The organism is Acinetobacter sp. 24-47-39, assembly GCF_056783825.1.
Map to the genome: position 1 here is coordinate 57672 of NZ_JBWYIP010000011.1, position 57671 is coordinate 115342.

The window sequence follows — 57671 nt, forward strand, 5'->3', positions numbered from 1 at the left end:
GTGCTAGATCTGGTTTTGAAATACCCCAATCATCTAACAATGCTGGTGCAATAAAGCCTAAGATGCCAGTGTCTAATCCATCACAGAAAAAAACCAAAAACCCCAGAAAGAAAACTGTCCATTGTAAAGGGGACATTTTTTCCCGATCAATAACGTCATTTACAATTATTTTTTGCATTTAAAATTTCCATATATTCAAACGTTAGAACAAAAAAGGACTATCGTTTGCAAAGAATATTAACGATAGTCCTTAGTGATTGTCATCAGCTCATTTAATTATCTTGAGCTATGACTTTGAATAAACTTCTCACTGTAAACACGTCCGTTGTCTATCTGGTGATCAGCTAACCAATTTTTGACAGCATCGATCATTGGTGGCGGACCACACAAATACATATCGAATGCTGATTCGCTTAATTGCGATTGATCTAAATGTTCGTGGATAAATCCTTTTTTTCCAGTCCAATCATTAGAAGGTTGTCCGATTACGGGATGATACTCAAAGTGTGGAATCTTAGCTGAGTATGCTTTTAACCTTTCTTGTTCACACAAATCTTGCTCTTTGTTTACACCATAATATAGATGTACTGGTGGAATTTGAGGTTGTTTCACAATTTGATCTAGCATTCCTAAAAATGCTGACAATCCAGTACCTCCTGCGACAAAGACTAATGGCTTTTCTTTTTCCACTTCGCGAAGATAAAAACTTCCTAAAGGTGCTTCGAGTAAAATTGTATCCCCAACTTTTGCTCGATCTCGCAGATAGTCACTCATGAGACCTTGCGGGAGTAAGCGAATTAAAAACTGTAATTGATTACCTTCATTGGGTAAATTGGCAAAGGAATAAGAACGCCAATCATTTGCACCAGGAATTTTTAATCGAGCATATTGACCCGGTAAATAATCAATTTTCTGCGTATGTTGACTGGCATCTACATGAATGATTGCCGTAGTTTCAGAGACTAATTCTACGTGAGTCACTTTGGTTTCGAGTTGAAGTGTTTCACCAGCATTACAGAAACTTGAGTCATGATCGAAATAGAATGCAGCATTCGATTGCACTCGTGTTTGACAAGCTAAAATTTTACGCTCTGCCAGATCACGTTCGGTTAATGCTTCTTCATCGACATAATCTTGAGTGTAATTGCCACTTTCACATTGCCCTTGACAGGTTGCGCAAACGCCTTCACGGCAGTCTAAAGGCAATGTGATACCTTGACGGAACGCAGCATCAAGTAAAAGCTCATCATTATTCACAGAGATAAAGAACGTTTTACCATCTGCAAAGTTGAGTGCAACAGAATGACTCATTCTTTTACTCCTTAAACGTGGTAGAAGTCGAGCACAGAATCAATTTTGTCATTCAACAAAATGGTGTGCTGTTTACGAATGCGGAAAGTGTCTTCATGTTGACGAAGGATATAAGTGACATGACCGTAAAAATAGCCTTCTAAACCTTGGCGGTTATAGAATGTCGACCAACCCGCTTTAACTTCTAATAATCCGTCTTCAAGTGTTTTTACACGGATGTTGTGAATCGCATGCATGAGACGCGGAAGGGGCGTAGCTGATGCAGCTTTACCAGTTCCTATACGGAATACGCGATCTTCAAGGCCAGCACGGTTTTCATAATAGATATATGAAAGCCCTTGGTTTGGATCAGTGACGTATTCATGGTCACTAATCCATTGTGGAATGTGGTATTCGCTGTCTTCGTCATAGAGTTCTAGATATGCGTCCCATTCATAGTTGTCACAAAGCGCAGATTTTTCATATAAAAATTGAGAAACTTGATGTACAAGAGCTTGTGTCATGATTAAGCCTCCTCAGTTGTCGCTTGTGATGCAGGGCATTCGTGTGGTTCAGAAGTATCTTCAGTGAGTTTAAGTGCTTTATTTTTTAAGCCTTTTAACATGAGATCGCGCCAAACTTGGTGTTGATTGACATATAAACCTTCTTGAGTGATTTCAGTACCCGTGATGACTGGTTTGATCCCTAATGTTTGAGCATTCGGGCTGTCGCCATAATTCCACTTGTGATAACCGCGCGAAATGTCACTCCAGCGTTCTAAACGAGCTTGGAAACCACGCTGTTGTTCACGGAATTCGACTAAATCGTCAGGTGTGCCTAAGCCCGATACGTTGAAGAAATCTTCGAATTGACGAATACGGTTACGACGTGCTTCAGCCGACTCACCTTTAACACCAATACACTGGCTAATGACTTCAGTTTTATTCCACGCAACTGGACGAATAATACGAAGTTGCGAACTGATTTGATCCATAAAGAAAAGGCTTGGGTATAAGTTCAAGTTTCTGAGACGGTGCATTGCCCATTCAGCACGTTTTTGACCATATTTCTCAACCAGATATGGCATTACAGTTGCGTAACCAGGACGTACAGTTGGGTTAGGCATGTCACTAAACAAAACGTTATGACCATTTTTAAATGAGAACCAACCATCATCAGTTGTGTCATCACCAGCACCTAATTTACTGTAATCAAGTGTGTCTTTTGGCCCTGTCCCTTTTTGTGCATTCAGTTGCTGACGATATTGAACTGTAGATACATAGTTATAGTGAACAGTACTTACGTGGTAGCCATCTACACCATTTTCATTTTGCAGCTTCCAGTTTCCTGCAAAGGTATATGCTGATTTACCCGGTAAAACTTCTAATTCACCTGTAGGTGATTGTTCAACCATAAGATCAAGGAAAACACGTGTATCACCTAAATAATCTTCTAAAGTGTCTGTAGCTGTTGTATCTAAGCTAACGAAGACAAATCCTTTATAACTGGCAATACGTGCTTTTTTTAGACCTCGTGATGATTTATCAAAGTCATCACAATACTCACCAGGAGCTTTAACTTTTACGAGACGACCATCCGATTTGTAACACCAAGCATGGAACGGGCAGGTAAATGTGGATTGATTACCTTTAGCAACTCGGGTTAATGTAGCACCACGGTGCTCGCAGGCATTGACCATTGCATTTAAATTACCTTGACCATCACGGTTAATGATGAGCGGTTGGCGACCAATTTGAACAGTGACAAAGTCATTTGGTTTTGGAATTTCACTTTCATGACACGCGTAGATCCACACCTTTTCAAAGATCATTTCCATTTCTAGATCAAAAAGTTCTGGTTCAGTAAACATGTCACGTGCGATACGATAGACGCCATCCTCTGGTCGAAAATCGATACATCCTTCAATAAAATCATGCCATTCGATGCTGCTACGAGATCCCATGGTCTAACTCCTTATATCACTTGATTTCATTTATCTTTGAATCTATTGAACAGTGATTAAGGGAGTCAGGCTATCCAGTTTGTTCTAATCGTTATCCATTTTTTCTCAAATATTTTATGGAGAAGGTAATTAAAAATATGAGTGGGATTCAAAAGTCGTCATTTGGGACTAGAAAAACAAAAAGCCGATGCATCTTTGATACATCGGCTGATTAAAGCTAAAGGAAATCGTTATTTGGCAATTCCAAGCTCTGTCAAATGAAGTCTGAGGATTCGTCTTAATTCCAACACAGCTTCTGGTGTTTCCTGAATTGAGTGCCCACCTTTGATAATAATCTCAGATTGTGCCCTTTTAAGATGCGCACTCTGATAAGGCACGATCCCATCTGACATAACAGTAGGATCTTTACTCTCAGTCACATTCCCCATGATGGAGTGAAATTTAAACCCTTTAACCGGCGTCACAGGTGAGGTTAATTTGGTGAAAGGAGAGTTGTGACTCAGATCACTCGGACCATTTTGAATCAGTCCATGACCTAAGTCTTTGACAAAATGTTTAATATTAATATCTTTATCTGAGAGCGATTCAGCAAATGCACCCAAAAATGCACCTGGTAACTTGATCACTTTACGAGCAGCTCGTGTAAACCAACGATCAGCATAATCTGTCCCTCGATGAGGTGCTGCTAAGAAAATTGCACGATTAAACTGTGGCACAGGTTTGATTTGTAAACGAGCTTTAAATAAAGGCTCATTCTTAAAGCGGCTAATTTGAGAATTTTTTAATTGAGACAAAGCAGGTTGTGTTAAATCAGCTTGGCTCACCAATAATCTTGAAATAATACCACCCATACTATGTCCAATCAGAACTGCATCTTTAGCTGATGCCGTCGATTGATCAAGTGAATCAAATGCTTGTTGAATGATCGCATTCACTTGAAAGCGACTTTCTAAAATTGGCATATTGGTGGAGTAAAACACTTGCCAAACTTGATAATGTTCTCTTAGAACATTGTCTCCCATAATGTCATTGGTTAATGCAATCCAAGCTTCTGGACTGCTTGCAAGTCCATGCACCAAAACAATAATTTTTTTGTTTGGATTATAGGGTTCGAGCATAAAGAGATGAGGCATTGTGATTGTATTGTCACGATCAATCAAACTCAAATATGCAGCAGCACCTAAGTTATTTTCGGCAAGCCATAAACCATACGGTGCAGAGTAATTCGCAGCTAAGGGATAAACTTTTCCACCTACTTTTAATTGATCTAATCCATAAGGATCATAAATATTCAGAGTGAAATGTGGGTGATTCAGAATATCTTCTAGACTACTTTGACGCGCAGGCTCAGCGGTCATTGTGACTGAAAGATAACGTGGTGGATGAATGTTAGGATTACGACCATTTTTATAAGCGTGATTTAATGGATCTACAATATATTTACCTGAATCGCTATTTCGCTCTGGCGCTGGAAGCGTTGCGACAAATTCCGCACCGAAACCATCCCGACGGTTAATCGAACGCAAGCCACTAAAATTGAGATTGTAGCTTGAAAGCAGGCTATCTAATTTTTGATTAGCAATCTGAGGGTAATGGTCATAGTTGATGGTATAAATGCTTTCACCAATTTTTATTTGTTTGGGAACTTTTTCACCGGTATAGCGCATACCATAGGTCATCACCATTTTCGCCATGGCTTGATTGTAGAAATCTCGTATTTGAACTTGTCTATTATCGAAAATACGGTCGCTTGGTTGGCGTTTTGTCTTGAATAGATAGGCATAACTATAACGAATACTTTTATCAAGCATTGCTAACTGTTGGTCAAGACATTGACTATAGTTTTCTTGATGAATTTTTTTCTTTTCTTCTGACTGATATTTACTAATTAAACTGGTATTACAAGCAGAAGAATTACTGAGGGCTAATGCCCGTGTCAAATATGCTTCACTTGCAGTTGAATAAAGTTGTTCATCTTGAATTTGTTTTATTTTTTTTAGATCAGATACGCATTTATCGGGATCATTAGAACAACTTTCAGCCTCACTGCCTGTCATGGAGAGGACATTCAGACTCGCTTCACTCATTTTTTTACGCGTTAATATGCTATCTCGTTCATTCGCGATCGAGACATTAAGCGCTTGATTTTTTACACTGACGACTTGGCAACCTGTCATAAATAGTGGTGTTGCGAGCAGTAGGGCGCCGATGTATTTATTGTTCATCATAAACATATTTTCAACTGTCAGCATGAATCATTAACGCTGAGCATACGTTATTTTTAGGGAGATAAAAATAAGTGCTAAAAAAAATAGACTGAATAATCAGTCTATTTTTTATGAAATAAGATTATGATTTCGCTGGATTGTTTAAAATCTGCCAAACATTGTAACGACCTTGTTTCTCAATTTCTTGAATTAAGCGGTCAGCAACTTCAGTTTCTTCAGGATATTTCACTTTGTAATTTTTTAAAGTTGTGATTGCATTTTTCTTTTGACTCAATGCGAGGTAGTTGTTAACAGCTACGAGATAAGCTTCTTGAACACCTGCTTTGATGGCCTTATCGATATATGGAATAGCTTCTTTTTGACCACCACCTTCAGACAAAGAGAAACCAAACCAGAAGTTCGCTTCAGCGTCTTCTTTGTTGATCTTCAGGATTTGTTGTGCATATTTTAAAGATTTAGTGGTGTAAGCAGAACCAAGATCAAGGTTACGACCCAATATACTTGCTTTAAATGCACGAATTAAGATATCGAATGACGCGTTATCTTTCGCTGCTAAAGTATCTAGTTGAGCTGAAACTTCACGTAATTTAGCTTCAAAACCGCGACGTTCTTGACGATCTGTAAAGCGAGGAGGATAGTGACGTGCTTTACCTTCAACCATCTGGAGGAAGTCATCAATTTCTGTAATATCGATTTCATTTTGACCCGCTAAAACCGTGTATTTCATCGCACGTTGTGAACTATTCACAGTCGGTACGATTAATTTGTTGTGTTCGAGGATCATCTTTCTGTTTGGATTATTTGGATCAGTCACCTCAAGTTTTTGAAGTGGTGCAGCAGCAGCTTTTTTTAGTTCAAGCTCGAATACTGGTGGTTGGCTATAATTAAAAGGATTTAATGCATAAAATGGCGCACTTAAATCAGGCTCAGAAAAGACGATTGGATCGTTTGTTTTAGATTGTTTTTTTACTGCTGGAGAGCTACAAGCACTCAATAATGAAACAGCGATCATGGTGGCAATGAGGGGCTTAATCGTCATATTTTCTTCCAATATTATGTTTTTAAATTCTAGTTCAGGTTGTATCTGAGTCTATGAAAAGTCGAAACAACATGCAACTCAGATTCACCTAACTTAGTCAAACTTATACATTAAGCTTTTGATTGTGCAGTTTGAGCTTCGCACTCACGACGAACTTCGTCAATGATTTTTAACTCTTCAGCACTAAATGGTTGTCCATTACTTTGAGCGTTATTAAATGTTGGATCAAGTAATGAAAGTCGCTGACATAGAGTGTTCATGCGCTTTTCATTGTGCTGTATACGATCCAATAATACCCGCATACCTTCTAACATTGGATCAGATTGATCTTGGGTTGTCGCGTAAGGCTGAAACCCGATGCTTTCTGCATAATTGCGTCGTTCTGATTCTTTGTCCAAATCTTTTTGCTGATTTTTAATAATAAATCGCGCTGGATTACCTACGGCAGTAGCACCTTCAGGGACTTCTTTGGTGACCACAGCATTTGAACCCACTTTCGCATTTTTATGTACGGTAAATGGTCCCAAAATTTTCGCACCTGCGCCAACGACTACGCCATCTTCTAACGTTGGGTGACGTTTGCCTTTATTCCAAGTGGTGCCACCTAATGTCACGCCATGATAGAGCGTCACATCATCACCAATTTCAGCTGTTTCCCCAATGACCACACCCATACCGTGATCTATAAAAAAACGTTTGCCAATTTTGGCACCTGGGTGTATTTCGATACCAGTTGCAAAACGACTAAAAGAAGACAGCATGCGGGCTGAAGTTTTACACTCTTTTTTCCAAAGCTCATGCGCAACACGATGCATAATCAGTGCGTGAATTCCTGGATAAGTGGTTAAAACTTCAAATGTGTTGCGCGCCGCAGGATCGCGGGCAAACACAGCTTGAATATCTTCTTTAAGCTGTTTAAGCATCTTTTGATTTCTCTTTAGAATCTGACTTTTTCCATGTGCCATTGTTCAATGCCTGAACACGACTAAAAATACCTCTAAGAAGATGGTACTCCATACGATCTAATTGTATACGTCCGAATAAGCGACGCAAGCGTAAAGGCAATAATCGTGGATTTTCTGGGTCTAAAAACTCGATTTCGTGTAACATTTTTTCAAAATGAGGATAAAATTGTTCCATCTGTTGATGTGTTACCAACGGCTCATCCCAATGCATAGAATCTTCATCAGTCACTTTCATAACAGCTTGAGGATCTTCAACTTGTTCCATGAGAGCCGTGGTCGCCATTCGCATTTCATAGCAAATAATTTGAATGGCTTGAGCGACATTGAGTACGCCATAGTCTGTATTCACAGGGATGGTCACATGGTAATTCGCCATAGCCAATTCTTCATTGGTTAATCCGCGATCTTCACGCCCAAATATTACGGCTATTTCTTGTTGTTCTTTGATCACCGCTTGCATAGATTTATCAGCAGCAGGTCGAGCATCTAATAAAGGCCATGGAATAGTTCGGCTACGAGCACTTGTACCAAAGACTAAATGACAATCTGCGATGGCTTCTTCAAGCGTTTCTACAATCTGAATTTGATCAATTAAATCGGTTGCACCGGCTGCAAGTGCATCAATATCAGGATGAGGATAAATTTTAGGTGCAACTAAAACCAATTTTGAAAGCCCCATGGTTTTCATTGCTCGAAGTGCGCTACCGATATTCGCAGGCAGGGTAGTATTCACCATGACAATACGCACATGAGACAAATGCGCTGAAACAGCAGCATTATCAATTAAATTCATAAATCTTCCAAAATTAAGAGTATTGACTGACTTCCGTCATGTATTGATCCATTGCTTCATCCATACTGATCTGGTCAGGTGGAGAGGCATGTGATGTGATGACTGGTTCTGATTTTGGTTCTGCGGCGTGGGAACGTGCAGCTTTTGACTTGACATGATACTCCACATGTAAGGCCTCTTTACCAAAATAGTCGCGCAGTTTGAACAATAAGTCATCGAGTGGTGCGACATTCCATTGCGGTGGTAAATGAAAATCAGCGGTTGCATATGGAAAGTCGAGTTGTACTTGTAATGGCACATGCTGACACATATCTACATTACAAAACGGTTGAATGATCTGTGAAAGCTCTTGACCAAGATTTGGCTGAATATGCTCAGGTTGTAATTTGATGAGGATGTGATTTGCACGTTTTTGACGAATTTCGTTTAATGTAAACGCCTTAGTAAGGCGTCCCATCGGACGGTCGAAGCCTTCACGTTCATAAATTTCACCTTCAATCACGATCACTCTTTCATTCACAATAATATCTTTAAAACGTTGGAAGCGTTCATGATTTGCTGAGACTTCGATTCGAGCAGTACCATCATCGAGTGTGATCATCATGCGGTTAGGGAAATTTGCGACATCCACAACCAAGCCTGCAAATACAGTAGTTACTCCACGACGTGTTGGAGTCAGCTCATTAATTTTGTTAGAAATAAACGCTTTTAACTCGGGGCGATACACATCGATTGGGTGTCCCGTTAAATATAAACCTAAGGTGTCTTTTTCACCTTTTAAACGGACTTCATCAGACCAAGGTTTTACAGGTTTAGTAGGTTTACGTTGAACTTCTTCAACTTCACCAAATAAATCCATAATGCCTGTTTCACGGTTTGAACGAGCTTGTTCGGCAGCTTGTACAGCTTCAGGCAATTGAGCCATTAAAGTCGCGCGTTCAAGTCCGAGACAATCTAATGCTCCTGAGCGAATCAAAGCTTCAAGTGTACGTTTATTGATTTTTTTCAGATCAATGCGATGGCAGAAATCAAATAAATCTTTATATGGTCCAAGCTGCTTACGTGAATCAATCACAGATTGCATTGCTGCTTCACCAACACCCTTGATTGCACCTAGACCATACACAATGGTTTTTTCATCAATTGCATGGAATTGATAAATCGACATATTAACGGAAGGTGGTAACACGTCGAGACCATTGTTACGACAGTCATCAATCAAGAATACAATACTGTCTGTGTTTTGCATTTCCGAAGTAAGTACAGCGGACATAAACTCTGAAGGATAGTGTGCTTTTAACCAAGCCGTCTGATAAGCCACCAATGCATAGGCTGCAGCATGTGATTTGTTGAAACCATAGCCTGCAAATTTTTCCATATAGTCAAAGATATGGTTCGCCGTTTGCTCATCGATATATTTTTTTGCAGCACCTTCAATAAAGATTTGGCGTTGTTTAACCATCTCTTCAGGTTTCTTTTTACCCATCGCACGACGAAGTAAGTCCGCACCACCAAGGCTATATCCAGCACAATACTGAGCTGCTTGCATAACCTGTTCTTGATATACCATAATCCCATAGGTAGGTTCTAAGACACCTTCCAATAGGGGATGTAAGTATTCGAACTCTCCACCATGCATACGATGAATAAAGTCTGGAATTAGATCCATTGGGCCCGGGCGGTACAATGACACGAAGGCAATAATTTCTTCAAATTTACTTGGGCGTGCTTCCTTGAGCATTTTTTTCATGCCCACGGATTCAAATTGGAATACCGCAGTGGTATTTGCTTCGGCAAATATTGAATACGCCGCTTTGTCATTCAGCGGAATATTTTCAATCTTTAGAGGTATATCAAACTTTAATCGTTGGTTAATGTGCTGAATAGCATCTTCAATTACAGTAAGATTTCGCAACCCCAAGAAGTCAAATTTAACGAGTCCTGCCGCCTCAACATCATCTTTATCAAATTGAGCGACACGACCAGTACCATCTTCTTCACACAGTACAGCTGAGAAGTCCGTAATCTTGGTCGGTGCGATTACAACACCACCTGCGTGCTTACCAGTGTTACGCGTTATTCCTTCAAGTTTAAGCGCCATTTCCCAGATTTCTGATGCATCTTCATAATCTGGGTTGGATGGGTTGGTTACAATATCTTTAAGTTGTGGTTCTGCTTCTAAAGATTCTTCTAAACTTAAACCCAAAGGCTTAGTCGGGATCATTTTAGAAATACGATCTGCTAAGCCGTAAGACTTACCTAAAACTCGTGCAACATCACGAATTGCACCTTTCGCTGCCATCGTACCAAATGTTGCAATTTGAGATACAGCGTCACGCCCATAAGTTCGTGCTACATAATCAATTACACGATCACGACCTGCGATACAAAAATCCACGTCAAAGTCTGGCATCGAAACACGTTCAGGGTTTAAGAAACGTTCGAAAAGAAGTCCGTATGGCAGTGGATCTAAATCTGTAATTTTTAAACTGTATGCAACTAATGAGCCTGCACCTGAACCACGGCCCGGGCCTACAGGTACGCCATTGTTCTTGGACCACTGAATGAAGTCCATGACAATCAAGAAGTAACCTGGGAATCCCATCGAGTTAATGATCTTAATTTCGAAATCTAATCGATCGTCATATTCTTTGCGAATTTCAGGCCAGTCTTCTCCACGTTTCTCCACAGGATAAAGGTGATTAAGACGTTCTTCTAAGCCTTCTTTAGACAAATGGGCAAAGAAGGTATCAATTGTATGACCTTCAGGAATTGGATAGTCAGGTAAAAAGTATTTACCTAAGCGAAGCGTCACATTACAGCGTTTAGCAATTTCAACTGTATTTTGAATGGCACTGGGGATGTCAGCAAATAACTCCACCATTTGCGCTGTTGTTTTAAAATATTGTTCAGGGCTGTAAGTACGTGGACGACGATTATCACCCAAAACATAGCCATCCGCGATGCAGACGCGTGCTTCATGAGCTTCAAAATCTTCTTCTCTAATAAAATGAACATCATTATGAGCGACAACACCGATTTGATATTTTGCGGCTAATTTAACAGCTTCAATAATAAAATCTTCTTCTTGTGGGCGATTGGTACGCGTGAGTGCTAAATAGACACGGTTACCAAATTTTTCGATCCAAGCTTCAAGTAAGGGTTCAGCTTTTTCTGGGCTACTTGAACACAGCATTTCTCCAACATCACTTTTAATCCCTAAAAGTGCAATCATGCCCGGCGCTTGTTCTAACACCCATTCTTTTTTTACACACGGGATACTGAGTTGTTGTCCTTCAATAAAGCCGCGCGATACTACTTCAGTTAAACTACGCCAACCCTCATTATTCATCGCCAGTAAAGTCATACGATGTGATTCATCATTCAAACGAATCACACTTCCTAAAATAGGTTTAATCCCTTTTTTAAGACACGAGGTATAAAACTTCACTGCTGCATGTAAGTTCGATAAATCTGTCATCGCAAGTGCAGGCATAGAATCCTGTACAGCAGACTTCATTAGATCAGGTATACGTACGATTGATTCAGTAATAGAAAATTCTGTATGAACACCGAGATGAACAAACTGCATAGATGAGTCCTTTACAAGAGCAGAGCGTATTTTATCATGCAAAGTGATTTAGAGCTGAGAATCCACGATATTTTATATGATTCGTACAAATTATCTTCGATTTGAATAAAGGCGATTTTATGTCAATCAAAAAAAGTGCCATTCGGCACTTTTTATAACATGAAAATTGGGCTTAATATTCCCAGAACATGCGTTGTATTTCTTTTGCATCTTTGGTTTTGGTTAAAGCAAGCGCGGTTAAAATTTTAGCTTTTTGAGGGTTAAAATCATGTGCAACTACCCAACCATATTTGTCATCTGGCTGTTCGGCATTACGGAGAACAAATCCTTGTGGCACTCGTGAAGAACGTACAATTTGTATACCACTTTGCTGAAGTTGATTCAGCGTGGGAACAATATTTTTCGCGACTGAGCCGTTTCCTGTACCTGCATGGACAATGGCTTTAACCCCAGCCTTGGCATACGCTTGATAAGCATCAGGAATCATGTTGCCAGAGCCATAGACAATTTGAACTAATGGGAGTGTATCACCCTTAATATTCTCGATATTGAATTCTGACCGCTGATTAAATCGCTTAACAGAACTTCGGAACCAATAAGGTTTAGATTCTACCAACGTCCCTAAAGCTCCCCATTGGCTTACAAAGGCATTAGTATGAATATTAATGCCTTTAGTCACATCTCGAGCTGAAAAAATACTATCGTTCATAAGGACGAACACCCCCTTATTTTTTGCACTCGGGTCTGCTGCCAGAGCAACTGCACTATATAAATTTAGTGGGCCATCCGCAGATAAAGCCGTCGATGGGCGCATTGAGCCGACAACAACAATAGGTTTTTCCGTTTGTACGACTAGATTAAGAAAAAAAGCGGTTTCTTCTAAGGTATCTGTACCATGTGTAATTACAACGCCATTTACATCTGACTTTTTAACCAAATCATTGACTTGGCGGGCAAGGGAAAGTAATTCTTTGTCTGTAATGCTTTCAGAAGCAACCTGCATTGCTTGTACGCCGCTCACATTGGCTAAATCTTTAATTTGAGGGACGGCATTCAGTAAGTCATCCACTGGAACTTTTGCGGCAGTGTAAGTGGCGCTGTTGGTTGAACTAGCACCAGCACCAGCAATCGTTCCCCCAGTTGCAACGACGACAACGTTATTTTTAGCAAAGCTCGTTAGGGGTAATAACAAGCCAATCGATAGAGTCAGTGCGGTTAGCTTCTTTTTCATCTTTTTTCCTAAATGTTTTTTATAGTATTGTGCATGGATAATGCTTAATCACGATAAAGGAAAAGAAGGGTGCTTGTATATAATCAAAATGAAATTAATATCATGAAATAATCAAAATATTAAATATAAAACCCCCAGATTGAAATCTGGGGGTTTTAAATACATCATTCACATAAAACGACTGAATTAACGCATTTTCGCCAAGAATCTTCCTAAACGGTTAATCGCTTCACGAAGTTCATTTTCAGCAGGCAAGAACACCACACGGAAATGATCAGGCGTAGGCCAGTTGAATCCTGTGCCTTGTACCAATAACACTTTTTCTGCTTTGAGGAAGTCAAGCATAAACTGTTCATCATCCTGAATCGGATAAATTACAGGATCAAGTTTAGGAAAACAATACATTGCACCTTCAGGTTTAACGCAACTTACACCTGGGATTTCATTCAACATTTGCCAAGCAATATTGCGTTGCTCATACAAACGACCACCTGGACGAATTAAATCGTTGATAGACTGGTAGCCACCCAATGCAGTTTGAATAGCATATTGAGCTTGATGGTTAGCACACAGGCGCATTGACGCGAGCATGTCTAGACCTTCAATATAATCTGCTGCACGTGTCTTATCACCCGTAATTGCCATCCAGCCTGAACGGTATCCAGCGATTCGATAGGATTTAGATAATCCGTTAAATGAAATACACAGTTGATTACCCGCAAGGGCAGCGACCGATACATGTTCGATTCCATCGTAAACGATCTTATCGTAGATCTCATCAGCAAATAAAATCAGGTCATATTTTTTTGCAAGAGCGACAATTTTTTCTAATACATGGCGTGGATAAACAGCACCCGTTGGGTTGTTTGGATTGATAATCACGATCCCACGAGTATTAGGCGTAATTTTGTTTTCCATATCCTGAATATCAGGATACCAATTATCTTCTTCATCACATTTATAATGAATTGCTGTACCACCAGAAAGATTAACGGCAGCAGTCCATAATGGATAATCTGGCATTGGCACCAGCATTTCATCGCCGTCATCTAACAGGCCTTGCATAGCCATTACAATCAGCTCAGAAACACCATTCCCAATATACACATCATTGACATGCATATTGAAAATACCTTTTTGTTGATAATACTGACAAACCGCTTTGCGGGCAGGGAAAATCCCTTTTGAGTCTGTATAGCCGATTGCATTTGGTAAATTCAACGCAACATCATTGATAATTTCTTGGGGTGCTTCAAATCCGAAGGGCGCTGGGTTACCAATATTGAGTTTAATTATCTTATGTCCGGCTTCCTCCATTTCGTTGGCGGCGCGTAACACAGGTCCACGAATGTCATAGCATACATGCTCAAGCTTAGACGATTTCTTAATTTCGCGTGGAGTAGTGTTACCTAAAACGGACATATTCCCATCCAATTATTTTTGAGTGAATAAAAATAGATTACTAAATATCACAATCTATGTAGAAATTTAGCTAGAAATTTTTCAAGCTCTAGCGTAAATATGAAGGTACTGAAGCATGACATTGAATGTCAAAGATTTAAAGGAGTTAATCATGGGAAAACTCAATAAAACAGACCGAGAATGGCAAAGAGAGTTATCACCAGAGGAGTATCGCATTACCCGTCAAAAGGGAACTGAGCCTGCTTTCACAGGGCGATATTGGAATACCAAACAAGAAGGAACTTATGTTTGTCGTTGCTGTGGCGAACCTTTATTTACTTCAGAAACCAAATATGACAGTGGTTGTGGATGGCCTAGTTTTTATCGTCCAATCAACCAAACAGTCATTGAAGAACATGATGATCACTCACATGGCATGATTCGCACTGAGATTGTTTGTCATCATTGTGACGCACATCTAGGGCATGTTTTTGAGGATGGACCTGAACCTACAGGTCTTCGTTATTGTGTAAACTCAGCTTCATTAGAATTAAAAACCCAAGAAAAAAATGATGAGGAAACCTATCCATGACCAATATTTATCAATTTGAGGCAGAATTGCTAGAAGGGGAAAATAAGCAATTTTCGGACTATGAAGGTAAAGTGCTATTGATAGTCAACACAGCCAGCAAATGTGGATTTACGCCACAATTTGCAGGGTTGGAAGCGCTGTATGAAAAGTATAAAGATCAAGGTTTTGAGGTGTTAGGATTTCCGTGTAATCAATTTGGTGGGCAAGATCCGGGTACGCACGAAGAAATTGGTAGTTTTTGCCAGAGAAATTACGGTGTATCCTTTCCGATGTTCGCTAAAGTGGATGTAAAAGGTCCTGAAGCCCATGTGATTTTTCGGTATCTCACCAACAATAGCAAAGGAATTTTAGGAAGTGGAATTAAGTGGAACTTTACCAAATTTTTGATTGGAAAGGATGGCAAAGTGCTTAATCGATATGCACCTACAACTAAACCTGAAAGCATTGAAGATGATATTCAAAAAGCGCTGGCTCAGTAAAAAAAATCAGCTCAATTGAGCTGATTTTTTTATTCATTTAATTTAAGAAACGATAATCGGCTAGATTTGCATTTTTGGTTTCTAGCCAATACTTCCATGTATAACTCGGCCAAAGTGAAAAATTCTTTCCGCCTTCTTGCTGATACCAACTCACACAGCCAGATTGCCAAACTGTGCCTGCAAATTTTTCTTGGATTTTACGGTTGAATTCTTCTTGGACTACATCTTTGACCACGATTGCTTTGGTTTTGGATTTTTCTACAGCTTCAATCAATTGTAGAATATAATTCACTTGAGATTCGATCATAAAAATTACAGAGTTATGACCTAAAACAGTATTCGGGCCCAAAAGTTGAAAGAGATTTGGAAATCCTTTGGTAGAAATTCCATAGTAGCTTTCAGCACCCTCTTTCCATGCTTCTTTCAACTCAATACCATTTTCGCCATAACATTTAAAATCTTTTAAATAAATTCGTGGATCAGTAATAAAACCAGTACCGTAAATTAAACAATCTATTTCTCGTACTTGACCATCTTTGGTAACAATCGCATTTTCAGTAATTTCTTGAATGCTGTCCGTCACGAGCTCTACATTCTTGCGATTAAATGTTGGGAAATATCGATTTGATACCAGAATTCTTTTACACCCCATGGTGTAATCTGGTGTCAATTTTTTTGCTATTTCTTTATCTTTGACTTGGAAGCGAATAAAAGCTTCTGCAAGTTTTTGACCTAGTCGCATCATTTGAGGTTTTACAATCGGAACTACGCGTGATTCGTTAGACCAATATAAGCGTGCTCGATGCAATTTTCTAAACCAGTCGTATTGGGCAAATAGTTTTTTGTCTAAAGCATTATAAGCTCGTTCATCGCGCGGTATTACCCATGCAGCCGTTCTTTGAAACACGTATAACTGTTTGGTTTTCGGTGCAATCTCAGGAATATATTGAATTGCACTTCCACCTGTGCCGATACTGGCCACACGTTTACCATTCAGGTCATAAGCATGATTCCAAGATGAGGAGTGGAATACTTCGCCTTTAAATTTTTCGATTCCTTTAATCTTTGGAATTTGAGGAATATGCAATGGACCAGAGGCAAAAATAAGGAATTGACTGCGTAGAGCACTTTGATTCTTGATGGAGATTTCCCACGCATGAGCTTGCTCATCGAAGCGTGTCGAAATGACTTCGCTATCAAATTGAATAAATTTTTTTAAATCATATTCTTGAATAAGATATTGAATATATTGGAAAATTTCAGGTGCTTCAGCATATCGTTTTGTCCAATCAGATTTGGGTGCAAAAGATAATGAATACATATGAGACTGCACATCACATGCAGCACCCGGGTATTGATTTTCACGCCAAGTACCACCTACATCTGTAGCTTTTTCAAGAATAACAAAATCTTTGATACCGCGTTTAAGAAGTTGAATAGCTGTGGCTAATCCTCCAAATCCGGCGCCGATAATCGCAATTTTAGTATTTTTCTTGATGAATTGCTTTTCAGTTAAGTCGACTGAATTTGTATCTAGCTGATCTGATGTAACTTCCATTTTAATGCTCGTTCATATTATTTGAAGCTATCATAAGCAGTCTGGACTGAAACTGACATGATTTCATTGACATTTAATATTGATATTTTCGGCAATATTCTTTCCCTTTTTTTTAGGGTAAAACATATGCAACTTTAATTTTAAAATTCTGTTTTATGAAAAGGTCGATTCTCGGTTTGTTGTATCTCATACAGGGTATGCGACAGGTCGGAATAAATGTGGACGAAAGATTGGAAGCTGTCGGTTTAAAGGCGGATGCCTTAGATCCGAGTTCAACGATTCAACCTGAATTAGAACAAATCATTCAAAGAATTATTGCTAAAGGGGTTAACCCGCTGCTTGGTTTGGATGTCGGTCAACATTATGCGCTCGCAGGCTATGGTCCGCTTCTCATGCTGTTGGTCACAAGCCCGAATGTCGGTGCGGCTCTCACAAATGGAATACGCTATCAAGCGCTTACCCATTTATCGGGTAGACTTACATTAGAGCAGACGAGTGTCTATGCGGCTTTATGTTATGAACCTCTCAATTTACAAAGTGAAGTTGATGAGTTCAGGGCTCAATGTGAAATTTCAGGTACGGTTAAATTCGTGCAAGATATCTACAAAATGATAGGATTGCCTTTTCCTGAAGTGCAGATTGAATTGCCGTTTTCACGACCGAAAGAATCCATTTTTTTGAACAAGTATTTGAATTATTTCGGTGAACAAGTTCGGTTTGAACAAGACAAATTTCGACTGATTTTTGATGCAGAAATTTTAGAATTGAAGTTGCCTTCAGCTGATCAAATCACATTTAATGTCCACCAACAAAGATGTAATGCTGAAATCGAAAGATTAAATGCGCAACAATTGAATCAACATCAGTTGATTCAAAGAATTCACGATTATTTGGATTTACAAACTGGGCAGATTCCAACAATGGCAGAAACAGCTCAAGCATTGAATATTCCAGAGCGTACATTGCGGCATCAGCTTAACCAATTGGATACAAGCTATAAGCAAATACGGGAGCAACTCATTCGAGAGAAAGCGCTTCGATTGATTGAGTACAAAGAGTATTCGATTGAAGTAATAGCTGAAATGCTTGGATATTCAGAACCTGCAGCATTTAACCATGCTTTTAAAAGATGGTTTGGACAAAGTCCACGACAGTATGGGAAATAACCTCAGCATGTATGCTCAAATGGTATATGCCAAAGTGTTATTTATCATTTTTTTAAATATTCGTTATACTTCCGACGGCCTAAAAAAGTAATCAATATCTATGTTCCATTCTCATTCTTCGCAAAATAGTTTAAGTCACACTCCGCAATCACCTGCAGAACGTTATGCTCACGCAATTTCGTCAGGACAATTTATGCCTGATGATGCTCAAGCTCAAGCTGTACATGAACTTAATCGTGTTTGGGAAGAACTGATCTTACGATATAAAGCTTCTAAAAAAGCGTTTCGACGTTTTCGCCGTCAAACAGCCCCGAAGGGTGTTTATATGTGGGGTGGTGTTGGACGTGGAAAAACTTGGTTGATGGACCAGTTTTATGATGCGATACCATTCCGTCGTAAGACGCGTATGCATTTCCACCATTTTATGCAATATGTGCATAAAGAATTAAATAAAAACTCAGGACAACAAAATCCACTCGACATCGTTGCTGATCAAATTTACAAAGATGCGGTTGTGATTTGTTTTGATGAATTCTTTGTATCAAATGTCACGGATGCGATGATTTTAAGTGATTTATTCCAAAAGCTATTTGTTCGTGGAATTACACTTGTTGCGACATCAAACATTGCACCAGATGGTTTATACAAGAACGGTATTCATCGCGACCGCTTTATTCCAACGATTGAAATGGTAAAAAAGAATTGTGTCATTTTGAATGTGGATGCAGGTGTTGACTATCGTTTGCGTGTACTGAAACAAGCGCAGTTGTTCAAATCACCTTTAAGCCATGATAATCAGGTATGGATGGCACAACGTTTTTCAGCATTAACCAGTGCTCAAAATGTGAGTGAAGAACCGATCATCATTAATGGACGTAATGTCGATACAATTGGTCATACTGAAGATGTATTATGGTGTGAGTTTTCTGAACTCTGTATGAAGCCACGAAGTCCTGCGGACTTTATCGAAATTGCGAACACTTATAACACTGTCCTAGTCAGTAATGTTCCCGATCTGAATGATTATTTATCAGAAGGAACACGCCGATTCATTTATTTAGTCGATGAGTTCTATGATCGTGGTGTTAAATTATTACTAACCTCACATGCCAGTATCATTGATATATATAGTGGCGAAAAATTAGCGTTTGAAATCGAACGCACACGTTCACGCTTACTCGAAATGCAATCAGATGACTATTTACAATCTGCGCATCGACAAATTGATATGCCTGCAGAATAAATGTGAAAATTCAAAAACGAACCCAAACAGATGATGTTTGGGTTTTTTTATTTGGAGTGGAATAAATTTGAAATCGTCGCTTAAAAGCGTAGAGAAAATAGACATATTGGTTTAAATTAAATCAGATTTGATGGAAATTGGCACTTAAGTCTAATTTCTACCTTTATAAAACTTTATACACTGTAATTAGATTGTTGAATTAAAACGACTCAATAAGTAATAGATCAAAAGTCTCATCTGATTGGTGTCTATAATAAATGATCACTATTTAGCAATGTGATATTACTATTCAGCAATTTATAAATGGGTATACTAGATTCTCTTGTATAAAAAGTAGCAATATCAGGAAAGACAATGACTGCACGTATTCAGAAAGGCAAGTTAGCGATTGCTAAAGAACTCTACGATTTCATCGAAAATGAAGCACTACCAGGTTCTGGTTTAGACAGTGAAACTTACTGGAAAAACTTTGAACAAGTCGTTGTTGATCTTAGCCCAAAAAATAAAGCACTCTTGGCTAAGCGTGATGACATTCAAGCGAAAATTGATGAATGGCACCGCAATAATAAATTTGAATTAGGAGCTTACAAAGCTTTCCTGACAGAAATTGGCTACTTATTACCAGAAGTAGAAGATTTTCAAATTACAACTGAAAATGTAGATGAAGAAATCGCACTATTGGCGGGTGCACAATTGGTTGTGCCTGTACGTAATGCACGTTACTGCTTGAACGCTGCAAATGCTCGTTGGGGCTCTTTATATGACGCATTGTATGGTTTCGATGTGATCTCGGAAGAAGGCGGTGCGGAAAAAGGTAAGGGGTATAACCCTGTTCGTGGCGAAAAAGTTATCGCTTTTGCTAAAAATTTCTTAAATGAAACTTTCCCTTTAGCAAATGGATCACATGCGGATGCTACGAAATACGCTGTTGAAGCAAAAAAATTAGTGGTAACGCTTAAAGATGGCAGCACAACGAATTTGGCTAAAGAAGCTCAATTTGTAGGTTTTAATGGTGAAGAGTCTGCGCCGACAGAAATCGTTTTATTAAATAATGGTTTGCATGTCATCATTGAAATCGATGCGACAAGCCCAATTGGTCAAACGGATGCTGCTGGCGTAAAAGATCTTGTTTTAGAATCTGCGGTAACAACGATCCAAGATTTGGAAGACTCAATTGCTGCGGTTGATGCTGAAGAAAAAGTTGAAGGCTACCGTAACTGGTTAGGTTTGATGAAGGGTACTTTGGAAGAGAAAATCGAGAAAAATGGTAAAACCATTACTCGTGCTTTAAACAAAGACCGTACCCACAAAAATCTGATCGGTGGCGAAACAACTTTACACGGTCGTTCATTGATGCTTCTTCGTAACGTTGGTCATTTGATGACGAACCCGGCGATCCTAGTGGATGGTCAAGAAATCTATGAAGGTATCATGGATGCATTGATCACACCGTTATTAACGTTTGCTGACATCAAAGGTCAAAATGAAATCAAGAACTCTCGTAAAGGTTCTATGTATATCGTTAAACCTAAGATGCATGGCCCTGAAGAAGTTGCATTTGCAGTTGAACTATTTGAGCGTGCAGAACAAGCTCTAGGTTTGCCAGCAAAAACGCTTAAAATCGGGATCATGGATGAAGAGCGCCGTACTTCTGTAAACTTGAAAAACTGTATTGCTCAAGCGAAAGATCGTACCATCTTCATTAACACAGGATTCATGGACCGTACAGGTGACGAAATCCATACCTTTATGGAAGCAGGTCCATTCGTTCGTAAGGGTGAAGTTAAATCTCAAATTTGGTTCCCTGCATATGAAAACCGTAACGTGATGGTTGGTTTACAAGCAGGCTTACGTGGCAAAGCACAAATTGGTAAAGGCATGTGGCCTAAACCAGATATGCTTTTAGATATGTATAAAACCAAAATTGAGCATCCTGAAGCTGGTGCGAGCTGTGCTTGGGTTCCATCACCATCTGGTGCTGTAATTCATGCGATCCACTATCACCAATGTAATGTTTCAGCGCGTCAACAAGAGTTGTTAAAAACTGAAGCATTACCTTTAGATGATTTATTAACTCCACCATTAGCGACTGATACGAATTGGACTGATGAAGAGAAAACTAAAGAGTTAGAAAATAACCTTCAAGGTATTCTTGGTTATGTAGTTCGTTGGGTTGATTTGGGTGTTGGTTGTTCTAAAGTTCCAGACATCAACAACGTTGGTTTGATGGAAGACCGAGCAACTTTACGTATTTCATCTCAACACGTTGCAAACTGGTTACGTCACGGTATCGTGACTAAAGAGCAAGTTGAAGAAGTAATGCAACGTATGGCTAAAATTGTAGATGAGCAAAATGCGAACGATCCAGCGTACACACCAATGGCACCTGGGTTTGACGGTTATGCTTACCAAGCAGCATATGATTTGGTGTTTAAAGGTGCTGAACAACCATCAGGTTATACAGAACCATTACTTCATGCTTACCGCTTGAAGCTTAAAGGTTACACTGGTGACTAATTAAAATAAAAAAGCCTCTCCGGAGGCTTTTTTTACGATTGTGTAAAATAGTTGACCATTGGGTAAAAAGTGGCATGTAGAGGGACATAAAATGACGCAATATTCAAATTTAAATCAACAGTATATTAACAGTTCTTGGTTAAAAGGCTCTTCAGAGCGTGTCATACAAAATTTTAATCCATTTGATTTAAAAGAAATACACCAAATTCAAGCGGCGAATCAGTCTGATGTTGATCTCGCTTTTTCTGCAGCACAACAAGCATTTGATCTTGGCTTAATTACCTCTGCTTTAGATCGCAAGAAAATCATTCAGAAGCTGCATGACATCATACAATTACGTAAAGACGAAATTATAGATTGGCTGATTACCGAGTCTGGAAGTACGCGTCTCAAGGCAAATATTGAAGTGGGTGCTGCGCTTGGTATTATCTCAGAATCATTCACTTTTCCTGATCAAATCCAAACTGTTCAGCTAGAAAGTAAAGATCCTGCGAGAAAAAGTTTTTATCAACGTAAAGCGTTGGGTGTTATTGCTGTCATTAGCCCTTGGAATTTTCCATTTCATTTGTCAATGCGATCGGTTGTTTGCGCAATCGCATGTGGAAATACAGTGGTACTTAAACCTGCGAGTGATACACCTGTTACAGGTGGAACATTATTAGGGAAATTGTTTGAAGAGGCAGGTGTGCCCGCTGGTGTACTGAATGTCATTGTGGGTAGTGGTAGTGAAATAGGGGATTATTTTGTCGAGCATCCTATCCCGAAAATGATTTCATTCACTGGCTCTACAGAAGTAGGACAAAATGTTGGTGCTAAAGCGATGGCCAGCTCTAGAATCAAACGACTTGCTTTAGAGCTTGGGGGAAATGCGCCATTATTAATTCTTAAAGATGCAGATTTAGATTTGGCTGTCGATTTGACGATCAAGGGACGCTTCCTTCACCAAGGCCAAATCTGTATGAGCACTAATCGTGTCATCGTAGATCAATCAATTCACAATGAATATGTTGAAAAGCTTTTAAACAAAGTAAAAGATATTCCTGTGGGTGATCCTAATCTTGATGAGACGCTCATAGGGCCTATTATCAATAATACACAAGTAAAGCAGCATCAACGAATCATTGATCAGGCTCAAATAGAAGATGCTAAGCTGGTCTATGCTGGGGGTATTGAAAATAATTTGGTGTCACCTCATGTGTTTATCGATGTGTTGCCGACATATGCAATTGCTCAAGAGGAAAGCTTCGGACCAATTCTGCCGATCATCAGAGCAGATGATGAGGCACATGCAATTCAAATCGCCAATGACACACCGTTTGGTTTATCTGGTGCTGTATGTACATCTGATATTGAGCGCGGAGTAGAAATCGCTTCAAAACTCGATATTGGAATGACGCATATTAATGGTATAAGTGTCGCGGACCATGCTAATGCACCATTCGGTGGAGAAAAGAACTCTGGATTAGGGCGCTTTAATGGGCATTGGATTATGGATGAATTCACGCGTACACACTGGATGACAGTACCAATATCATCATAATGAACCGAATTGGATCGGCTATAATAGCCTAAGTTTTTTATAGTATTGAAAATTATGCTATGTGTGCCAACTTTAAGCCAATACAAGCGCATCAAATCCAAGCATTAGAACTTCCACATATTCCATTTGAATATGTGGAAGAGGTTTATCCAAGCTACGAAACCCCGTTGTTATTTAAATCTGATCATGGCTACGAGTGGAGGTTAGTTAATTTTGGTTTTATACCAAAATGGGCAACTGATATAGAAATAGCGAAGAAAACCTATAATGCACGCAATGAAACATTAAGCGAAAAAAGAAGTTTTCAAGAAGCATTTGAAAAATGTAAATTTGGTGTAATTCCAGTCACTGAGTTTTATGAAGCAAAATATATTAATGGACGACCGCAACGATGGGGTGTGAGAAGAAAAGATGGTCAGGCATTTTTTATCGCAGCGTTGTATGAAATCACGAAAATTGATCAAATTATTTATCGTTCAGCAACGATGATTACCATGGATGCTATTCATCACGAAATGATGAAGGATTTTCATGAGCCTGGAGATGTTAAACGGTCAGTAATTATTATTCCGCACCATAAATTAGATCAGTGGTTGAGTTTAAAATCCCCCGACATTCAGAACTTTGTAGAGGGCTTTCCAGTAGAGGAATTTGAATGTTTTTATTCTCCAAAACCACGGCAGAACAATACAGCCCAACTCAATATGTTTGATGATGGGCTTTAATCTAAAGTTTAGGAAAATTAATGCGCTAAATTTTTGAAAATATGCTTTAAGCTTTCCATTAGTTTTTCAATTTGAAGTGGGGTTAATCCCTCAAATGTTTGTTCAAGAACCACACTCATCAGGTCATTAATTTTTTTTGTCATTTCCAAACCTTTTGGTGTTAGTACCACACGCGTAATACGGGCATCGTTTTCACACGAGTAAGTATCAACCATTCCTTCATCTTTTAAACGGTAAACGATTTTTGTAGTCGTCGACATTTTTGACACAATCATGTCAGAGAGTTCTGAAACACTTGCATCTGGCTTAGTAGACAATGCGACAAGCAAACGTCGACGAGAATTATCAACGCCATACTTTTTGAGCACATGGTCAACATTCAGTACATACTGAGAATGGACTTGAGTGATCCAATAGAATGGAAAATTTTCGAGTTCAAAATTTTCAGATGAAGGTAAAAATTTTGCATATTTTTTTGACATCGCTACGTCCTTGTCAGTGTAACTTAATTGTTTTTATTGATTTAAATATTACATGAAGCATAACCTATATTAAAAGAACTTTGTTCAAATAATCAACTTATGTTCAAGCGCTTACCTTAAATCAGACAAAAGGCATGATACCTATAGGCTTCAGTTTTATAAAACATATTTCAATGATCTTTAAATATCTTTATATATATCAAAACAGAAGATTCTAAAAATACAGCTATTCTGATCTTCATGATTATATCTTTATGTCAATTCCACGCTGACCAAATTCTATTGAAAAATAGAGGAACTATAACTTGGCACTGATATTTTTTTTTGTGTCGAAAATGTCAAAGACTATTCAAGGATGGCAATTACGACTAAAGATATGATCTAAATTTACATAAAAAATTGTTTTGAACATAAAAAAAGTAATTACAAAATAAAATTCTTATGCATAATAGTTTCATCATTTCTGAAAAGGTAACTTTATATATGGACCCGTCGCCGTGTTGGCCTAATTTAGCTTCTTACATTATCTTAAATAATAAGAACCAGGAGATCTAATATGGAATTTTTATTGGATCCTGGCATTTGGATAGGGTTAATTACCCTTATCATTCTTGAAATCGTTTTAGGTATTGATAACTTAGTATTTATTGCGATACTTGCAGAAAAACTTCCTCCAGAACAACGTGATAAAGCCCGTGTAATCGGTTTATCCCTCGCATTATTAATGCGTCTAGGTCTGCTTTTTGCGATCTCGTGGTTAGTGACTTTAACTCAACCATTGATTGAAATTTTTGGAAAAACATTCTCAGGTCGAGATTTGATATTACTGTTTGGTGGTCTATTCCTTGTGTATAAGGCTGTCAATGAACTCCATGAAAAAATGGAGGGTAAACCCGAGATTAAAACGAATAACAATGTCGTATACGCTGGTTTTGCTGCAGTTGTGGCTCAGATCGTCGTGCTTGATGCGGTATTTTCACTCGACTCAGTGATTACTGCGATTGGTATGGTAGATAATATTTACGTGATGATGGCTGCGATGATTGTGGCTATGGTTGTCATGTTAATTGCATCAAAACCGCTAACTACGTTTGTTAACCGCCATCCTACGGTGGTTATCCTTTGTTTAAGTTTCTTGTTATTGATCGGTGTAAGTTTAATCGCTGAAGGTTTTGGATTCCATATCCCTAAAGGTTATATTTATTCAGGTATTGGTGTTGCAATTTTAATTGAAGCATTCAATCAATTTTCGAATCGTAATCTTGAAAAAAATCAAGCGAAGATCCCATTACGTCATCGAACTGCAGATTCAATTTTGAAATTGATGGGCAGTAAATTGGATGCCGATATTGCAACATCCAAAGAAGTTGAAGAAATTCAACAAGCTTTTGGTGATGAAGAGCGTTATATGGTTGGTGGTGTGCTATCACTTGCTGAACGTTCAGTTGCTTCAATTATGACACCTCGAAATCAAATTTCTTGGGTAAATATTGAGGACGATGCCGAAGCAATTCGTGAACAGGTATTAGCTGTACCTCATAGTCTTTTCCCAGTTTGTCGTGGACAATTGGATAAAGTCATCACGATTGTACGTGCAAAAGAATTGATTGATGCATTAGATGATCCAGATCAACTGAAAGATTTGATGAAACGTGTCCGTCCTATTTTCATTTATGAAAAAATGAAAGTGATTGATGCAATTAATACATTAAGAACTTCTAAAGGTTCATTGGTACTTGTTACAAATGAATATGGCAATATTCAAGGCTTAATCTCACCATTAGATGTTTTTGAAGCAATTGCTGGTGAATTCCCAGATGCTGATGAACAACTTGAATTGGTTAAAATCGATGATACCACTTGGAAGGCGTCTGGTATGTTAGATTTATATCAATTAGAGCTGGCGCTCGATATATTAGATTTAGATCTGGTGCAAGAAGACTCAGGTTACTTCAGTGTTGCAGGACTGATTTTAGATAAAACGAGTGGGGCGGTAGAAGTTGGTATGGTGATTGAACACCAAGGGGTTAATTTCGAAATTCTAGAAATGGAAGATAATCGAATTAAAACCGTTAAAATCACGCTTTAAACTCTAATAAAAAAGCTCCTTATTGGAGCTTTTTTTTGGCTTAAATTTCTATATAAGGTATGGAGGTAGCCAAGTAGTAGTACGAAATATGAGATAAGATGCTAAACATATTGCAATCTGTTTTATAGCGAAGGAATGTAAGATCATGATTGATCAAATGGAATTATCGGTAAGACTTGCTATTTTTTTTAGTGGTATTTTTTTATTGACGGGTATGCTTACTGGCGTTTGGAAGTATGTGCAAATCAGCTTATCTAAACAAGCTCGAGCACATTATTATGTTGATATTGCGCATAGGAGTAGTTTTCTATATGCACCTGCAACTTTAATTCTAGCTGTAATGGCATATTTTTCAGCATTGAATGAATCGACAAATTTGCTCTTTATTTTGATTAATATTTTCTTTTTTGCATTTTCAATTATAAGTTATATTTTGCATGGCTTATTGAAAGATACGACAAATCAGTTCAAAGAACCACATCAATTAGGGCGTATTGAATTACCAAAATTGCTCATGAGAGGTGCGATGGTACTATTGGTCGTAGGTGAGGTTGGGGCGACCTTAGGTTTGCTTTATGGTTTGTATATTGGGTTATTTTAAGTAGATAAGTAGAGCAGAATTTAAAAACTTGTTGTTTTGATAGAGTTCTATAAATTATGACATTGACTTTAAGATGGATGCTTTTGCATCCACCTCTTAGTCTAAATGCGCTTCTTGATCAGAAAGTTTTTGAGTACGATATTTCGTGTCAATAAAGGCCCACACGTAAAATGCTAGCGTTGCAGCAAGTGCATAAGCAAAATATTCAAGCTTCAACGTGCCTTGAATTGTACCTTGCACAACAAGTGTCAGCATGAGAGCAAACATTGTGCTCAAAAAAACGACAGCATTGTTGTTCGCTTTAAGAGTATTAATGAAGACTTGCTTGTTGAAATGTAATGATAACATCTCCATCCCTCCTGATAATTCATGACAAATCTGAATGATTTAGTCGACTTTGTTTATATACTTGTACAGGGGATTGAAGAATAAAGCAAGTTTTTAACACTCTATTATGTAAATAAATTATGACATTATTATGACAAAAGTTGAAATATTTGAAATTAAGATATTATTTGAGCAAATGCTAGAATTATTTCGATAAATGGTGATGAGATGAATAGAGTTTCTTGTAATTCTTTAATCTAATTACTTTTTAGCATCTTGCCAAACAAATAAATAGTAGCAAAAGTCATTCCAAATCTGACTGATGAGATCAAAGTTAAGGTGGGTAAGCAATAATAGTCTGTTGGATAAACGAGACAATTATTGATTACAGAACAAATACGGCTTGGGTAAAACAATATTTATTGATAAATCACCTGAATTTACTTCTTCAGTCTATCCAGTGTGTAGACAATGACAAATACAACTAAAGAAGGAATCAACCATGCTAAATTTTGTTCAGCCAATGGTAGATTGTTCATAAATGCTGGCAAGAAATGATCTAATTCTGCAACCTTAAGTCCATCAATAATACCGAAGATGAAAGCAACCGCTGTAACAGGTGCAATGACGCGCGGAGCGGAATTAAATAACTTCCACATAAAGCCCATCGTGATCACCACAATCGCTGGTGGATAGATTGCACTTAATACAGGTACAGAGAAGGCGATTAACTTGGTTAAACCTAAGTTGGAAATGACAAATGAGAAACCAACAAGAATGAAAACCCATTTTTTGTAAGTAATCTTCGTGATTTGTGAGAAATATTCTGCACATGCACAAGTCAAACCAATTGCCGTAACCATGCATGCGATAAAAATCATCGCCCCTAGAAAATATGAGCCAAAGTCACCAAAGGCATGCTGAACATAGCCATGGAGAATAATGGCACCATTTGCAGCGTTAGGTGCAGCTTCGTGACTACTCAGTCCAAGTTTAAATAGGCTAATGTAAACCAGTGTAAGGCCAATACCTGAAATTAAACTTGCGATCACTGCATATTTGGTAATTAACTTTTGATCAGTTACACCTCGTGAACGTATCGCATTAATAATGACAATACCAAATACTAAAGCCCCTAAAGTGTCCATTGTTAAATAACCATTAACAAAACCTTCTGAAATAGGACTATTGATATAGTTTCCAATGGGTGCAGGGATATAATCTGCAGAAACTAAAAAGGCACTGCCACCTAAAATGATCAAAGAGAGAATTTTGAGTGGAGATAAAACATAGCCAACAGTATCCAAAATTTTATTTGGATAAAGTGAGATTAACGTTACAAATGCAAAATAAATTGCACTGTAGATCAACAAGGTAGATGAAGACGTTCCGAAATAACTCGAAAAACCAATTTCAAAAGAAACTGTAGCTGTCCGCGGTGTCGCAAAAAGTGGTCCAACAGCAAGATAGCATGCTACGGTTAAGATTAAACTTGCAATCTTACCCAGTGGAGAGCTTAAAAGTTGAATAGAGCCTTCAACACGCGATAGCGCAATGATCGTGATAACAGGAAGGCCAACAGCAGTAATTAAAAAGCCAAAAGCAGCTAACCACACATGTTCACCCGCTTGTTGAGCAACAATAGGTGGGAAGATAATATTGCCTGCACCGATAAATAGTGCAAAGGTCATAAAACCTAAGGCAATAATGTCCCGTGTACGCAAATTGGTCATAAGGGAGATCGGTTCAAGAAAAAGAAAGCGATTTTAGAGCAAATGTCAGTAAATAGGGAGGGTGGTCATCCATCGAATGGAATAGAAAAAAAGCAAGAAGCGAATAATTTTATTGGATGGGAAATTATGAGTTAAATTAAGTCTATGTATTTATAAAACTAATAAAAGAAATTTATTTATTGAATTGAAATCAAACAGAGCATAGACCTAGATTCGCAAAATAAAATAATGTACTGAATGGTTAAATAATGGTCGAGATGATTGAGTTACAGACAGTCTGTAGCGTTTGTGATCGACAAATGAAAGTCCTATAATGAATCCTGAATTAAAAAGGGGTTCATCATGAAGGCAACAGCTGTCACCATTAAAACTGAACAAGATATTGAAAAACTAAGAATATCGGGTCGGCTTGCGGCACAAGTGCTTGCGATGATTGGTGATTATGTGAAGCCAGGTGTGAGTACTGAGTATCTTGATGATATCTGTAATGATTACATCGTCAATACACTCAAGGTGACGCCAGCAAATGTAGGTTATTACGGATATACAAAAACAACCTGTATTTCGAAAAATGAAGTTGTATGTCATGGTATCCCTGCTTCCAATATTATCTTAGAGGATGGAGACATCATTAATATTGATGTTGCAATCATCAAGGATGGTTATTTTGGTGATACCAGTCGAATGTACTATGTAGGTACAATTAAACCTGAAGCAAAAAAATTAGTCGATACGACTTATGAAGCGATGCTTGCAGGTATTAAAACGGTTAAACCTGGCGCGACACTTGGTGACGTGGGTCATGCTATTCAACAAGTTGCGCAACGCGAAGGTTATACGATTGTACGTGAATATTGTGGTCATGGTATTGGAAAAACCTACCATGAGCAACCGAATGTATTGCATTACGGACAGCCTGGTCAGGGATTAGTATTAAGAAAAGGAATGGTGTTTACCATTGAGCCTATGGTGAATGCAGGCAAAGCCAAAGTTAAAGAATTAAAAGACGGATGGACAGTAGTTACAGCAGATAAATCTTGGTCTGCACAATGGGAGCATATGGTTGCTGTGACTGATGAAGGATATGAATTATTGACACCTTGGCCTGAAGGTACGGGTGAATATCCTGTAATTTAATTCCCAAAAGCCTATTTTTTAAATAGGCTTTTTAATTTTGATACGCATCAAATGATAAATAATAAATCCAATAATCAATCCCCAAAAAGCAGATCCAATGCCCAAAAACTGAACTCCAGATGCAGACATTAAAAAAGTGATTAAAGCAGCATCACGATCTAAATCTTCTTTAAATGCGATACTGATGTTATGTCCAATCGTGGCAAAAAGCGCGATCGCCGCCAAAGTGGTGATCATTTCTCTAGGGAATGACAGTAACAATCCCGTTAGTGTCGCCGCAAAAATGCCCATAAAAATATAGAACACACCACAAGCAATACCTGCAATATAGCGTTTAGAAGGGTCTTGATGAACTTGTTCATCTAGGCTCACAGCTGCACTGATTGCCGCGATATTGGTTGAAAATGCCCCGAACGGAGCGAATATTGCTTGAGCAATTCCTGTCCAACTCACTAATTGGTTGACATGAGGTTTGTAACCATAGGATCTGATCATTGCTAAACCAGGTAAATATTGCGAAGCCATATTGATGATCAAGAGGGGAATAGCTAAACCCAGAATACTTGACCAGTGAAATTCAGGCTGAATCCATACTGGATACGTCATTCCGTAGTGAATTTTGGTTGCTGTATATTCAAAGAAAAAAGGTGTGGCGATAATGCAAGCTAACAATGTAATGACAATAGAGTGACGTGGTAATGCTTTTTTACTTATTATATATGTACTGATCAAGATTAAAACATAGATCAATTGGTCTTGCATGACCGTAAATAATGAAATGCCAAATTTTAATAACACTCCAGCTAACATGGCACTTGTAAGAGATTGCGGTAAAAATTCAAGAATTCTTTGAAATATTCCAAAAAAGCCCAATACAGCAGTCATAATTCCGCATATTAGAAATGCCCCTATCGCCTCATTCAAATTGTATCCTGAGCCTGTAGCGATAATCAGTGCTAGTCCTGCTGTTGACCATGATGTCGCAACTGGATATTTAAACTTCCAGCTTAAGATCAGTCCTGATAATCCTATACTCAAACCCAGTGCCCAAAACCATGAGCTAATCTGTGCTTGATTTGCACCTAATACTTGTCCAGCTTGAATAACCAGTACAGATGAAACGCTAATGCCAATTAAAAATGTAATAAAGCCAGCGAAAACAGCAGGTAGACTAAAATCTTTTTTTATTCTTGTTATCACTTCTTTGAGCATTTTTATATTATTTCCCTAATGAGTCTGTGATCTTAAGATTACATTGTTGATGTCGCAAGTTTGATTCCGAACAATCCAAATAAAATACCAATAGCGGCAACAGAAGCAGCAGCTACTTTATAATGCGTGTTGAAGTAATTGGAAATTTTGATACCTGTAAAGATCAACATACTTAAGTAGGCCATACTCATCAATTGTAAAATTACAGCAAGCATTAAAAAGCTTTGGGCTGGATAAGGATAAGCTGGATCTACAAATTGAACAAAAAAAGATAAAAAGAACAGTATTGCCTTTGGGTTAATTAGACTGACGAGTAATGCGGTACGAAAAGGATGAAATTTTTCTTGTTTTTGTTCAATAGAAACATTAGCTTGATCTTTACTTGGACGTTTCCAAGTTAAATAGGCTGCATATATTAAGCGGATACCTAAATAACTAAGGTATAAAGCACCAATAATTTTTAGGGCGAAAAAAATCCAGGGAAATTGATGCAATAATGTTGCGGCACCTAAGACAGTTAGCAAAATAAGGATGCTATCTCCACACAAAATACCGAAAGCACCTTGATAGCCCACTTTTATGCCAAAGCGAGTCGCAATAGACATGACATAGAGCGAGTTAGGTCCAGGTAATAAAATAATAAGTAATGTACCTATTAAATAGGTTGGAAGATCAGTTATACCAAACACTCATTTATCTCTTAAAAAATAATCGAGCTCCTAAGAGCTCGATTGAAAGAATGATGGATAGGTGCAATTAAGCTTTAATATCAGCATCTATGCCAAATGATTGTTTTAACAGGGAGCTGAGTTGATCTCTTGCCTTAATAAAGCCATCTATACCGCCTTGCAATAATTGCGATGCCATAAGATCTTTCTGAATTTGCTCTTTAAAATCTATTTCAGTAATTGGACTAAGCGATTCGATATTTGAGCTGTGTGCATTTGCATTTAACTGAACTTCAACTTGGCGATGATCTTGAGCCAATTCGTCAAGTAAATTCGGTGATACAGTTAAGAGGTCGCATCCAGCAAGTCCGAGAACCTGTTCTACGCTACGAAAGCTTGCACCCATAACTTCAGTTTTCACCTGATTTTGTTTGTAGAACTGGTAAATATGTTTAACGGATTGCACACCAGGATCTTGTTCAATTGGATAGTGATCCACATTTTCAGCTTTTTTATACCAATCGAGAATACGTCCTACAAATGGTGAAATTAACGTGACCTGAGCATCCGCACATGCTTTTGCTTGATGTAAACCAAACAACAAAGTTAAGTTGCAATGAATGCCTTCTGATTCAAGAACCTTAGCAGCTTGAATACCTTCCCATGTTGAGGCGATTTTAATTAAAATTCGGTTTTGATCAACACCATAAGTCGCATAGAGTGCGAGTAATCCTTTAGCTTTAGCAATTGTCGCGGCTGTATCGTATGAAAGTGCTGCATCAACTTCCGTTGATACTCGACCTTCAACTACTTTTAGAATTTCCACACCTAATTTGACAGTCAGGATATCAATTGTTCTATCGATTAACTCATCTGACTGATAACCCTCTGACTTTGCTTGATCAAATGCAGCTTCAATCAGTTCTTTGTTTTCAGGGAATGAAGCTGCTGCCGTGATGAGTGAAGGGTTAGTGGTAGCATCCAATGGCTTAAATTTTTTTATAGCGTTTAAGTCACCTGTGTCTGCAACAATTGTAGTGAAGTTTTTTAATTGAGATAAAGCTGTTTCAGTCATTGCGATCTAATTCTTTGTTTCATTACTTATATCATCTTTATAACACATGATTATTTTGAAACATGCTACAAAAGTTTTAAATCAAGTTATTTTCCTACATTTTTCTTTTATTTCTGATGTGATGAATTAAAAATTGAGCAGCTTTGCCTAATGGTTGCTCTTTACTCCAAACCAGATCGATAAAATAATCAAATTTTGGGGTGAAATCTGAAAATCGTAGAACTTTAAGTTTTTTCTTTAATGTTGGTTGTTCGATAAGCATTTCAGTGGGTAAAACTCCCCATCCAAGTCCTTGAGAAATTAATCTACATGCAGAGTGGTGATTATCTGTACGCCATGCATCTTTGGAAAAGAGTAACTCAGGTTTAATGTTCCGATCGCGACTAGCGACTACAATCTGACGACTTTGAAAAATTTCTTCATAGCTCACTTTTTGATTTTGGCACAGCGGATGATGAACAGATGCAACTGGAATTAAACTTTCTTTCATTAATTCCACAAATTGTTCATTCGCCTCAATATGTTCACGCTCAAACATCAATGCTAAATGTGCTTTACCCGTTAAAATCATTTGTTGAGCATCTTCTTGTGGTGCGCTGAATATATTGATTTGTAGTTGAGGAAATTGTTGTTCTAATAAAACAATATAATCAGTCCATCTACTATGCAGTAACTCAGATACCACCACTATATTTAATTCGGTTTCGATCCCGCTACTCAAACCAAATGCATGTTGTTTCCATTGATTCATTTCAATCAATAAATGATTAGTACGTTCATACAAAACTTTGGCTTGAAGTGTTGGCTGTGGTTCACGTCCTACTCTTTCAAACAGTTGAAGATTCAGATCAATCTCTAAATTGGAAATCGCCATACTTACAGCAGAGGGGACCTTGCCTAACTGACGTGCGGCTGCGGAAAAAGAACCTGTTTCCATCACAGTTTTAAAAACGACCAATTGTTCTTGATTAATATTCATGTTTATTCTTTCAAAAATTCTGATAGATTCTAACTCGATCATTCAATATTATGAAAATAAAATGCGCTCATGAATAACAAAGTTGATGAGTGAACGCATGTTTTTTTCAAAGAGAAGAATTATTCACGCAATAAGCTATGAAATCATTCTATTGGTGATCATCGCAATTTCTTTGAGTTCTATTTTTGAAGTTCCACTGGAGATTGCAGGTTCATTAGGTGTGATTATGGCTGTACTTTCAGTGATCTGGAATATGATTTTCAATCATTATTTCGAAAAAATTGAAGCGCGCAATCAGTGGAAGCGTACTGTAAAAGTTCGTATATTGCATGCGCTAGGATTTGAAGGTGGCTTGATGTTAGTGACCATTCCAATTGTTGCATATATGATGGATATGACGCTCATACAAGCTTTTATCGTCGACTTAGCTTTGACGCTTAGTATTCTGGTGTATACGTTTATATTTCAATGGTTCTATGATGGGATCGAAGCTAAACTGGGTTATGCACCTGAGGCTTTAAATCACTAAAACTCAAAATAAAAAAGCATCTCTATTGAGATGCTTTTTTTAATTAAAATTTATAACCAATTCCAATATAGCTGATTAAAGGATTAAGATTGATTTTTGTTGATGATGAAACTAATTGACGCCCTGATATTTGGTCATAAACTGTAATTTTCGACTTATTCGATAAATCTACATAGGTTAGTGATCCGGTAATATAGATTCTATTTGAAATGTCGTAATTTGCACCTAAAGTAAATACTGCTCCTAAAGCATCAGTGGCTTTCACTTTAACCTTTGGATCTACTGGAGAATTAATTCTTACTCCTATAGGATCTACAATAGCATCTAATAGATTTCCATTGATATCCTTCATCGGGTCATCATCTCTAACAATATTTGTAATATGACCGATACGATGTCCAGCAGTTATTAGTTCTTCCTCAAGACCTTTATCAATTTTTAGCCCAGTAAATGTTGCATACATTATTCCTGCCCCTACATAAGGTCTAAATTTATTTATACCTGTACTACCAAAGTGGTACTGTGCGGTTGCAGCTGGAGTCCAAGCTGTTGCTTCTGCCAACTTTGATCTGCTCCCAAGATCAGTTATAAACAAATTTCGATCAGGTCCTAATATATCAATAATAGCAGCATCAATCATTGGGTTAAGTGCAATAGGTTTTGCATTAATCTGACCTTTCCCCTTAATATCAATTTTGGGTGGAACACCTCCAATTATTTGAAGTGAAATGTTATCATTGACATAATAATTAATCATTAAGCCCAAAGTATCCCCATCCTTAGGTTTTAAGCCAGCATTTTCTGTCCAATTGCTTAATCCCTCCATTTTTGAGGTTATGCCTATATTTTTTAATAGGTCATACTCATAATCAGGATCAACGGCTGTATTAATCGACGTATTTCCATATTTCCCCTGAGGCATTATATGTAGCCATCCAGTACTAACAGACCATTTATATTTAGGCTCAACTGAGTTCGCCAAAATTGTGGTACTGATGCAACATAATAGAATTACTGAGTATATTTTTTGTATCTTTTTCATTTTTTTTCCTTTAATTGGCTAAAATCCATTTTTAGCTCTTTAATTATGTAATAAAATGCTAATTTTTAAAGTTTAATGTCAGTCATTCATCTAAAAAAAATAAATACTCTGTCAATCTTTTTTATGAAAATAAAAAAAGCCCCTCAATCGAGGGGCTTTTTTGTTATGAACATCGAATTATTTTTCAATAATAGCCGTTACACCTTGACCACCTGCAGCACAGATCGAGACAAGTACACGACCTGAACCTTTTTCATTTAAAATTTTCGCAGCAGTTGCGATAATACGACCACCCGTTGCTGCAAATGGGTGACCCGCAGCCAACGAAGAGCCTTTAACGTTTAACTTCGCACGATCAATTGAACCTAAAGGTGCATCTAAGCCTAGACGCTCTTTACAGAATTTAGGATCTTCCCAAGCTTTTAATGTAGAAAGAACTTGAGATGCAAATGCTTCATGAATTTCATAGTAGTCGAAATCTTGAAGTTTTAAATTAGCACGCTCGAGCATACGTGGAACTGCGTAAGCAGGAGCCATTAACAAACCTTCTTTTTTACCAATGAAATCTACAGCAGCAGTTTCAGAGAAACTTAAATACGCTAAAATTTCGTGACCATTTGCTTTAGCCCATTCTTCTGATGCTAATAATACACAAGAAGCACCATCGGTAAGTGGAGTAGAGTTACCCGCAGTCATTGTACGAGCATCACCTTTACCAAACGCTGGCTTAAGTTTTGCAAGCTTTTCTACAGTTGAGTCGGGACGTAAGTTGTTGTCGCGTTCAAGACCAAGGAATGGCGTCATTAAATCGTCAAAGAAACCTGCTTCATAAGCCGCAGCCATTTTTTGATGAGACGATGCAGCAAGTTCATCTTGAGCTTCACGAGAAATGCCCCACTCAAGTGTTGTGATTGCTTGGTGATCGCCCATAGATAAGCCGGTGCGAGGTTCACCATTTTTAGGCGCGTCTAGCAAATCTTTTACGTTAATTTTAGTTAACGCTTTAAGGCGATCTTTACCTGTTTTTGCAACATTGAGTTCTAAAAGAGCTTTACGTAATCCATCACCAAATGCAATAGGAGCATCTGAAGTGGTATCTACACCACCTGCAATACCCACCTCAATTTGACCTAGTGCAATTTTGTTCGCTACGAGGAAAGCAGCTTGAAGCCCAGTGCCACAAGCTTGTTGGATATCGTAAGCTGGAGTTTCAGGTGCAAGCTCTGTGCTTAACACACATTCACGCGTCATATTGAAATCACGGCTGTGCTTCAGTACAGCACCAGCAACAACTTCACCCAGACGTTGACCTTGAAGATTAAAACGCTCAACTAGACCATTCAATGCTGCTGTAAGCATATCCGTATTTGTAGCTGTGAAATAAGCACCATTAGAACGTGCAAAAGGAATACGATTACCACCGATAATTGCAACACGGCGTACAGTATTTTGAGTCATAGTTTTTTCCTGTTCAGCGGAAGATTGAGTCGTAGTTGCTGAAGTTTGATTTTCAGCTTTAGTTTTATTTGTTGCTGCTGTTTTTTTGCGAGTCGTCGACGTACGAGGGCGAGTCGCTTTTGGAGTATTTGCGTTGTTGGCGCTGTTTGCATTACCACTACTCGCATTTGAACGAGCTTTTGATGTATTTGACACAGTCGCTTTCGCAGAATTCTCAGTTGTTGGATTTTCTTGAGTTGTTTTGCTCATAAGGCTTTTCCAAGCATATTTGGGATATTCTTGAGTGCTACATTAGCATAATCGCTAAGAGGTCGTATTGACTAAAATGACATTTAGCAATGCTTTCAGGTCAAGACATACATAGAGTAACTCAAGTATTATTTAACTGAAACGCAGGGATCGATTAATTTACTAAGTATCAGAGTTTGAACTGAACTTCATCTACATCATAGATCCTTCAAAAAATTATTCTATCGAGAGATCATATTCATGACTGACCAATATCAAGCTTTTGCAAAATCTCCAATTGGTAAATTTGTCATCAAAAATTTAGGTTTACCATCCCCAATTCACTTAGATCGCTTTGAATCAGCAACGCCTGTTGTTCAAGGCGCTGTTTTAATTGGTTCTGCGTCTAAAAGTCTTTTTAATGGTGAAATTGCGCAAGTTCTGAGTAATATTCATGCCAACAGCTATGCTGGAAACAATGCGGAGTTACAACAAGCTGCAGCTAAAGTTGGGTTGAACTTAGGGGCGTTTAATGAAGGCGATAAAGAGTCGAAATTCAAAGCAGTCGTGTTTGATGCTTCGGGTATTCAGGACTCTGAACAGTTAAATGAATTGCATAAATTCTTTAATCCAATTGGTCGCCAAATTCAAACTTCAGGTCGTGTAGTCGTTGTTGGCTTGACGCCAGAATCAGCACCTACAGTGAAACAAGCGATTGCTCAACGTGCATTAGAAGGTTTCGTGAAATCTGTAGGTAAAGAATTTAAGAAAGGTATTGCTGCACAATTGGTTTATGTAGATCAAGATGCTGCTTTAAATCTTGAATCTACACTTCGTTTTGTACTTTCTCCGCGCTCAGCGTATGTATCAGGTCAAGTCATTCGTGTTTCAAAAGCGAATGTTGTTGATGTTGATTGGACTAAACCACTTGCGGGCAAAACTGCGGTGGTCACAGGTGCAAGTCGTGGTATTGGTGAAGCGATTGCGCATGTTTTGTCACGTGATGGTGCTCATGTCATTTGCTTAGATGTACCACAACAACAAGCAGATCTTGATCGTGTTGCGAGTGAAATTGGTGGTTCGACTTTAGCGATTGATATCACTGCACCAGATGCTGGAGAAAAAATCAAAGCTGCAGCGGCTGCTCAAGGCGGGCTAGATGTGATTGTCCATAATGCTGGTATTACACGTGATAAAACGCTTGCTAATATGAAGCCAGAGCTTTGGGATCTTGTGATTAACATTAACTTATCTGCGATTGAGCGTGTGAATGACTATTTGTTGTCTAATGAAGGCATCAATGAAAATGGTCGCATCGTTTGCGTATCTTCGATTTCAGGTATTGCGGGTAACCTCGGTCAAACTAACTACGCAGCTTCTAAAGCTGGTGTAATTGGTTTAGTGAAATTTACAGCACCAATTTTGAAAAATGGTGTAACGATTAATGCTGTTGCTCCTGGATTTATTGAAACTCAAATGACAGCAGCGATTCCATTCGCAATTCGTGAAGCGGGTCGCCGTATGAACTCGATGAGTCAAGGGGGGCAACCAGTTGATGTTGCTGAAACAATCGCATTATTTGCTTCATCTGCTTCAACGGGGCTGAATGGAAACATTGTACGTGTGTGCGGTCAAAGTTTATTAGGTGCTTAAGCTTAAGTGGTCATAGATTGTTAAATGAAAGAGAGTAATGTTCAGGCATTGCTCTCTTTATTGCTCGTATGATTTGTTATGATCATTTTGTTGAGCATCAAACTGTAAATTTTTTATAAAGATAAATGGGAATTTTTAACATGAAAACACGTCACTTTAGTCAATTGCCAAAAGCTTATCTAGCTTATCCTAAAGTCATTAAAGGTTTAATTTTTAAAAAACCGAAAGGCGAGAAGACACTTCCGCAAGTGGATTACATCGTTGATGAATACCGTGTTGATCATGACCATTTAAAATCTTATAACGAAATTTGTGGTTATAAGAATAATGGATATGTACCATCGACTTACTTGGCAGTCATTTCTCAAAGTTTGCAGATGCAAATGATGACACAAGAACCTTTCCCATTCGCATTGCTGGGTTTGGTTCATATTCGTAATCAAGTTAAGCAGTACCGTAAAATCGGAGTGAATGAAACCATCACGCTATCATGTAAATTTGGCGAGTTAAAACCCCATGATAAAGGTTTGCAATTTGATTTTATTACGACTGTAAAAGTAGGTAATGATGTGGTGATGGAAGGTTTAACGACCTATCTTTCTCTTCAAAAAACAAATACTTCATCCGCTTCAAAGGCTAAAGAAGATCAGTTGCCTGAATTTAAATCACAGGGAAATTGGAAAGTCGCCGAAAATACGGGTCGTCGCTATGCGCTTGTTTCAGGTGATTTTAACCTCATTCATATTCATGCAGTTACAGCGAAAGCATTTGGTTTTAAACAAGCGATTGCTCATGGAATGTGGAGTAAGGCTAAAGCATTAGCAAGTATTAGTTTACCGGATGCTTATGATGCTGATGTTTATTTTAAGTTGCCTATGTTTTTACCATCTGAGGTTGAATTTTTAACGGGTGAGCGCGAACAAGCGACACATTTATTAGTTCGTAATGCAAAATCGCAAAAACCTCATGTTTCAGGTGTTGTGAAACCACTTTAATAAATGCTCAAGGCCTAACATGTTTGTTAGGCTTTTTTATAACTATAAATCAAGGATAGAAGATGAAAATTCTAAAAGATTTAATTTACGCTGACACACATAATTATAAGGGTACGGTTCACCATCAGTTTGCAGATTTGGCACATTTGTTTAGTCGTTTACAAGACTCTCGTACGGAACAAGGTGGTGCATCATTGGCTGTATATTATGGTCAAGAAAAAGTGGTTGATATTTATGTTGGAAAAAAGTCTGCGAGTGAAGAGTGGTCAGAAGACACGATGGCGATGTGCTATTCCACTGGAAAGGGGATCTTAGCGACTTTGGCGCATATTCTAGTGAGTGAAGGGAGATTAGACTATCGTCAACCCATAGCTGATTATTGGCCAGAATTTGCTGAACATGGAAAATCTAAGATTAATTTGGCTGACGTATTGAGTCATCGTACTGGTTTATATGATGTCAGAAATGTCATTGCTCAAGCATCTGAAATGGCGGACTGGGATCATATGCTCAATGTGATGGCTAGCGCGACTCCACGGTTTAAACCCAATTCGAATTATGCATATCAAGCGCTTACGTATGGCTGGTTATTGGGAGGGCTGATTGAAAAAGCGACTCAGCAAAATCTTTCTGATCTGATGAATCAATATTTAGTTGAACCACTTCAATTAGATGGTGCCTATTTTGGCGTCCCTCAGGATCAACTTTCAAGAATAGCTAAACCTTTAGAAAAACCAAATACTAAAAGAAAGCCATCAACTACTCAAGTTGCACAACAAAAGCAGAAAAAACCGAAAATTTCATTTTCGGATCGGATCATTCAATATTCTGGTCAAAACCCTGATGATTTTATAGATGCAATGATTCCTAAAGGGATGAAGGGATTTAGCTTTTTTGATGATCGTGTTTTGACTCAACCCATTCCTGCTGCAAATGGTGTATTTACAGCCAGAAGTTTAGCGAAAATCTATGCCATGATGGCGCACTATGGTCAGTTTGAATCAAGACAATTTATCAAGCCACTTGTATTCAAACAACTTTCACAAATACAAAGCTATGATCGAGACAAGGTGATGCCAATACCTATGCATTGGCGTTTGGGTTATCACAGAGTTATCACGCTGGGTAAAAGTGCAAAAAACGGTTTTGGTCATATGGGTTATAACGGATCAGGGGCTTGGTGTGATCCTGAAAGAAAATTAAGTTTTGCCTATACCCATAATTATCCTGTTGGGTCTATTACAGGGGATTATCGTTTGTGGAGTTTATCGCAAGAGGCATTGAGATGTGTAGATCACATTAATAATGGTAAAAAGGGATGGTTTTAACATTTACAAAGGGGAATTTGTATTTATAATGTACACTAACTTTAACTAAAATAAACAAATAGTGACATGATGAATAAAAAAATTACCTTTTTACTAATGGGTTGTTTGATGAGTGGTGTTGTGGCAAGTACAGTACTTACACCAAACCAAAATCAGCAAAGCGGTCAGATTCCGAGCGGTTATGCTGAATTAGAATTTAAATTGGGTGATGGAAATTGGACGAAGCAAATCTATCTGCCAAACAATCCAAAAAATAATGACAAGATTAGAATTTCTTCGACGGCGGGATATGCTGCATATCTAGATACTTCCAATATAGATATTCCACTTGAATCAATTCAAATCAATAGAGGAAACACATTCGACTTTATTTATAGTGAATCTTTAAAAAAATGGCGAATCAACAGTACACCTAGTGCCATTGTCGATAATTCAAGTGTACAAAATATTGTATCTAATCAACAAATAATACAGCGAGTTCATCTAAGAGATGGCGCTTGGGTAAAGAAAATAGTCTTGCCGAGTGATGTGGCTAACAATACGGTGATGTTGATTGAATCTGATGCAGGCAGGGATTCATCAATTGATACAACAAATCTTCTTTTTTCGAGTAATTTTAATTTAAAAAAAGGAGATCGCTATTGGTTTGTATTTAATCAAAGACTAAAAAAATGGGTGCCTGAATATATTCAGCCGAGACAACTAAATGTTAGTTCAGTGGGTACTCAGTTAAATAAAACCGATAGCCCTTTAACTGAAATTATTTTTGGTGATGGAAACTGGGTGTCACAATTCACATTACCAAGTTCAGCATATGACCGTGATCGTGTGATCGTGAAGTCGACTGCAACATGGGAAGCTACTATTTCAAATCAGAATATCAATACCTCAGCAACTTTAAAACTAAATAGAGGTGATCGATATGAATTTATGTTTGTAAAAGAATTAGTGAAGTGGATTTTAGTTTCTGCACCAGAACGTGTGATACAAGCGAAAGATTTAAATAATCAAAAAGTTCCTGATCCTAAACAACCAGTGACACGTGTTAAGTTGGCAAATGGAAATTGGCAATCAGTAATTAATTTACCTGATCGTGCTCAAATCAATGACAAGATAATCATAAGTTCTGGAGCGGCGTGGAGCAGCACAATTCAGGCATCCAATAATTTACGACAAACGATTCAAACTGGTGAAACACAACGTTTTGTCTATACATCTCAAGGATGGCAAGCTGATAGTTCAACGATTGACATGCTTTTGGTGAGTAGTCCTGCTGTTGCAGAGAAATTAGGTGCAAATGCAGCGAAAATTAGATTGATTGAAGGCTTTGACCTAACCAATGTGTCTGCAGAGAATTCAAATGCCAAGTTCTATCTGCGAAATGTTGGTTATCTGCAATATAAAACACCAGGTTCTAAAACATTAAACAATGTCCTTGATATTGGTCGTGTGGACAAAGTTATTCAGAATGAGCGTAATCGCTTAAAAGCTGATGCTGTATATTATGAAGGTGATGAAGAGGGCTGTGGTTTAGCTTACTTACTTGAAAACCCTAACTCAAATTATATGATCGGTAGTGGAAGTATTAACTGCGGAATCACGGTTTTACGTCATGAATTCGGTCATAATATGGGGGTGGATCATCATGATACCGCTGGACCAGCACGTGGTTTGGAGCATCCTTTGGGTAGTACGATTATGGGAGGTAATAGTATCTCTTATTTCTCAAGCCCAGATTTATTCCATCCAAAGTATGGATACCAATTAGGGGGTACGAATGATCGTGATGCTGTCACTATGATTAATAAAAATGCTAAAGCAGTGTCGCTATTCAAATAATTTATGAAAGTAATTTATATTTTATTGGGTGTAGCAGTTTTTGTGACTGCTACATTTACGTTATATCTAAAACCCGAAAAAGACAAATCATCTGCAAGCTTACAGCAGCATCAAGTTGAAAATGAACTGGGTCAAAATGTTAATGCTCATGACGAACGCCTTAAAAATAAGAATGAGTCATCGAGTTCTCATCTGATGCCTGAGCTTATGCCTGTACTAGAACAAAATATTGAACGGCATATGATTCTTCCAGAAAGTTTTCAGCATCGGGCTGACACGGGTTATTTATTTAAGTTTAGCCCTGATCAAGTGGCGAGCATGAAAGAGGGCAGTAAATTTCCCTTGAAACTTTTGCAATTTGGTATCAATCGTGTGGCCGAAATTACTGAGATTGAACAAGTTGAGGATGGAATTGTGAGATATAAGGGGCAATTTGAGGATTATCCTGCTGATCTAAACTATTTTACGATTACTCAAAGTATTGAAGATCAATATGCAATTATTAAAGTTTATACAGATAAAGGGTCATATTTTGCTGAAGTAATTAAAGGGATTGGACTCGCTTACCCTGATCAAGTTTTACATGATGATGGAGTTCACGTGCACCAACATACGCATTGATTCATATGCAGACTTGAGATATGGTAATTTTCACAAAATTGTTAAAATTGATTTGTGATTATGCGCCGTAGTACTGTCATCCCATTCGTTTTGATCTCGTCGATTCATATGGCTTCTTGCGATCAGCCCACGCAATCAAATCAACTCTTGAAACAGAATGATTCAATAAAAAATCAAGTAACACCTCAATATATTGGTTTGTATCAAGGTACTACGCCATGTATGGGGTGTTTTTCGCGTTGTGAGGATTGTCCTGGTATGGCTGTTGATTTACAACTTAACGCAGACCAAACGTATGTATTATCACGATTAAGTCTAAGTGGTCATAACCAAGCAGAAGAAATAAAAGGTCAGTTTAAATTCATTAATACTGAGAAGTCTGTGATTCAATTAAGCGGTGTCCCAACCAGAAATATCATTCTTGTCGATTTGGTCAACAAAATGCTAGAAATTCGTATCGATGGGACTGGTGAGGAATACGAAAATTTTGATGATTTTAGTTTGAATTTAACAGGTTAAATTTTTCCAAGAAAAAAGACTTGGGTTTAAATTGTTTTTTGAATGTATGAATGATCTGTAACGCATTCACTCTTGCCAAAAAAAACAGTATGCTTAGTCCTGTAATTAGGGAGCATTCATGTATCAGGTTCTTGCGCGTAAATATCGTCCACGTAATTTTTTAGAATTGGTTGGTCAAAACCATGTGTCGCGTGCATTAACCAGTGCTTTAGAGCGTGGTCGGCTGCATCATGCTTATCTTTTTACGGGGACGCGTGGCGTTGGTAAAACGACGATTGCAAGGATTCTTGCTAAATGTCTGAACTGTGAAACAGGTGTAACATCTACACCGTGTGAAGTATGTCCAACGTGTACCGCAGTCAATGAAGGTCGATTTATAGACTTAATTGAAATTGACGCAGCATCCCGAACCAAAGTTGAGGATACACGAGAATTATTGGATAACGTACCTTATGCACCAACGCAAGGTCGTTTTAAAGTGTATCTCATTGATGAAGTACACATGCTGTCCACACATTCATTCAATGCTTTACTCAAGACACTTGAAGAACCGCCTGAACATGTCAAATTTTTATTTGCGACGACAGATCCTCAAAAACTTCCAATTACGGTTATTTCGCGTTGTTTGCAATTTACTTTACGCCCATTGGCGGTTGATGAAATCACTTCACATCTCACACAAATTTTAACTAAAGAATCAATTAATGCGGAAGCTGATGCGATTTGGCAGATCGCTGAGTCAGCACAAGGTTCTTTACGTGATGCACTGTCGCTAACAGATCAAGCAATTGCATATGGGCAAGGTGCGATTCACCACCAAGATGTGAAAGAAATGCTGGGTTTGATTGATCGCACGATTATTTTCGACCTTATTTTGGCGATACATCAAAATCAACGTGCTAAAGTCAGTGCTTTATTACTCCAATTCCGTCAACAAGCACTTGATGTTTCTTTGGTGTTGGATCAACTCATTTCAACTTTACATGAGTTGGCTTTACTCCAATATTTACCAGACTTGAGTTTAAAATATAGTGCTGAGATTAATCAGAAAATTATGCAGCTTTCGAGCATGATTTCGGCTCAGGATCTACAATTGTATTATCAAATCGCATGTAAAGGTCGTGCTGAATTACAAATTGCAGTGACTCAAGAGCAAGGCTTTGAAATGTGTGTGCTCAGGTTGTTGGCATTCCGCCCGATGGCGAATAATGAGCAGCTGACCACTCAAGCACCTCCAGAAGAATCAAATGTCTTAAAAGAAGCTGAAAATTTCAATCAGATTTCGACAGAGAATTCAGAATCTATACTGGCTGATCATCAAGAAGCAGGATCGAAAATCAGTTCGCCTGAGAATAATACGAGTTCGATTCAGCCTAGTCGTGATGTAAATGATGAGGAAAATACGGATCTAATCTTGTTTCAGCAGATGATGGCATCTGATGATGAAGCTGTTCCTACGGAGTCAGTTCATCCTGAAAAATCTGAATCTGAAAGCTTGCATTCAACAGAATTAAATCATGCGGATGATGTCGATCAGTCTGTATCTGTTGAGGTGAAACAAGAAAATTTAAACAACTCTGTGGTAGGGAGTGGGGAGATTGAGCTGACTTCATTTGGAGCAAGCTTTAATTCAGAACCTGTTGAATCTTCTATTGTTGATCAAGACAATATTTTCTTTTTAGAGCCTAAGCCAAATGAACATTCTGCTGAAAGCGCTGAATTGTCAGTTCAAGTAGAAGGATCATCGAATGGCACTCATTTCCCAAGTCTAGATCTACTTGATGAGAATAAAATTGTTGTCACAGATGTTGGCTTAAAAGGTTTAATGCCTCAAGATATTCTTAAACTTGAGCCTGTCGAATTGGTAGGTGAATGGGATACTCAAAAGTGGGAATACTGGTTCAGAAATAGTCCATTAACACCTGCGGTACAAGAATTAGCACAACAAGGTCTTATGCAAGGTCAAATTGATGGGACATGTGAATTCTATATCCCTGCAAAATACGAAGCTTTATTGCACTCGCTCATTCCGAGTTTAGAAACAGCACTCAAGCAATCATTTTCAAAATCTCAATTAATCGTAAAATACAACGAACCAAACGGTGAAACGCCTTTCGATCTTCAGGAAAAGCGTAAGCAAAAGGCATATCGACGTGCTGAAGAATTGATTCATCAAGAACCCGTCGTGGAAGACTTGTTAAAAACTTTCGGCGGTGAGCTACATAATATTCAGCTTAAGTCTTAAGTTGATTTTGTCATAAACGTAGTTAAGACTTCGCGTATTGAGTTTGGTAATTCAACACTTTGACGAGAGTGACGGTCGACAAATACATGCACAAAATAACCTTGAGCAGCAGGCTCTGATTGATTTTGCTTAAATATTGAAATGCTATACGTCACTGAAGATCGTCCAATCTTTTCGATAGCGACAGCAACATCAATCACTTCGGGGTAGGATAGTTCAGAAAAATATATACATTTTGATTCAACAACGAGTCCAATGATAGGCGAAGTTTTAAAGTCAAATTGTGCGTGTTGAGTAAGTGCGCATTTGCGGCGGTGTCAAAGTAGCTGTAATAAGTGACGTTATTGACATGCCCATACACGTCATTATCAGCCCAACGGGATTGGATGGAAACAAAGAATTGATAGTCTGCTCTAGTTTTTTTTGAAATAGTTGTCATATTTTATTCAGAAAGTTGATTAAAGATTTGAGTCATTTAATGATAAATTGCTTGATAGATGCTTAAAGCATCAGCATAGCTTAGAGCTCTAGGATTGTTTTGTAAGAGGCGCGTTTGTTGCATCGCATCATTAGCTAACATCTCTAAATCTGATTCTTGTACACCTAGCTCATTGAGCTTTAAACTCAGCCCACTCTGGCTAACATGCCTTTCCATATGATCGATAAATAAATCACATAACCCATCAGTATTGCCTTTGCTATAAGGGTCAATCCATTGCATGAGTTCAGCATAGTATTTCTTCGCTTGAGGTGCATTGAATTTCAGTGTTTCAACAAGCACGATTGCATTGGTATGACCATGCGATAAGTGATAATGCCCACCCAAAGGATAGGCAAGCGCATGAACAGCTCCAACAGGTGCATTTGCAAATGCCTGTCCAGCCAACATAGAACCTAAGAGCATTTTTTGGCGCGCTTCTAGGTTTTGGGGTTGCTCTAGAACAAGTTTTAAATTTTGATTCAATAAATCCAATGCTTGTTTAGCGAGTAAATCAGAATAGAAATTTTTCTTTAGTTTTGAGGTGTAGGCTTCAATTGCATGCACCATTGCATCAATTCCTGTTGCTGCAGTGATGTGAGCCGGAAGACCTTGAGTAAAAGTTGCATCTAAAATGGCAGTATCCGCATACAGAACGGGTGAAACAATTCCTGTTTTTGTTGTTTTGCCTGTAGTGACAATAGAGATTGGTGTAACTTCAGAACCCGTACCTGCAGTTGTAGGCACTAAGATGAGTGGTAATCGTGGCGATTGAGCTTGATTGACGCCATATAACTCAGAAATCGTTTGGGTTTGATTGGGGTGTGAAAGTACGGCAATAACTTTTGCCACGTCTAAGGAGCTACCACCGCCAAAACCAATGACTGCATCAATGTGTAAACGTTTTGCTTCATCTACTGCATTTAAGATGACTTCCTCAGGAGGTTCTGCAACGACATCGGAAAAAATACTGAACTCAGTCCCAGTAGCGTTGAAAATGTGAAGAATAGGTTGGTGGAGGTGATGATCAATCATCCCTTGATCTGTGACGAGAAGAACTTTATTAAATCGATGTTGTTTTAAAATTGAGCCAAGCTGTTGAATACTCCCTAAACCAGAAATAATATTCCCGACAGTTTGAAATTGAAATTGGCTCATCACACATCCTTTTTGCGCTTTAAATAAGATTATTGTTTTACAGTTCTATAGGATTCACTCCTTAAATAACTTAACATATGCACTGCGAAAGTATATGTATTTTTGAGGCGAAGATGACGACGAAAATGCCATACAAAATTTTATGTGTATGTTTAGGAAATATTTGTCGTTCCCCAACAGCAGAAGTGGTAATGAAACACTTTGCTGATTTAGAAAAATTAAATATTCAAGTTGATTCAGCTGGAACCAGTAACTACCACCCAAACAAAGCGCCTGATCATCGAAGTCAAAAACACGCATTGAAACGAGGATATGATTTATCTTCATTACGTGCGAGACAGATTCGTATTGAAGACTTTAAGGAATTTGATTTAATCTTGGCAATGGATCATGAAAATCTAGTCAATATTCAGAAACTGCAAGCTGAAGCAGCGCAAAAATTTCAAAACCATGAACTGCGAGCAAAAATAGAGCTCATGAGTGCCAAGGATCCTTCATATTTAAATCAACCCGTACCAGATCCTTACTATGGTGGAGATGATGGCTTTGAGTTGGTCTTAGATCAATGTGAGTCGAACAGTAAAGCATGGATTAGTTACTTAAAACCAATGTTGCAGCAGTCAAACGTTGAGTAAGATAAAAATATGATTGATATTCAAACCAATATACAACTCCAGTCTTTCAATACGTTGAATTTAAATGCTGTTGCATCTCATTATTGTATTGTTCGATCTCTTCAAGATTTGCGTGAAGCAATTGAATTTGCTGAGCAAGATCAATTAAACATGATGATACTTTCAGGGGGGAGTAATATGTTGCTCCCTGAGCATCTAGATGCTTTAGTTGTTCAATTACATTTAGATGATCTTGTCCTGCTTGCTGAAGATGATACCAATGTAACAATTCGAGTGGGTGCTGGACGTCTTTGGCATGAGTTCGTGCTATGGACAACAGAGCAAGGTTTCTATGGATTGCAAAATCTCGCATTGATTCCAGGGTGGGTGGGTGCTGCACCTGTTCAGAACATTGGTGCCTATGGCGTTGAAGTCGGTGAATTTATTGAATTTGTAGAGGCTTTTGATCGTACTAAAAATGAAATCGTTCAAATCCAAGCGAGTGATTGTCATTTTTCATATCGACACAGCATTTTTAAAGATCACCCTGAGCGGTTTGTTATTACTGCGGTCATCTTTAAATTACTTAAACAGCCACAACTCAAAATGAATTATGGAGATTTAAAAGCTGCGATGGGCGATGACATTACGCCATATAATTTACAGCAACAAGTGATCAAAATTCGTCAAAGTAAACTTCCAGATCCTGCAGAATATCCAAATGCAGGGAGCTTTTTTAAAAATCCGATTTTAATTAAAACGAAATTTGAGGAAGTTTTACAACTTCATCCCACGATTCCACACTATCCTCAAGCGGATGGTTCTGTAAAAGTTGCAGCTGGTTGGTTGATTGACCAATCAGGCTGGAAAGGAAAAAAATTAGGAAAAGTGGGAATGTTTGATCGACAGGCTTTAGTTTTAGTCAATTACGCTGATGCATCTCTTACAGATGTGCAAGCAACCTATCGCTCTGTGCAGCAAGATGTGTTAAATAAGTTTGGTATTTTATTAGAACCTGAGCCTGTTTTGTTCGATCAAAAAGGTTCTATTCAATCTCATTTGGTTTAAAAAGGACAGTATGTCTAGAAAACATTGGATGGTGACAACGGTGCGTATGATGGCGATCATATTCGCACTTTTGGGCTGTCTCATGGTTTTCTGGTATACACCATTTTATTCAGCACTTGTTGTGAAATCACTTCACGCATTTGTCCCTATCAAAGTTGACGAAATTGCGGCCAAGAGCCAGCAAATGGCAGCGTTAACTGATAAGGAGGATTTGGAGCCTGGTTCAAGGCTGTGGATTGCAAGACAAGCTTATCTCAAACTTATTGAAGAACAATTGAATGATCAAGGGGCTGAACAGCTTGCTGAAATTCAAACTCGCTATGTTTTATTAAAACAAAAAATTAAAGATGAATTGCTTATAGATGCAAATACAAAGAATGAAACTAGAGAGGATGTTGTCTTCGCAATTGATCAGCCTGATTTAGCCAGTGATGTTGCCATAAGCCAAACTGATTCAACAAACTCATCCATCAATGAAGAAAAAAATCAGCGCTTGGCTTTAATGGAAAAATATGAATTTTTCCTTAGAAATCATCCCTTAGAAGAAGACGAGGTTCAAACATTAGATCCGCAAATCTACAAAGATATCGCGTTGATTCAAAATGAAAATAAAACTTTATCAAATCAACAGGATAAACCTTATGCGATAGTAGTGTTGGGTGGTGGGTTGACGCTAGGGGATAATAAAATTGATATCGTAGTTAATGATTATACACGCTCTAGACTAGAAAAAACACTTGAGATTGAGAAGCAAACGGATTTACCTATTGTGTTGAGTGGTGTTGAAGCACCGTACATGCAAGCTTGGCTAGCATCGCGTGGCGTAGAAGCGAATCTATTAGAGCAACGCAGCATGAATACCTGTGAGAATACACGCTTTAGTTCATTATTATTACAAAAAAAAGGAGGAGCGCCGACAGTGATTCTGATTACCGATCGTTATCATATGACACGTACACGACGTCTTTTTGCTTTGAACGGTATTAAGACAATTCCTGTTGAAGCGCCCATGCCTACAATGCTGACAACATGGCGTCCTAGCCAATTAAACTACGATCACAGTCGTCGTGCAAATTATGAATTACTTGCCACGATCAGAGATGTAATGTTTGGCTCTAGCGGTTGTCGGGAGGTGCCATAATGTCTGATATTCCATTTCTGAATCCAAATGTGTTGAAACAACTCGATTTACCCATTCCGAATCGAGAACAAACACCATTAAGGTTGGAACCTTTAAACTTAAATCGGCCTTATTCTCCTTCGAAAGAGATTCAAGCTTATCGTCATCTTTACGCACTTGATCGTCTTGAAGCGAATTATTGGCAGGGTTATATCAAAATGCCTTTGTTCAAACTTCATGTGCAGGTGTATCAACCTCGCATAGAGCAGGTGAAAGGTACTGTATTCTTATTGCATGGCTATTTGGAACACAGTGGGATTTACCAACCAATTATTGGTGAATTGCTGGATCAAGGGTTTAGTGTTTTAACTTATGACTTGCCTGGACATGGGTTAAGTGATGGGAATGCTGCCAGCATTCAGAACTTTGATCATTATCAGCAAGTACTCCATGCGGTTCACCAATATGTAAAACAAGCTGATCAATTGCCTAAACCATGGCTAGGTATCGGACAGAGTACTGGTGGTGCAATTTGGATGCATCATTTGTTGGAGTTTGCTGAACAACGTAAAAATCCAATTGTAGAACGCGTATTGCTCTTGTCGCCGTTAGTCAGACCTGCAAAAACAGCATGGTGGCATAATCCAGTAGGCTTAGGCATCATTCGCCGTATCAAACGTGAAGTTCCAAGACATTTTAAGCGCAATAATCACAACCCTGAATTTTTAAGATTTGTACGTCTAAAAGATCCATTACAACCGCGTATGATGGGGATGGATTGGATATTAGCAATGTCAAAGTGGATGTTGGAAATGGAAAATCGACCTGCATGCCGAATTCCAGTATGGCTCGCTCAAGGTGCCCAAGATCAAACCGTAGACTGGCGTTATAATATCGAATTTATTCGCAGAAAGTTTCGCCTCCAGACCTTGCTTATGCTAGAGGAGGGATCTCATCAGTTGATCAATGAGCGTGCGGATATACGGGCAGCATTAACGGGTCTAATCCCAGCGTTCTTGCATGCTCAAAGTCATAAAGGATACTTTTAAAATAAAGGTGCTGATTTCAGCACCTTTTTGATGAAACTAGAATTTGCTGGCATCTGCCAAATTCCACATTCTGAAATAGAAATTTTCTTCGTCTTTATCTTTACAGTTCAATAGTTGACCCGATTCTAACCAAAAATGTAATTGAGCATAATTTTTGATTTCACGATCATTTATACGTTGCGCGAGATGATGAGCTTTAATTTCACTCGGATGATTTAAACCTGCAGCTGCTATCATTTCCGCTAGTGCATGTAATGTATTTTTGTGGAAATTATAAACACGTTCTGCTTTAGTTGGTACATGGACTGCTTTTTGGCGCTCAGCATCTTGTGTTGCTACCCCAACTGGACACTGATTGGTATGGCAACTTTGAGCTTGGATACAACCGACAGCAAACATAAATCCACGAGCTGAATTCACCCAATCTGCACCCAAGGCAAAGGTACTTGCAATATCAAAAGCACTGATGATTTTACCACTTGCACCAATTTTTACTTTATCTCTTAATCCAGCACCTATTAAGGTATTGTGTGCAAACAACAGGGCTTCACGCAGTGGTGTTCCGATATTATCGCTAAATTCAATCGGTGCAGCACCGGTTCCACCTTCTGATCCATCTACGACGATAAAATCAGGAACAATATTGGTTTCAAGCATCGCTTTGACAATACTCATAAATTGCCAAGGCTGTCCGATACATAATTTGAATCCAACAGGTTTACCACCTGATAGTTCACGTAACTTTTGAATAAAATGCATCATTTCAATCGGTGTATTAAAGCTAGGGTGGCTTGGCGGGGAAATACAATCGCGATCACGAGGAACACCACGAATTTTCGAAATTTCTTCTGTAATCTTATGTTTGGGTAAAATACCGCCGTGACCTGGTTTTGCACCTTGAGACAGTTTTAGCTCAATCATTTTGATATTGGGATGTTTGGCTTGAGCTTTAAATTTTTCAGGATCAAATAGACCTTCTTCAGTTCGACAACCAAAATATCCACTGGCGATTTGCCAAACAATATCTCCATTATTTTCAAGATGGTAGGGGCTTAGGCTTCCTTCGCCAGTATCATGATAGAACTGACCCATGTGGGCACCGAGATTAAGTGCGCGTATTGCATTAGCACTTAAACTCCCAAAACTCATTGCTGAGATATTCATGATTGATGCACTATAAGGTTGAGCGCACTGATCATTACCCACTTTAATACGGAAGGTGCTGGTATCAGCTGGGAGTTTCGGTGCAAGAGAGTGAGTAATGAAACGATAGTCATCTTGATATACATCAATAATTGAACCAAAAGGCTTATCAGCATTTTCATTCTTTGCACGCTGATAAACTAAGCTACGTTGCATTCTTGAAAAGGGTAAAGCGTCTTGGTCTGATTCAATAAAATATTGACGAATTTCGGGTCTGAAATCTTCAAATAAGAAGCGAAAATGCCCCATGATTGGGTAGTTCTTTAAAATCGAATGTTTATTTTGAAGTACATCATATAGGCCTAACACACTGAGTAAACTGGTCAGTAGCCAAATAATATTAATGACACTGTCGGATAGAAAATAATAAATATAATGGGGACTGTAAAATAGCCTAAGCCACGTAATACTCAGGGCGATGATAATACATGCGAACCATACAGAATGTCTTGAAAAAAAAGTGTTCAGTAATTTATGTCTTATTGCTTGAGCAGGACTTGCCATTTTTATTTTCCATCGTTCTTTACTGTAATTACCTTACGAACTTCTATGGAATCAGACAAGTAGTGAATTGTTAGCTTACAGATGTAAGCTAACAATTTATATTTATGGGTTTAGTTTTCTTCCGAAGGAAGCAACATAATGATCGAACTATTCAAGAGTTCAGCGAGATCTTCAAGAATATTTTGATCATATAAACTTTCATCTAAAGCGATCATTTCACCATCAGCGATACGTTTTAAATGAGGTTTAAATTCTTCGGAGATACATAAGTGCTCTCCATTTGCCCAAAAGTTAAGTTCTTCATTGAACTTGCTATAAAGCAAACGTGAAGCAGGTTCGATTTTTAATAAATAACCTTCTTCAAGTGCTTCTTCTAAATCACCTGTTCCAATTTCATCATTTTCTGGAATATTGTTAGGATAACCAGGTTGCGAAGCGAGACACATGATGGCTTCATTAAGCATCTCTGGATTTTGCAGTTGAGCTAAAAGTTGTTCGCGCAGATAACTAAGCTCATGATCAGTAATTTCGCCGACAGCAGTGCTGACAGAGCGTGTGATATCTAATAATGGTTTTTTCAGTTGCTCTTGTTCTGAGAAAGAATCACCAAGACTATCCATCATGTCTGAGATATTTGGCATGCGGAAACCGAAAGAATAGGTTAAGCACTCATCTTCCGCTACGCCATAATGTGAAAGACCTGGTGGGACGTATAGTAAATCTCCTGGCGCCAAAACTTCATCAAAATGAACTTCCATTTCTTGCAAAAGTTTTAAAGGCTGACCTGCAACGAGTGCTGTCTGTTCATCACACATTTGTCCTAATTGCCAACGGCGATGTCCGTAACCTTGAACTAAAAATACATCATAAAAATCGAAGTGTTTACCGACAGAACCACCTTGTGGTGCGTAAGACACCATAATATCTTCACGACGCCATTGAGGAATAAAAGGAAATTTTTTCCATAATTCAGCAAGATCAAACGAATAGTGATCGACCGCTTGAACGAGCAGTGTCCATAATTTTGGCATTTTTTGGAAGTCTGCTTTGAGTAGTGGTGATGACTTCACATTCCATTGGTTAGGGTCGCGATCTTTTTGTTTGATTAAACGCGCAGTCACGTTTTCATCGAGTGCAAGCTCCATAACATCATTGGGTTCAAGTAAACCCACAATTTCAGGAACTGCATTACGTACGAGGAGAGGTTTTTTTTGCCAATATTCCGTAAGGAATTGTTCAGCGGTAATACCGCCGAGAACGTCTAAAGTTTGGGACATAATAAGGACTACAATTTAGTTTGGCTTATTGTCCCTTGAACAATGCAAGTTCCGCAAGTGACACGGCTTTAAAATCAGTGATTTTGTTTTTAGATAGTTATATAAAAGGATATATTAAAAAATTAGTCATGGTTGTTTTTAATAAATCAGAAATTTCCACGTTGGGATTATTATTTCATTTCGTATAACGCCCATTATGTTAAATAGAATTAATCAAAGTAAGTTTTCTCTGGTAACTCTTCTAGATAATCGAAGAATTGTTGTATTTGTTCTTCTGTAACTCGTGCTGTAGATATAGGAGGCAGTTCATCTCTTCCAAAAAAACCTACTTCTGAAGTTTCAATACTGGGTGCTAATTCACCACCTACAATCTCACACCAAAAAAATGCTTTATAAACGTGGAGAAACATTGGGGGGTGAGGATGCTTTCTTCGGTCTGTTAGAGCTAACAGTTTAACTGCTTTAACTTCTAACCCGGTTTCTTCTAAAACTTCTTTTTCAGCATTTTCTGCTGCTGAGAATCCTACATCAGCCCATCCTCCGGGAATGGACCATAAACCATCTTGAGTTTCTTTAGCCAATAAAATTTTCTTTTCTTTAAAAACTACTGCACGTACATCCACTTTTGGCGTAGCGTAACCGACATCCTGAAGAACATTAGGAATAAAGTCTTTAGTATCAATTTCTTTTAGTTCAATTAAATTTTTAACATGTTCAAGCAATTGCTCATATCTTTCTTTGTCATAAACATCTTTTGAATAGTGCAAACCTGATTGTGCTAACCCAGTAATCTGATTTAGAGTTTCAATCCATTCAACAGAATCTTTCATTTCGTTTTTTCAATCTCGATGAGCAAAAGAATAAGTGTAGCACTATTCAATTTAGCTAAAATTAACATAATACACCTTATACGAAATACTCTTTTTTATTCTATTTAAATCAAATTTTTATTGTTTGTTAAAAAACCCAACTGTACTTAGTTGGGGTTTTTGATGATTTATCACGTTTCACGATTACTTATTGATCACTTTCTGCAGCTTTGTGTAGATAAATTCATTTAGCTCAGCTGTAATTATTTGAGCTAAAAAATAGGCTATCCGTGTCATTCAACAGTTGCCAATAACAAATAATTCCAAAAAAACCGAGTTATTTAAATCGGTCTTATTTATTAATAAGCAAAGTATCATGGTACTAGAATTTTCAATTCACGTAAAATTTTACATAATTGAATCATCGGCATACCCATTAAAGTTGTTTGATCCTGCCCAATCATTTCTTCAAATAAGCTAATGCCTAAACTTTCACATTTGAAACTTCCAGCACACTGTAAAGGTTGTTCAAGTGCGACATAACGCTGAATTTCTTCCGGATTTAAATGTCTAAATTTGACCTTATAATGTTCAACAATGGTTTCTTCAAACCTAGATGAGGCATGTTGAACACTCAATGCAGTACTAAAATAAACAATTTTTCCTGAATTTGCTTGAAGCTGTTTGATTGCTTTTTCAGTAGATAAAGGTTTTCCAATAAATATATCAGGTGCGCCTTCACGCCAAGCTACCTGATCAGAACCAATAACGATCGCATCTGGATATTTCTCAGCAAAAAATTTTGCTTTTTCATAAGCGAGTCGATAGGCAAGATCATCGGCATGGCTTTCCCCACGCGGAGTTTCATCGATATCGGGTGATATTTGTTCAAAATCGATATGTAATCGATTAAGTAGTTCCTTACGTGTCTGACTGCCTGAAGCTAAAATAATTCTTGCTGACGTTGAAGCAACATGATGATTCATTACACTGAGAATTCCATTAAAATATCGATCGGGACATAAGCAAGTACTGATTGATGACATGCCTGAAGTTTTAAATTCGGTGCCATATCATTCTGATAAGCTTCAACCCAGCGCGTCACACAAATACACCAGAAATCACCAGGTTTTAAACCAGGAAAACCAACTTCGGGTAGTGGTGTTGTCAAATCATTCCCAATTCGTTGCGAGAAACTTAAGAATTCTGACGTCATTTCGGCACAGACTGTATGTTGACCTAAATCAGAAGGCGCAGTGTGGCAAAAACCATTTCTGAAATATCCTGTGATAGGATCAAAACAACAACT

49 protein-coding genes and 1 pseudogene (2 of these 50 cut by a window edge) are annotated in these 57671 nt (G+C 38.2%); 22 read left to right on the top strand and 28 right to left on the bottom strand.

Annotated elements, in window-relative coordinates:
• From AC1M9C_RS10905 to AC1M9C_RS10955, 11 genes are all read right to left on the bottom strand, one after another.
• Window positions 1–178, bottom strand: the start of a protein-coding gene (locus tag AC1M9C_RS10905; RefSeq protein ID WP_092767747.1) for an MFS transporter. It extends 1166 nt beyond the left edge of the window; only the first 178 of its 1344 coding nucleotides appear in the window; it begins with the start codon at window positions 176–178; its stop codon lies off the left edge, out of view.
• 98 nt (window positions 179–276) lie between these two features.
• Window positions 277–1311: an anthranilate 1,2-dioxygenase electron transfer component AntC gene (antC, locus tag AC1M9C_RS10910; RefSeq protein ID WP_180028207.1), complete on the bottom strand. Its 1035-nt coding sequence runs from the start codon at window positions 1309–1311 to the stop codon at window positions 277–279.
• Between the two features lie 11 nt (window positions 1312–1322).
• Complete coding sequence (gene antB / locus AC1M9C_RS10915; RefSeq protein WP_035266119.1) at window positions 1323–1814, bottom strand: anthranilate 1,2-dioxygenase small subunit; 492 nt, start codon at window positions 1812–1814, stop codon at window positions 1323–1325.
• 2 nt (window positions 1815–1816) lie between these two features.
• Window positions 1817–3253: an anthranilate 1,2-dioxygenase large subunit gene (antA, locus tag AC1M9C_RS10920; protein ID WP_035266117.1), complete on the bottom strand. Its 1437-nt coding sequence runs from the start codon at window positions 3251–3253 to the stop codon at window positions 1817–1819.
• Window positions 3254–3483: 230 nt separating this feature from the next.
• A complete protein-coding gene (locus AC1M9C_RS10925) occupies window positions 3484–5487 on the bottom strand; it encodes an esterase/lipase family protein (RefSeq protein WP_481587692.1) in 2004 nt (667 codons plus the stop codon).
• Between the two features lie 115 nt (window positions 5488–5602).
• Window positions 5603–6520 carry an ABUW_2363 family tetratricopeptide repeat lipoprotein gene (locus tag AC1M9C_RS10930; protein ID WP_481587658.1) on the bottom strand — a complete coding sequence of 306 codons (918 nt, stop codon included), beginning with the start codon at window positions 6518–6520 and terminating at the stop codon, window positions 5603–5605.
• A 110-nt stretch (window positions 6521–6630) separates the two neighbouring features.
• Window positions 6631–7443, bottom strand: coding sequence for a serine O-acetyltransferase (gene cysE / locus AC1M9C_RS10935; RefSeq protein WP_035266113.1), 813 nt, complete (start codon window positions 7441–7443; stop codon window positions 6631–6633).
• Complete coding sequence (locus AC1M9C_RS10940) at window positions 7436–8278, bottom strand: RNA methyltransferase (RefSeq protein WP_481587657.1); 843 nt, start codon at window positions 8276–8278, stop codon at window positions 7436–7438. The genes cysE and AC1M9C_RS10940 overlap by 8 nt, the downstream gene beginning before the upstream one ends.
• A 13-nt stretch (window positions 8279–8291) precedes the next feature.
• A complete protein-coding gene (gene dnaE / locus AC1M9C_RS10945) occupies window positions 8292–11870 on the bottom strand; it encodes a DNA polymerase III subunit alpha (RefSeq protein WP_481953675.1) in 3579 nt (1192 codons plus the stop codon).
• Window positions 11871–12042: 172 nt separating this feature from the next.
• On the bottom strand, window positions 12043–13101 hold the full coding sequence (locus tag AC1M9C_RS10950) for a type II asparaginase (RefSeq protein ID WP_481953676.1): 1059 nt from the start codon (window positions 13099–13101) through the stop codon (window positions 12043–12045).
• A 186-nt stretch (window positions 13102–13287) separates the two neighbouring features.
• Window positions 13288–14523, bottom strand: coding sequence for a pyridoxal phosphate-dependent aminotransferase (locus AC1M9C_RS10955; protein WP_092767759.1), 1236 nt, complete (start codon window positions 14521–14523; stop codon window positions 13288–13290).
• A gap of 151 nt (window positions 14524–14674) precedes the next feature.
• Here AC1M9C_RS10955 and msrB point away from each other — a divergent pair, with 151 nt between their 5' ends.
• Entirely contained in the window at window positions 14675–15094 is a 420-nt protein-coding gene (gene msrB, locus AC1M9C_RS10960; protein WP_035266138.1) for a peptide-methionine (R)-S-oxide reductase MsrB, read from the top strand.
• Window positions 15091–15573: a glutathione peroxidase gene (locus AC1M9C_RS10965; RefSeq protein ID WP_035266096.1), complete on the top strand. Its 483-nt coding sequence runs from the start codon at window positions 15091–15093 to the stop codon at window positions 15571–15573. Before msrB ends, AC1M9C_RS10965 begins: the two co-directional genes overlap by 4 nt.
• A gap of 37 nt (window positions 15574–15610) precedes the next feature.
• Here AC1M9C_RS10965 and AC1M9C_RS10970 read toward each other — a convergent pair whose 3' ends face one another.
• Window positions 15611–17131: a flavin-containing monooxygenase gene (locus tag AC1M9C_RS10970; RefSeq protein WP_481953677.1), complete on the bottom strand. Its 1521-nt coding sequence runs from the start codon at window positions 17129–17131 to the stop codon at window positions 15611–15613.
• Between the two features lie 155 nt (window positions 17132–17286).
• On the opposite strand from AC1M9C_RS10970, the gene AC1M9C_RS10975 reads away from it, so the two are divergent.
• The 5 genes from AC1M9C_RS10975 (at window position 17287) to AC1M9C_RS10995 (ending at window position 24322) form a co-directional block, all read left to right on the top strand.
• Window positions 17287–18297 (top strand): AraC family transcriptional regulator, encoded by a 1011-nt coding sequence (locus AC1M9C_RS10975; RefSeq protein WP_481953678.1) that lies wholly within the window; start codon window positions 17287–17289, stop codon window positions 18295–18297.
• Between the two features lie 100 nt (window positions 18298–18397).
• The gene (gene zapE, locus AC1M9C_RS10980; RefSeq protein WP_481587652.1) at window positions 18398–19540 is read left to right on the top strand and encodes a cell division protein ZapE; all 1143 of its coding nucleotides are present in this window, start codon (window positions 18398–18400) and stop codon (window positions 19538–19540) included.
• A gap of 354 nt (window positions 19541–19894) precedes the next feature.
• Window positions 19895–22057 carry a malate synthase G gene (locus AC1M9C_RS10985; RefSeq protein ID WP_092767767.1) on the top strand — a complete coding sequence of 721 codons (2163 nt, stop codon included), beginning with the start codon at window positions 19895–19897 and terminating at the stop codon, window positions 22055–22057.
• Between the two features lie 91 nt (window positions 22058–22148).
• Entirely contained in the window at window positions 22149–23597 is a 1449-nt protein-coding gene (locus tag AC1M9C_RS10990; RefSeq protein ID WP_481953679.1) for an aldehyde dehydrogenase family protein, read from the top strand.
• A gap of 59 nt (window positions 23598–23656) precedes the next feature.
• Entirely contained in the window at window positions 23657–24322 is a 666-nt protein-coding gene (locus tag AC1M9C_RS10995) for an SOS response-associated peptidase (protein ID WP_481953680.1), read from the top strand.
• 17 nt (window positions 24323–24339) lie between these two features.
• On the opposite strand, the gene AC1M9C_RS11000 is transcribed toward AC1M9C_RS10995, so the two are convergent.
• Entirely contained in the window at window positions 24340–24804 is a 465-nt protein-coding gene (locus tag AC1M9C_RS11000) for a MarR family winged helix-turn-helix transcriptional regulator (protein WP_035266085.1), read from the bottom strand.
• Between the two features lie 556 nt (window positions 24805–25360).
• Between AC1M9C_RS11000 and AC1M9C_RS11005 the strand changes: the two genes are divergently transcribed.
• Together AC1M9C_RS11005 and AC1M9C_RS11010 are read left to right on the top strand one after the other, a co-directional pair.
• Window positions 25361–26893, top strand: coding sequence for a TerC family protein (locus AC1M9C_RS11005; protein WP_035266083.1), 1533 nt, complete (start codon window positions 25361–25363; stop codon window positions 26891–26893).
• Between the two features lie 145 nt (window positions 26894–27038).
• Entirely contained in the window at window positions 27039–27494 is a 456-nt protein-coding gene (locus AC1M9C_RS11010; RefSeq protein ID WP_481953681.1) for a hypothetical protein, read from the top strand.
• Between the two features lie 96 nt (window positions 27495–27590).
• Here the strand turns inward: AC1M9C_RS11010 and AC1M9C_RS11015 are convergent, their stop codons facing one another.
• Both AC1M9C_RS11015 and brnQ read right to left on the bottom strand, forming a co-directional pair.
• On the bottom strand, window positions 27591–27842 hold the full coding sequence (locus AC1M9C_RS11015) for a hypothetical protein (protein WP_035266079.1): 252 nt from the start codon (window positions 27840–27842) through the stop codon (window positions 27591–27593).
• A 419-nt stretch (window positions 27843–28261) separates the two neighbouring features.
• Window positions 28262–29554, bottom strand: a complete 1293-nt coding sequence (gene brnQ / locus AC1M9C_RS11020; RefSeq protein ID WP_481953682.1) for a branched-chain amino acid transport system II carrier protein — start codon at window positions 29552–29554, stop codon at window positions 28262–28264.
• Between the two features lie 342 nt (window positions 29555–29896).
• On the opposite strand from brnQ, the gene map reads away from it, so the two are divergent.
• Window positions 29897–30691: a type I methionyl aminopeptidase gene (gene map, locus AC1M9C_RS11025; RefSeq protein ID WP_035266073.1), complete on the top strand. Its 795-nt coding sequence runs from the start codon at window positions 29897–29899 to the stop codon at window positions 30689–30691.
• Between the two features lie 18 nt (window positions 30692–30709).
• On the opposite strand, the gene AC1M9C_RS11030 is transcribed toward map, so the two are convergent.
• From AC1M9C_RS11030 to aceR, 4 genes are all read right to left on the bottom strand, one after another.
• Entirely contained in the window at window positions 30710–31888 is a 1179-nt protein-coding gene (locus tag AC1M9C_RS11030) for a benzoate/H(+) symporter BenE family transporter (RefSeq protein WP_481953705.1), read from the bottom strand.
• Window positions 31889–31941: 53 nt separating this feature from the next.
• Window positions 31942–32592, bottom strand: coding sequence for a leucine efflux protein LeuE (gene leuE / locus AC1M9C_RS11035; protein WP_481953683.1), 651 nt, complete (start codon window positions 32590–32592; stop codon window positions 31942–31944).
• A 67-nt stretch (window positions 32593–32659) separates the two neighbouring features.
• The gene (gene tal / locus AC1M9C_RS11040) at window positions 32660–33646 is read right to left on the bottom strand and encodes a transaldolase (protein ID WP_481953684.1); all 987 of its coding nucleotides are present in this window, start codon (window positions 33644–33646) and stop codon (window positions 32660–32662) included.
• Between the two features lie 94 nt (window positions 33647–33740).
• A complete protein-coding gene (gene aceR, locus AC1M9C_RS11045; protein WP_092767852.1) occupies window positions 33741–34625 on the bottom strand; it encodes an HTH-type transcriptional regulator AceR in 885 nt (294 codons plus the stop codon).
• 97 nt (window positions 34626–34722) lie between these two features.
• On the opposite strand from aceR, the gene aceI reads away from it, so the two are divergent.
• The gene (aceI, locus tag AC1M9C_RS11050; RefSeq protein WP_481953685.1) at window positions 34723–35154 is read left to right on the top strand and encodes a chlorhexidine efflux PACE transporter AceI; all 432 of its coding nucleotides are present in this window, start codon (window positions 34723–34725) and stop codon (window positions 35152–35154) included.
• Between the two features lie 43 nt (window positions 35155–35197).
• On the opposite strand, the gene AC1M9C_RS11055 is transcribed toward aceI, so the two are convergent.
• Both AC1M9C_RS11055 and AC1M9C_RS11060 read right to left on the bottom strand, forming a co-directional pair.
• Window positions 35198–36196 carry an OmpW/AlkL family protein gene (locus AC1M9C_RS11055; RefSeq protein WP_481953686.1) on the bottom strand — a complete coding sequence of 333 codons (999 nt, stop codon included), beginning with the start codon at window positions 36194–36196 and terminating at the stop codon, window positions 35198–35200.
• 177 nt (window positions 36197–36373) lie between these two features.
• Window positions 36374–37903, bottom strand: a complete 1530-nt coding sequence (locus AC1M9C_RS11060) for an acetyl-CoA C-acetyltransferase (RefSeq protein ID WP_180028195.1) — start codon at window positions 37901–37903, stop codon at window positions 36374–36376.
• Between the two features lie 240 nt (window positions 37904–38143).
• On the opposite strand from AC1M9C_RS11060, the gene AC1M9C_RS11065 reads away from it, so the two are divergent.
• From AC1M9C_RS11065 to dnaX, 7 genes are all read left to right on the top strand, one after another.
• Window positions 38144–39535, top strand: coding sequence for a 3-oxoacyl-ACP reductase (locus tag AC1M9C_RS11065; protein ID WP_481953687.1), 1392 nt, complete (start codon window positions 38144–38146; stop codon window positions 39533–39535).
• 140 nt (window positions 39536–39675) lie between these two features.
• Window positions 39676–40530 (top strand): MaoC family dehydratase, encoded by an 855-nt coding sequence (locus tag AC1M9C_RS11070; RefSeq protein ID WP_481953688.1) that lies wholly within the window; start codon window positions 39676–39678, stop codon window positions 40528–40530.
• 68 nt (window positions 40531–40598) lie between these two features.
• Window positions 40599–41858, top strand: coding sequence for a serine hydrolase domain-containing protein (locus AC1M9C_RS11075; protein ID WP_481953706.1), 1260 nt, complete (start codon window positions 40599–40601; stop codon window positions 41856–41858).
• Between the two features lie 69 nt (window positions 41859–41927).
• Entirely contained in the window at window positions 41928–43697 is a 1770-nt protein-coding gene (gene cpaA / locus AC1M9C_RS11080; RefSeq protein ID WP_481953689.1) for a metalloendopeptidase CpaA, read from the top strand.
• A 3-nt stretch (window positions 43698–43700) separates the two neighbouring features.
• Window positions 43701–44318 (top strand): metalloprotease secretion chaperone CpaB, encoded by a 618-nt coding sequence (cpaB, locus tag AC1M9C_RS11085; RefSeq protein WP_051586535.1) that lies wholly within the window; start codon window positions 43701–43703, stop codon window positions 44316–44318.
• Between the two features lie 60 nt (window positions 44319–44378).
• Window positions 44379–44837: a copper resistance protein NlpE N-terminal domain-containing protein gene (locus AC1M9C_RS11090; RefSeq protein ID WP_481953690.1), complete on the top strand. Its 459-nt coding sequence runs from the start codon at window positions 44379–44381 to the stop codon at window positions 44835–44837.
• A gap of 118 nt (window positions 44838–44955) precedes the next feature.
• A complete protein-coding gene (gene dnaX / locus AC1M9C_RS11095) occupies window positions 44956–47082 on the top strand; it encodes a DNA polymerase III subunit gamma/tau (RefSeq protein ID WP_481953691.1) in 2127 nt (708 codons plus the stop codon).
• Here the strand turns inward: dnaX and AC1M9C_RS11100 are convergent.
• Window positions 47079–47521, bottom strand: a pseudogene (locus tag AC1M9C_RS11100) (acyl-CoA thioesterase). The gene dnaX and the pseudogene AC1M9C_RS11100 overlap by 4 nt on opposite strands.
• A gap of 36 nt (window positions 47522–47557) precedes the next feature.
• Complete coding sequence (locus AC1M9C_RS11105) at window positions 47558–48718, bottom strand: iron-containing alcohol dehydrogenase (RefSeq protein WP_481953692.1); 1161 nt, start codon at window positions 48716–48718, stop codon at window positions 47558–47560.
• Between the two features lie 113 nt (window positions 48719–48831).
• Between AC1M9C_RS11105 and AC1M9C_RS11110 the strand changes: the two genes are divergently transcribed.
• From AC1M9C_RS11110 to AC1M9C_RS11125, 4 genes are read left to right on the top strand one after another with little or no spacing between them, the layout of a single operon-like run.
• Complete coding sequence (locus tag AC1M9C_RS11110; RefSeq protein ID WP_481953693.1) at window positions 48832–49353, top strand: low molecular weight protein-tyrosine-phosphatase; 522 nt, start codon at window positions 48832–48834, stop codon at window positions 49351–49353.
• A 12-nt stretch (window positions 49354–49365) separates the two neighbouring features.
• Window positions 49366–50400, top strand: coding sequence for a UDP-N-acetylmuramate dehydrogenase (murB, locus tag AC1M9C_RS11115; RefSeq protein WP_481953707.1), 1035 nt, complete (start codon window positions 49366–49368; stop codon window positions 50398–50400).
• 10 nt (window positions 50401–50410) lie between these two features.
• Window positions 50411–51541 (top strand): YdcF family protein, encoded by a 1131-nt coding sequence (locus AC1M9C_RS11120; protein WP_481953694.1) that lies wholly within the window; start codon window positions 50411–50413, stop codon window positions 51539–51541.
• Window positions 51541–52569: an alpha/beta hydrolase gene (locus AC1M9C_RS11125; RefSeq protein ID WP_035266046.1), complete on the top strand. Its 1029-nt coding sequence runs from the start codon at window positions 51541–51543 to the stop codon at window positions 52567–52569. The genes AC1M9C_RS11120 and AC1M9C_RS11125 overlap by 1 nt, the downstream gene beginning before the upstream one ends.
• 36 nt (window positions 52570–52605) lie before the next feature.
• On the opposite strand, the gene AC1M9C_RS11130 is transcribed toward AC1M9C_RS11125, so the two are convergent.
• The 5 genes from AC1M9C_RS11130 to AC1M9C_RS11150 all read right to left on the bottom strand — a co-directional run.
• Complete coding sequence (locus AC1M9C_RS11130; protein WP_481953695.1) at window positions 52606–54276, bottom strand: FMN-binding glutamate synthase family protein; 1671 nt, start codon at window positions 54274–54276, stop codon at window positions 52606–52608.
• Window positions 54277–54386: 110 nt separating this feature from the next.
• Window positions 54387–55553 carry a ribosomal protein uL16 3-hydroxylase gene (locus AC1M9C_RS11135; RefSeq protein WP_481953696.1) on the bottom strand — a complete coding sequence of 389 codons (1167 nt, stop codon included), beginning with the start codon at window positions 55551–55553 and terminating at the stop codon, window positions 54387–54389.
• Between the two features lie 209 nt (window positions 55554–55762).
• Window positions 55763–56383 (bottom strand): NUDIX hydrolase, encoded by a 621-nt coding sequence (locus tag AC1M9C_RS11140; RefSeq protein WP_481953697.1) that lies wholly within the window; start codon window positions 56381–56383, stop codon window positions 55763–55765.
• A gap of 353 nt (window positions 56384–56736) precedes the next feature.
• On the bottom strand, window positions 56737–57348 hold the full coding sequence (locus tag AC1M9C_RS11145) for a Maf family protein (RefSeq protein ID WP_481953698.1): 612 nt from the start codon (window positions 57346–57348) through the stop codon (window positions 56737–56739).
• Window positions 57348–57671, bottom strand: partial view of a DUF2237 family protein gene (locus AC1M9C_RS11150; protein ID WP_035269188.1) — the 3' portion only. Its footprint extends 60 nt past the window's final position; only the last 324 of its 384 coding nucleotides appear in the window; the start codon falls outside the window, past its right edge; it ends in the stop codon at window positions 57348–57350. The genes AC1M9C_RS11145 and AC1M9C_RS11150 overlap by 1 nt, the downstream gene beginning before the upstream one ends.

Excerpts from the sequence above, each read along its gene's own strand:
- antC (WP_180028207.1), bottom strand. The coding sequence starts at position 1,311 with ATGAGTCATTCTGTTGCACTCAACTTTGCAGATGGTAAAACGTTCTTT.
- antB (WP_035266119.1), bottom strand. The coding sequence starts at position 1,814 with ATGACACAAGCTCTTGTACATCAAGTTTCTCAATTTTTATATGAAAAA.
- antA (WP_035266117.1), bottom strand. The coding sequence starts at position 3,253 with ATGGGATCTCGTAGCAGCATCGAATGGCATGATTTTATTGAAGGATGT.
- AC1M9C_RS10925 (WP_481587692.1), bottom strand. The coding sequence starts at position 5,487 with ATGTTTATGATGAACAATAAATACATCGGCGCCCTACTGCTCGCAACA.
- AC1M9C_RS10930 (WP_481587658.1), bottom strand. The coding sequence starts at position 6,520 with ATGACGATTAAGCCCCTCATTGCCACCATGATCGCTGTTTCATTATTG.
- cysE (WP_035266113.1), bottom strand. The coding sequence starts at position 7,443 with ATGCTTAAACAGCTTAAAGAAGATATTCAAGCTGTGTTTGCCCGCGAT.
- AC1M9C_RS10940 (WP_481587657.1), bottom strand. The coding sequence starts at position 8,278 with ATGAATTTAATTGATAATGCTGCTGTTTCAGCGCATTTGTCTCATGTG.
- dnaE (WP_481953675.1), bottom strand. The coding sequence starts at position 11,870 with ATGCAGTTTGTTCATCTCGGTGTTCATACAGAATTTTCTATTACTGAA.
- AC1M9C_RS10950 (WP_481953676.1), bottom strand. The coding sequence starts at position 13,101 with ATGAAAAAGAAGCTAACCGCACTGACTCTATCGATTGGCTTGTTATTA.
- AC1M9C_RS10955 (WP_092767759.1), bottom strand. The coding sequence starts at position 14,523 with ATGTCCGTTTTAGGTAACACTACTCCACGCGAAATTAAGAAATCGTCT.
- msrB (WP_035266138.1), top strand. The coding sequence starts at position 14,675 with ATGGGAAAACTCAATAAAACAGACCGAGAATGGCAAAGAGAGTTATCA.
- AC1M9C_RS10965 (WP_035266096.1), top strand. The coding sequence starts at position 15,091 with ATGACCAATATTTATCAATTTGAGGCAGAATTGCTAGAAGGGGAAAAT.
- AC1M9C_RS10970 (WP_481953677.1), bottom strand. The coding sequence starts at position 17,131 with ATGGAAGTTACATCAGATCAGCTAGATACAAATTCAGTCGACTTAACT.
- AC1M9C_RS10975 (WP_481953678.1), top strand. The coding sequence starts at position 17,287 with ATGAAAAGGTCGATTCTCGGTTTGTTGTATCTCATACAGGGTATGCGA.
- zapE (WP_481587652.1), top strand. The coding sequence starts at position 18,398 with ATGTTCCATTCTCATTCTTCGCAAAATAGTTTAAGTCACACTCCGCAA.
- AC1M9C_RS10985 (WP_092767767.1), top strand. The coding sequence starts at position 19,895 with ATGACTGCACGTATTCAGAAAGGCAAGTTAGCGATTGCTAAAGAACTC.
- AC1M9C_RS10990 (WP_481953679.1), top strand. The coding sequence starts at position 22,149 with ATGACGCAATATTCAAATTTAAATCAACAGTATATTAACAGTTCTTGG.
- AC1M9C_RS10995 (WP_481953680.1), top strand. The coding sequence starts at position 23,657 with ATGTGTGCCAACTTTAAGCCAATACAAGCGCATCAAATCCAAGCATTA.
- AC1M9C_RS11000 (WP_035266085.1), bottom strand. The coding sequence starts at position 24,804 with ATGTCAAAAAAATATGCAAAATTTTTACCTTCATCTGAAAATTTTGAA.
- AC1M9C_RS11005 (WP_035266083.1), top strand. The coding sequence starts at position 25,361 with ATGGAATTTTTATTGGATCCTGGCATTTGGATAGGGTTAATTACCCTT.
- AC1M9C_RS11010 (WP_481953681.1), top strand. The coding sequence starts at position 27,039 with ATGATTGATCAAATGGAATTATCGGTAAGACTTGCTATTTTTTTTAGT.
- AC1M9C_RS11015 (WP_035266079.1), bottom strand. The coding sequence starts at position 27,842 with ATGTTATCATTACATTTCAACAAGCAAGTCTTCATTAATACTCTTAAA.
- brnQ (WP_481953682.1), bottom strand. The coding sequence starts at position 29,554 with ATGACCAATTTGCGTACACGGGACATTATTGCCTTAGGTTTTATGACC.
- map (WP_035266073.1), top strand. The coding sequence starts at position 29,897 with ATGAAGGCAACAGCTGTCACCATTAAAACTGAACAAGATATTGAAAAA.
- tal (WP_481953684.1), bottom strand. The coding sequence starts at position 33,646 with ATGACTGAAACAGCTTTATCTCAATTAAAAAACTTCACTACAATTGTT.
- aceR (WP_092767852.1), bottom strand. The coding sequence starts at position 34,625 with ATGAATATTAATCAAGAACAATTGGTCGTTTTTAAAACTGTGATGGAA.
- aceI (WP_481953685.1), top strand. The coding sequence starts at position 34,723 with ATGTTTTTTTCAAAGAGAAGAATTATTCACGCAATAAGCTATGAAATC.
- AC1M9C_RS11055 (WP_481953686.1), bottom strand. The coding sequence starts at position 36,196 with ATGAAAAAGATACAAAAAATATACTCAGTAATTCTATTATGTTGCATC.
- AC1M9C_RS11060 (WP_180028195.1), bottom strand. The coding sequence starts at position 37,903 with ATGAGCAAAACAACTCAAGAAAATCCAACAACTGAGAATTCTGCGAAA.
- AC1M9C_RS11065 (WP_481953687.1), top strand. The coding sequence starts at position 38,144 with ATGACTGACCAATATCAAGCTTTTGCAAAATCTCCAATTGGTAAATTT.
- AC1M9C_RS11070 (WP_481953688.1), top strand. The coding sequence starts at position 39,676 with ATGAAAACACGTCACTTTAGTCAATTGCCAAAAGCTTATCTAGCTTAT.
- cpaA (WP_481953689.1), top strand. The coding sequence starts at position 41,928 with ATGAATAAAAAAATTACCTTTTTACTAATGGGTTGTTTGATGAGTGGT.
- cpaB (WP_051586535.1), top strand. The coding sequence starts at position 43,701 with ATGAAAGTAATTTATATTTTATTGGGTGTAGCAGTTTTTGTGACTGCT.
- AC1M9C_RS11090 (WP_481953690.1), top strand. The coding sequence starts at position 44,379 with ATGCGCCGTAGTACTGTCATCCCATTCGTTTTGATCTCGTCGATTCAT.
- dnaX (WP_481953691.1), top strand. The coding sequence starts at position 44,956 with ATGTATCAGGTTCTTGCGCGTAAATATCGTCCACGTAATTTTTTAGAA.
- AC1M9C_RS11105 (WP_481953692.1), bottom strand. The coding sequence starts at position 48,718 with ATGAGCCAATTTCAATTTCAAACTGTCGGGAATATTATTTCTGGTTTA.
- AC1M9C_RS11110 (WP_481953693.1), top strand. The coding sequence starts at position 48,832 with ATGACGACGAAAATGCCATACAAAATTTTATGTGTATGTTTAGGAAAT.
- AC1M9C_RS11120 (WP_481953694.1), top strand. The coding sequence starts at position 50,411 with ATGTCTAGAAAACATTGGATGGTGACAACGGTGCGTATGATGGCGATC.
- AC1M9C_RS11125 (WP_035266046.1), top strand. The coding sequence starts at position 51,541 with ATGTCTGATATTCCATTTCTGAATCCAAATGTGTTGAAACAACTCGAT.
- AC1M9C_RS11130 (WP_481953695.1), bottom strand. The coding sequence starts at position 54,276 with ATGGCAAGTCCTGCTCAAGCAATAAGACATAAATTACTGAACACTTTT.
- AC1M9C_RS11135 (WP_481953696.1), bottom strand. The coding sequence starts at position 55,553 with ATGTCCCAAACTTTAGACGTTCTCGGCGGTATTACCGCTGAACAATTC.
- AC1M9C_RS11140 (WP_481953697.1), bottom strand. The coding sequence starts at position 56,383 with ATGAAAGATTCTGTTGAATGGATTGAAACTCTAAATCAGATTACTGGG.
- AC1M9C_RS11145 (WP_481953698.1), bottom strand. The coding sequence starts at position 57,348 with ATGAATCATCATGTTGCTTCAACGTCAGCAAGAATTATTTTAGCTTCA.